The organism is Luteitalea sp. TBR-22 (genome assembly GCF_016865485.1).
Classification (GTDB): Bacteria; Acidobacteriota; Vicinamibacteria; order Vicinamibacterales; family Vicinamibacteraceae; genus Luteitalea.
This window is the reverse complement of record NZ_AP024452.1, coordinates 1,909,645-1,967,315: the sequence shown is the minus strand read 5'-3', so window position 1 is coordinate 1,967,315 and position 57,671 is coordinate 1,909,645. Positions and strand designations below refer to the sequence as shown.

The following is a 57,671-nucleotide window of genomic DNA, read 5'->3' as shown; positions in this document are numbered from 1 at the left end:
CTCATCACCGAACGGACGCTCTCGTTCACGACGTCGGAGGCCACCTGGCTCTCGCTCGACCTCTCGCCCGACGGCAAGACGATCGTCTTCGAGCTGCTCGGCGACCTCTACACGCTGCCGATCACCGGCGGCGAGGCGACGCGCATCACCAGCGGCCAGGCCTACGACATGCAGCCGGCCTTCTCGCCCGACGGCAGCACGCTGGTGTTCATCAGCGACCGCAATGGCTCCGAGAACGTGTGGGTCGCCAACGCCGATGGCACCAAGCCGCGCGCCCTCACGACGACCGAGCGCGAGAACTACATGTCGCCGACCTGGACGCCCGACGGCGAGTACGTGATCGCGGCCAAGGGCTCGCAGCTCTGGCTCTACCACAAAGGTGGCGGCAGCGGCGTGCAGATGACCGGCGCCGGCGCGCGCCCGGCGGCGGCCGCCACGCCAGGCCCGACACCTGGCGGCCCGGCCACGCCGGCCATCCTCGGCCCGGCCTTTGGCAAGGATCCCGACTCGCTGTGGGTGAACGTCCGTGGCACGGTACGCCCGGGGCTGCCGACGCGCCTGATCGACCTCGACGAATCGCGCGCCGACTTCGACCCGCACACGCTCCGCAGCAATCCCCGCGTCGTCGGCCAGTACCAGGTCGCGCAGCTCGATCGGAAGACGGGACGCCTGCTCGTCCGCACGCACGAGCACACCGGCGCCTTCCGCCCGGTACCGAGCCCCGACGGCAAGTGGCTCGTCTACTCGACCCGTCACGATGCGCGCCAGGCGCTCAAGCTGCTCGACCTGGCTACTGGCGAGGACCGCTGGCTGCGGATGGACGTGCAGCGCGACGACAGCCAGGGCGGCGGCGCGCGCGACCGCGACGTCTACCCGAACTCCGCGTTCACGCCGGACTCGTCGGCCCTGATCACCAGCTACGACGGCAAGCTCTGGCGCGTCGCCGTGCCGAGTGGAGAGGCCGTCGAGATTCCCTTCACCGCGAAGGTCGACCAGCGCATGGGTCCGCTCGTCACCTTCGACTACAAGATCGACGATGAGAAGCTGCGCGTGTCGCAGATCCGCGGCGCGCGTCCGTCGCCCGACGGCACCCGCGTCGTCTTCACGGCGCTCGACCGCCTGTGGATCGCCGACCTGCCGCAGGGCCGCGGCACGACGAAGGAGAAGCCGGCCGACGCGGACAAGAAACCCGACGCCGAGGCTGGCACCGCGACCGGCGCCACGCCCCCCGGCCCGCCGGCGTCTGCCACGCCCGCGGCAGGAACGCCCGCTGCCACAGCGGCGGGGGGCGGCACGTCCACGGCGGTCGCGCAGGTTGCCGCCACACCACCCGCCGCACCGGTGGCCGAGGTACCCCCGGCCCCGATCCCGACGATTCGCAACGCGCGCCGCCTGACCGACGGCACCGACGTCGAGCACGGGCCCGTGTGGTCGCCCGACGGGCAGTTCATCGCGTACGTCACGTGGAACGACGAGGAAGGCGGCCACATCCGCCGCGTCCGCGCCGACGGCAGCGGACAGCCCGAACGGCTCACGTCGGCAACCGCGTTCTACGACCGCATCGCGTACTCGAAGGACGGCTTGCGGCTCATCGGCGTGCGCGGCTCGAGGATGCACCGCCTGCGCACGCTCGAGGACTTCGGCAACCACAGCGGCGCTGCGGAGCTGGAGTACGTCTGGCTGCCGGCGACGGGTGGCGCCGTCACCCGCATCGCGTGGGCCGGCGGCGGCTCGACGCAGGAAGGTCGCGAGGCGCCGCACGTCGGTCCGGATCCCGACCGCATCTATGTGTGGGCCGGCTCGGAGGGACTGGTGTCGATGCGCTACGACGGCACCGACATCACGACCGTCGTCAAGGTCACCGCGCCCGCGCCACCGCCGCTGCCCGACGCGCCGCCTGGACCGCCGCCGACGCCCGACGAGGTCGTCCTGTCGCCCGACGGCACGCGCGCGCTCGTCCGCGCCAACCGCAACGTCTACATGATCACGGTACCGCCCGTCACCGGGACTGCCCCGACCGTGTCAGCGGCCTCTTCCTCGTCGGTGCCGACCTGGCGCGTGACCAAGGTCGGCGGCGACTTCATCGGCTGGACCGCCGACAGCACGCGCGCGTACTTCTCGATCGGCCGCAGCTTCTTCCTGCACGACATCGCGATGCAGGCCGAGGTCGACCTCGCCAACCGCGTCAAGGCCGAGACCGAGGCCGAGCGGGCCGCCGCCACTGGCACGGCGCCCGCAGCCGCTGCGCCAGCGCCCGGGCCAGCGCCCGCTGCGACGCCCGCGTCCGACAAGGCCGCCGACGCCAAGCCGGCCGCGCCGCCCAAGCCGCCGACAATCGAGTACCAGCCGCATCGCGTCGACGTCGAGCTCATCGTCGACAAGGACAAGCCGAAGGGCGTGATCGCGCTGCGCAACGCACGCCTGATCACGATGAAGGGCGACGAGGTGATCGCGCGTGGCGACATCGTGATCACCGACAACCGGATCACGGCGATCGGCCCGCGCGGCAAGGTCGCAATTCCGGCGGGCGCCGTCGTGCGCGACCTGGCCGGCAAGACGGTCATGCCCGGGCTCGTGGACATCCACGCGCACACGTGGGTGGCGTGGGGCGTGCACCGCAACCAGGTGTCGCAGTTCCTCGCGCAGCTGGCCTTCGGCGTCACCACGCAGCGCGACCCGCAGACCTCGTCGGAGGACGCGCTGACGTACCAGGACCTGATGGACACGGGCCAGCTGATCGGGCCGCGCCTCTACTCGACCGGCCCCGGCATCTTCGCCGCCGACAACATCCGCAGCCTCGAGGACGCGCGCGACGCGCTCCGGCGGTACTCGGATCACTACAACACCAAGACGATCAAGCAGTACCTGGTCGGCGACCGCAAGGTGCGGCAGTGGGTGATCATGGCCGCGAAGGAACTCGGGCTCACGCCGACCACCGAGGGCGGCTCGAACTTCACGATGAACCTGACGCTCATGCAGGACGGCTACTCCGGCCTCGAGCACTCGCTGCCCATCAGCCCGTTCTTCACCGACGTCGTCAAGCTCGGCGCCGGCAGCGGCATCACGTACACGCCGACGCTGATCGTGAGCTATGGCGGCCCGATCGGCCGTCAGCACTACCTGACCAACGGGACGACGCTGGATGCAGACCCGAGGCTGCGTCGCTTCACGCCGCACGAGGAACTCGACAGCTGGCGCAACACCGACTGGCACCGCGAGGACCAGTACGTGTTCCCGCTGCATGCCAGGCAGCTCGCGAAGTGGACCGAGGGTGGCGGCAAGGTCGGCCTCGGCTCGCACGGCGAGGTGCAGGGCATGGGCGTGCACTGGGAGTTGTGGATGATGGCCTCGGGCGGCATGACGCCGCACCGCGTGCTGCGCGCCGCGACCATCGACAGCGCCAGCGCGATCGGCTTCGGCAAGGAACTCGGCTCCCTCGAGGTCGGCAAGCTCGCCGACCTGCTCGTGCTCGACGCCAACCCGCTCGACGACATCAAGAACACCTTCAAGCTCGCTGAGGTGATGAAGAACGGCCGCCTGTACGACGCGGCGACGCTCGACGAAACGTACCCGCGCAGGAAGGCACTCGGCCCGCAGTGGTGGTGGAAGCTGGAACCGCCTGCCCCGGCGTCCGCGACGGCCTCGGGCCAGGCGTCGGCGCCGGCTGCCGCGAAGACACGGACGGGCGGCAAGTAGCTCGGGGCCCCTCGACATGCGCACGAACGTCCACGTGAGCCGACGGTCCGCCAGAGCCATCGTCGCGATGCTCGCCTGCGTGGTGAGCGGCGCGCTGCTGTCGACGTCACAGGCGATGCACGCACAGGAGCGCGTGCCCGAGTCGATCGTCGAGCGCCTCGTGGCGACGACGTGCGACAAGCGGGTCGTGCTCCTCGGCGAACTCCCCAGCCACGGCGAGGCACACGCCTTCGACGTCAAGGCGCGCCTCGTCGATCGGCTGATCGCGCAGTGCGGCTTCACCGCCGTGCTCTTCGAGGCGCCGATGTACGACTTCGTCGGATTGGCGCGGGCGATCGAGGCGCGTACCGCCACGCCGGAGCAACTCGACGAGGCCATCGGGCGCTTCTGGTGGACGCGCGAGCTGGGGACCTGGCGCCGGTCGCTGTTCGATGCGGCCACGGCCAGGCGCGTGACGCTCGGCGGACTCGACGACCAGGTGAGCATCACGTCCCGCTATGCCCGCGCGACGCTGCCCGGCCTGGTCGCGTCTGCGTCGCCGGAACCGCGCGCCGCGGAGTGTCGCGAGGTCGTCGACAGGCACCTGCGCTGGACGTACGACGCCGCGCACCCCTTCGACGAGGCCGAGAAGCAGCGATTGCAGCAGTGTTCACGCAACGCCGCCGATACGGCCACGAGTCGTGGCGCCTTCGACGCCTCGGACCGCGCGATGCTGGAGAGCTTCGCCCGCTACGCCGCTCGGCAGCGGAGCGACGGGACGACCGGCCGCGACGCGTCGATGTTCCGCGCGCTGGAGTGGCACCTCACGCGCCTCCCCGCCAACAGCCGCGTCGTCGTGTGGACGGCGACCGTGCATGCCGCCAAGCAGCGTGGCACGTGGCCCGAGCCGCCACTCGGCGCGCTGGCGGTCGAGCGCTGGGGCGATCGCGTCGCGGCCATCGGGTTCACCGCCGCGGCTGGCGCCTCGGCGATGGCGGGACGGCCGGCACGCCCGCTTGCCGCGGCGCCGCCGGAGTCGCTCGAAGCGACGGCAACGCGCGACACGCCGTGGGCGCTGCTCGATGCACCCGCCCTGCGTCGCCTCGGGTCGGTGCCCTCACGCCTGCTGGGCGCTGTCGGGTCGGACACCTGGGCGGACTCCTTCGATGCGGTCGTCGTCATCGGCCAGGAAGTCGCGCCGACGTTCGACCCGTGGAAGTGACGTCAGCGCGCGTCCGGACCTGATGCCTGCAGCTGCCCGCCGCGTACGGTGGCGCCGACGACGATTGCGGCCGCGACGAGCACGAGGTTCTTGATGATGTACTGGCCCTCGAGGGTGGGGGCGTAGGGGAAGGCGCGGAACGTCTCGGCCGGAAACAGCAGGAGCGGCGTCAGGGTGCCTGGCATCTGGGCGAACAGGAGCAGCAGCGTCGTCCTGAGGTACCGGCCCGTGAGCAGGCCCAGTCCGATCAGCGACTCCCACGCGGCCAGCACGGGCAGGCTCACGGCTGGCGGAACGACGCCGAACGTCAGGTGCTCGATGGTCCGCGTCGCCAGGTCGGCAGCCGGACTCCAGGTCGGCACGAACTTGATGATGCCGAACCACAGGAACACCACGCCCAGCGCGACTCTGGTCAGGGTGATGCCGTGGCGGGCCATCCAGTGCGTGATGCGGATGTCGATCGGGTCGAGTCGGGCAGGCAGGTTCATCGTGGAAGCCACATGGAGGTGCCGTAAGCGGTCAGCATACCGGCGCCGCCAGCGAGACGGCGTCGGTGCGTGTCAGGTCTCGAGCCTCAGCCGGATGCTCAGGTAGATGGCCAGGACCGTCTGGCCGACCAGGCCGGCGCTCCATGCCAGCGACAACGGCGCCGACTCGAACTGCAGCACCAATGCCGCGAGGAACCACAACGCGATCGGCAGCGATCGCACCAGGCCGCTCTCGATGGCAAACCAGCCGGTCCCGGCCGATGCGAGCACCGGGATCCAGAACGTCAGCATCCAGACGTCGAAGAGCCACGCCATCCCTGCGCTCCTGTCCCCGTGACCACCATAGGGCCGCCGCGGCGCCCAGGACGATGCAGCCTCACGCCGCGTCGCCGCTTGCGCAGATCGTCGAGGGGCAGCCGTTGCGCCGTGTCAGCGAGCGATCGTGCCCGTGAGTTGGCGCTGGTACTCGGCCGCGTCGAAGTGGCCCTCCGACGTCAGAATCAGCCCGCTGGACCCGAAGGTCCACCGCTCGTGGCCGCTCAGGCGCACCGACCTCCCGGTGCCGCCGGGTCCCGTGTTGGTGCCGGTCCAGATCCAGTGGAACACCGTCGTTCCCTCCTCCTCGTGCAGGGACTCCAGGCGAACCGTCATGTCGGGGAACGCCTCCATGTACGCGCGCGCCGTCGCGACGATGGCCGGTCGCCCGACCGACGGCGAGCCGTTCACCACGAGCGAGCCATTCTCCTCGTAGAACGCTCCGAAGGCCACGGGATCCTTCCCGCTCCATGCGGCGGCATAGCGGATGGCAAAGCTGGTGCGATCGCTGTGCGACACGGGCGCCGCCTCGTAGGCGCGCTCGAGTTCAGCCACGTCGAGCTTCGCCATCGTCATCATGGCGGCCATCACGGCCTTGACTTTCGTGGCGTCCCTGTCGCGAATCAGCTCCATGAAGCGCCGGGGCACGATCTGCCAGGAGAGGCCGAACGGGTCCTTGATCCAGCCGCACGCGGTCGGCGTGGCCCCGGCGTTGACGAGCGCGTCCCAGTACCTGTCGACCTCGGCCTGGTCTTCGCAGTCGACAAAGAGCGAGAAGCCTTCGGAGAACGCGAAGTACGGGCCGCCGTTGTAGCCCATGAAAACCTGCCCGCCGACGACGAACTCCGCCGAGGTGACCGGGCCGTCCTCGCCGGTGCGGGCGATGTTCCTGACCTCGGAGTCGGGGAACGTGGCGGTGTAGAACGCGATGGCCGCCTCGAGTTGGTCGTTGAACATCAGGAACGGCGTCACCTTGCTCATCGGAGATTCTCCTCCTACTGCTGCAGTGCCATCGCCCGGCGGATGAACGCCAGCACTTCCGGGAATGCGGCGCGCCCGGGTCCGATCACGTCGAAGTGGTTGCCGTTGGTCACCGGCAGGACCACCACCGTGTCGCCGGCCGCACGGCCGCGCGCCTCATGGCGTCGCGCATCCTCGTGCGTGAGCACCGCAGCCGCGACGAGGTACTGCGGCACGCGAAGCGGGAGCATCTCCTGGGGCGACGCGTCGCGATACCGCGCTGGCTGCTCGGCCGGTGTACCGCCCATGAGCGGCGCGATGACCGGTTTGCCGCAGATGTCGGCGTCGCGGCCGACGAGTCCACCCACGTCCGCGGGGCCGTCGATCGCGACGGCTGCAGCCACCTTGAGTGGGTTCGGGCCGCGAATCGGGCTCTCGGCGGGGAGGACGGCTCGGCCAGCACTCCACAACGCCAGGTGCGCGCCGGCCGAGTGCCCGATCACGGTGACCCGCGCCAGATCGATCGGGTATGTCTCGGCGAGGGTGCGCAGGTAATCGACGCCGGCGCCGACGTCGAGAAAGGTGCCGGGCCATCCGGCGCCGGGGTCACCCACCTGCCGATACTCGATGTTCCAGGTCGCCACGCCGGCGTCAGTGAGCGCCGAGGCCAGCGGCGCCGTGTTCTTCAGCGTGGCGAATCCCACGGTCCAGCAGCCGCCGTGAATGACGACGGCCACCGGGAACGGGCCGGTACCTGACGGCATCCGGAGCTCGCCGAACGCCAGTTCGTGACTGCCATAGCGCGCGATTCGAGTCGGCGCGCTGCTCGGCAACGCATCGACGTCGCGCGGACCGAAGCCCCTTTGCGCACTCACCGTAGTCGCGGCGAGGAGGCACGCGACGACCGCATGGGACCAACAGGGGGTAGCGCGTGGTGTCTGCATCAGCAACTCCTGGCGCCTGACGTTCGCGCCCGCGTGTATCGGCGCAGCATGACCCCATCCATGGCGACCACGATGTCCGGAGTCCGATCGCCGCCCCCCGCAGCAATCACGGCGCCAACCGCCCCCGGAGAGAGGCAGTGTCGGTCGAGCTGCCTGCATCGGCCCGAATCGGCTGCGAACCGGCCGGGGAACCTGCTCCGCTCGTGCGGATCAGCTGGAATGCCACGCATGATGCCACAGGCGCAGGCTGGTCAGCCCGTGACTCCAGGGATGGTGTCCTCCGCGGTCCAATGTGTCGTGGTCAGGCCCCGACAAGGGACTTGGAGAGATAGCGTGCGCCGTGAACGGGGTTCGGACGATACGCGGGTATGTCGCGGAAGCCGAACTGCTCGTAGAGCCGTTGCGCCTCGGTCATCGAGGGCAGGGTGTCGAGGACGACCTCGGTGTAGCCGATGACGACGGCCTGGGAGAGAACGGCCGAAACAAGAGCCCGGCCGACGCCAAGGCCCCGACCAGAGGGACGAACGAAGAGCCGCTTCATCTCTCCCCGCGGCCACCCGGCCTCCTGCAGGGCGACGCAGCCGACGGCCGTACCCGCATGGGTGGCGAGCAGCAGGCGGCCTCTGGGCGGAGCGTAGGCACCCGGAAGGCCGCGGACCTCGGCCTCGAAGCCTTGAAACCGGAGATCGACCCCAAGAAGGGCGTGGTACTCGAGCATGAGCGCTCGAACAGTGGCGATCTCTTCGGAAGTCGAAGCCTGCGAAATGTCGAGCATGGATGTCCGTGTCGCCTTGCCGTTACCGAATCAGCCGAACGGTGTGAGCGATGCGCGGCGCGTTGGCTGTGTACCCGGCGGTCAGGCCGTATGTGGTCCACGCGAGGTGCCTGCTGGCTCTACTTGATGAGCGGCGCCCGCAACAGGATTCAGCGAACATCACTCGAACCGACACCAGCCAGGTACGGAAGAATCTCCCTGGAATAGTACGGCTCCTCCGTGCCCCAGAAGATGTAGTCCAGCCGCAGCCGTGCCGTCGCGAAGGCGTACAGCTCCGCCACTGTCACGCGTTTCCCCGTGGCGGGATTGATCCCCCGAGATTGCCATCCTGCACAGCGACCCCGGCCGGAGTGTGGCGCCCCCGTGCCGCGATGAGCGGGTAGCTATGGTTCTGCTGACCCTTGCGGTACGGAAGCAGATCGGGCCCGCCGACGCCCACCCCGATGCGATCAGCCCAGGCGTAGACTGCTCGGAGATAGCCGCGGTCCGTCCAGGGGAGCCACTCCCCCGGCATGAAGTTGGCATACTGGATCACGCACGAGCGCGGAAACGCACGGCGCGCCCCCGTCATGGTGGCCTTGACGCCTTCGACATAGTTCTCGTAGGTGAATCCCCTGGGATGGAGTTTCCCGCTCTCGCCGAAGCCCACGGACGTCTCGGCGAGGTTCACGCCTTCGATCCGTCCATCGACTTTCGTGCCGAGCACCTCGAGCAGCCTGATGAAGCGCGCGCGCACGGCCGGGTCCCATCGTCGCGCCACCCAGCCGTCGAAGCGGGCCCCGGACTCGTCGTCTCCTTCGTACTCGTACTTGCGCGCGGCACCGCCCCCGAAGGCCGGGTCCGTGCGAAGGTAGTCGGGGACCACTGGCTCCTCGGAGAACAACACGTCCTGCAGTTGCACGAAGAGCCGCTTGCCGCGCGCCTCGAGGAACGCGAGGTCGTCGAGCAACGGTTGGACTTGGTACCGATCCCGCTCGGGCTCGAGTTCACGCCACGTGTACTTGAGCTGGGCTCCGACGATGTGCGGGTGCTCGAGGAAGGCGCGCTCCGAGATTCGCTGCCGCTCGCGTCCGAAGAAGATGAAGTTCCTGGGCGCCGCCGGGCCATCACCACTCTCGGCCTTCATCCCGTCCTCAGGCCACGCGAGCACGCTCACGACTGCCGCCACAAATGCCCTTCGCGAAGGGTCCATCTCGTGCTCCACCCGGCCGCATGGAATGACGCTGGAGGCGTTCCCCGTCAGCTCCAGTTCCAAGCCCACTTCAGCCAATCCCGGGGCGCCGGCGTTGTGCCGCTCTCTCCACATCCTCCGCACGTTGCCACGCCTCAGCCATGCGTTCCAGGTCTCCCAAACGTTTCCACGCCAGGGCCATGTTGCGCAACGCCGTCGCCGTGTCCGGAAAGGCCGGCCCGTTCGCCCGCTCGAAGATGTCGACGGCGCGTTCGAAGCAGCCGACTGCCTCTTCGTACTGCTCACGGGCGATGTGGACGAGCCCGAGGCCGTTCCACGCCACCGCGGCATCGCTCGTCTCGGCCGGTCCTGACTCGAACACCTCGAGGCTGAATCGAAACAGCGGTTCGGCCGCGTCGGCATCCTTGCGCGAAATCAGGATGCGCGCACGACTGTTGATGGCTTGCGCGGTGCGGAGATGTCGCTCGCCAAGCGAGGCCGCGAATCCCGTGGCGGACGCCTCGAAGGCCGCCTCCGCCTGGTCAAGGTGCCCCTGCAGCTCGTGCGCCAGGCCAAGGAGCTGCCACTCCATGGCTACGCGAGCGGGCTCACCGCCTGCGTTCGGGACGTGGCGCTTCAAGGACTCCTCGAGTATCGTCTGCGCGTCCACGACGCGGCCCCCTTGGAGGAGTAGCGTGCCGACAGCCACGGCAGACATCTCGCGGCCGGATCGGCGCTCCTCTCCGGCCGAGGCGAACGTCAGCGTCGGACCCCGCTCCGTCTCGTCGACATCGTCGAACTCGATCGAGGCACGCAGCTTGACGAGCGCCATTCGGACCTGAGACAGCGGATGATCGGGGAACAGTCCATCGACGCGCGGATCATCAGCAAGGGATCGGAGCGTTCGCCCCTCGTAGGCAGGATCGTACGGATCCGAGAACCAGCCGGGAATCGGTGCCCCGTCCCTGGCGCTCCCGGCGGCGAGCATGCTTGAGAGGTCGAGCTCCCCCGATGACACGAGATGGCCCGTGATCACCGCTTCTCGCATGCCGGTCCTGCCCTGCTCGCGGGCACGCACGACGAATCGGCAGTGTCGGTCGCGCAGAGGCACGATGAGGGTGCCTTCGTAGTCGTAGGTGGGCCGGCGCTCGAACTTTTCGATGATCTGGAGCGCCTGACGGCCATCGACCTCCACCACATCGACAGACACGATCCCGCCATCTCGCTGAGCGGCGTTTCGCCGGCACCATTCGCGAAGCGCCGACAGATCTGTCGCGGCCGCCAGGTACGGTGCGGGTTCCGTTTCGATCTCCAGCCGCAGGACGTTGCCGAGTGCGTCGGTCCATTCACGCGCGCCCGTTGCACGGCGGTTCGGCGTCCATCCGCCGGCGTCGAATCGAATGGGCACGCGCGGATCGACGTCGCCGGTGTCCTGACCGAGCAATCGACGCCACCAGGACATGTTCCTCCCTTGCTTCATGCCGCCCTACGGCAAGCCGACGGCTCCATTCGGTGTTCGGCGGCGTTGCGATACACGCTACCGGCGGCCTTCGCTTAGCTCTGGTGTGACGCTCAGCCAGCGTAGATCCCGTAGCCAAGGAGGCCCGCAAGGGCCACGAGGCCGGCGCCAGCCACCTGGAACTCCCAGGACCGTTCCACGGACACCCGCGCCATCATCCTCAACCCCAGTTTCGGTGCGCAGAAGCGAATCAGGCTCTTGACGAGAAGGCCCCAGCCCACCAGCGTCAACACGACGGGTATTCCGGACCATATGTTGTGAAAGGCGATGATAGCGCCTGCAAATGGCAGATTCACGAGCCCGTCCACGAAGACGCCGGCTTCCCCCTTGCCTCGCAAGAGGATGAAGAAGTCCACCCAGGCCCTGGGTTGCACAATGTGCGAGAGACCAATGACCCCGAACAGAATGATGGCAAGGACTTCAATCGATCTCTCCATGCGCGCCTTCCCGTGATTCGCTGAAGCTGTCTTCCCGCACCATCCCCAACATGCGCCAGCGCACCGTCATGCGCTCTTGACAATCGAACGCCTGCGTTCACCAGCGGCCGCGCCCTCACCGAATCGCGGGCGTCCGGTCCAGCGCTTGCTCGGACAGCGATCGGTCCGAGGGCTCGCACCCGGCCCCTTACATCGTCAGAAGGGCCGCCATCAGTTCGATTCCGTCCCAGAGGTTCTGGATCCTCAGGTTCTCATCAGAGCTGTGCTGATTGTTGTCATGATTCCCCATGGGAATCACGATCGTCCGGGTCCCGAGAGGCCGTTCCACCTGCGCGAGCGGAAGGCCCCCGCCCATCGTTGGTAGCTTGACGGCGCGGCCGCGGACGCTTTCGACCGTCCGGATGACTTCCTGGGAGATCGGCAGGTCCATCGGCGTACGCGAGCCGGCGCCGGTTCGAACGACGACCACCTTGGCCACCTTCGGGTGCGCGCGGCGCTCGTCGGCCGTCGGCTCGCGGTCGACGACGAAGAAGCCCTGCGTGCGGATGTGATCGGTGATCTGTTGTCCGGTCTTGCGGCCGTCCATGCCCTTCACCATCCGGATGTCGATGCTCACCGTCGCCGAGGCCGGGATCACGTTCGAGGCCTGCGCGCCGGTGCGCGAGCTGGTCATCCCCCGGATGTTGAGTGACGGGACCGTGATCAGCTCGTTGAGCGTCAGCGGACCGCCGTCGGTTGAACCGAGCCAGAACTGACGCATCAGATCCGTGCCGATCGCCGGTGCCTCGGCGAGCGCCCGCTTCTCCACCGGCCCGAGCGGTTCGACGTCGTCGTAGAAGCCCTCAACGAGGACGCGGCCCTTGTCGTCCTTCATGGACGTCAGCAGCCGCGCGAGCGACATGGCCGGGTTCGGCGCCCAGTTGCCGTAATGGCCGCTGTGCAGCTCGGCACGCGGTCCATAGACGGTGATGTCGACCTGTGTCACGCCACGCGCGCCGAAGATGATCGATTGCTGCCGCGTCTGATAGAGCGGCGCATCGCACATCAGCCAGAGATCTGCCGCAAAGAGGTCCTTGTTGGCTGCCAGCGTTCGTTCGAGGTTCACCGATCCGGCCTCTTCCTCCCCTTCGAACGCAAATTTGATGTTTGCCCTGAACGTCATGCCGGCGGCACGGATGGCGTCGACGGCGGTCATGAGGGCGATGACTGGCGCCTTGTCGTCGGCCGCCCCGCGAGCGTACAGCCGCCACTCGGGGTCGAACGTCGCGCCAACCGGTGGCAGCGGGATCACCTGCCCGCCGTCTTCCGTCGGCTTGTCGCGCAGCGTTGGCACGAACGGCGGTGAGGCCCATTCCTTGGCGTCGAGCGGTTGACCGTCGTAGTGCGCGTAGAACGCGAGTGTTCGAGTGGCGCCCGGCGTGCGAATCTCACCGAACACAATCGGATTGCCCCCGGGGACCGACACCAGTTTCGGCGCCAGCCCCCGTTTCGCCATCATGGCTGCGATGGCCTCCGCGTTACGCTGGATGTCCTCGCGATCGCGCGCGATGTTCGGGATCGACAGAAGGGTGACGAACTCGTCGACGATCGCCCGCTCGTGCTGCTGGCGCCACGAGCGAGCGGCCTGCGCGGCAGGGTTGGCCTGGGCGCCGGCAACCGCGGGCAGGAGACCGATCAGCAAAGCGAGTACGTATCGTTTCATGCGAGTTGTCCCTGAACCGGAGTTCTGTCTGCAGGCGTCATGGGCGCACGATCCATCGCCCATCCTGGATGCGCTCGTGCTTGCCCCATCCCGTCCCAGTCTGTGCCGGGGTCCCCGCCCCATGCCGCCGGCTTCGATGGATCCCGTCCACGTCACATCAGGGTAGAAGCGGCTCAGCGCCTGCTGCTTGCGGGTCCGTGTACTCGGCTCCGCACTCTTCGCAGCGCGTCGGGGCCATCGGAAGCTCCTCGAGAACGCGCGTCGGAATGACGTGCTCCGCTCCAGGCGCGGCGCCTCATCATCACGCCCGGCGCCGTCGGCGGCAAGCGGCGGTCGGACCGCTGTGGGCCTCACTAGGGTGGCCGCATGATCCGTCACAACCGCATGCGCATGAGTAAGCCTGATCCGAACCGGGTTTCCGCGGCCCCAACGAGCTCAAAGCCGCAGCTTCTGTAAAACGCTTCCGCATGCCGATTTCCGACGACGTGAAGTGCCGCCGAGCCGCGGTCCCGCGCCGCCTGAGCGCAATGGAGCAGCAGCGCTTTGCCGTAACCGCGACGCCAGAGACCCGGCTCGACAAAGAGCGCGTCGAGTTCCGAGTCGCCGTCGCTGCGTGACACGAGGGCCGCAAAGCCGACGATGGCGCCCCCGCTTTCGGCAACGAAGACCAGCCCACCGGCGAGTTGATCGGGTGGGATGTGGATCGCATCAGGGTGAGCCAGCAGAGCCTCACGATCCCCGGGATTGTTGAGGGACGCCCGCCACTGCAATGCCTCGAGCGCTTCTCTTTCGGAGACCCGGGCGGATCGGAAGGTAAGGTCGGGGGGCAAAGGCGGTCACGAGTCCCGGACGGTCTTCAGCGCCCGGAGGAACCAGACGCTGGTCACGAGCGCCGGCGCTCCGGTCGGTCCTCGCAGCATAGCGCGAATGGTGAACGACTGGCCGACGGCGTCCACCGACCGGCCTCTGCGGCCCGTGCCAGATGCTGCTCGCGTAAGGCTTGCTCGAACAGCCATCACTCGCTGGCCCTGAAGCCAAGCCGCGCAAACACCCGCGCCTTGAACCGCCCTACCGGGTGGCTGGCCGACGACAGGTAGCCTTCCAACTGCGCCCGCGCCATCTGCACCCGCATCTTTCGCCCGGTCGATGATGGCGCGATTGGCGTTCGGCACGTCCACGCCGCATTCTCGCGTCGTCCTGCGGGGCGGGCTGCGGTGGACGCCACACGTGCTCCGCTTCGGCCGCTGCGCGTCGGGATCACGCCCGGCGCCGTCGGCGGCAAGCGGCGGTCAGGCTGCGGCCCTTCGCCCCAACGCTGTCGGTACAACCAGATCGAACGTGAGCAGTGCGCCAGCGATGACAAGGGCCAGATCGGCTGTCATCCCCAGTGTGAAGGCAGCAGAACTGCCCACTGCAGCCCACAGGATCGGCACGACCGCCACGAAGCGTGGCACCTTGACGGCGGCGACCAAGAAGCCGGCTGTGACGAGTGTGGTGGGGCACGGGACAGCGAAGAGCGGCAGTCGCGGGTAGTCCAGCCCAACGACGAAGCCGATGAATGGATAGAGAAGACCGTAAACGACGAGTGCGGCGCCAACGGTACAGCGCACGCCGGTCGGCACAGTGGCGCGTCCTCTGGCCGCGACTGCCAGCCACACGAACAGAACCGCCTGCAACACGAACAGTGCTGCAAAGATGGTGGCGGCCGGATTGATGCTCCGGAAGAAGAGCCAATGGTACGCGATGCCTGACCATGCCCAATGGACGGCAAGCACGATCAAGAGCACGCGTCGGCTCACCCCGCCACGGAGCCACACCCAGTGCGCGACCGCCGTAGCGACCCAGAGCAGGGCAGCGGCCAGCCACAGCCGCGAGTTGTACGCCCCGAACACGTCGAGAAATGCGTCGCGGGAAAAGGGCAATTGCATCGTTCCTCCTCCCTGAGGGTTTCGCGGCCTGACGTGCTCCGCTTTACCTGCCGAGGCCACCGCCGCAAGTTGTCCCGTAGCGAAGAACTCAAGGACACGCGCGGCGATCAGCCACCACGAGAGAATGAACCATCGAAGCGAGCTGCGAGTTGACCCAGGCCTCGGCTTGGTTCACGCGCCGCTTGGGCAGCCTATCCGCCCGAGGCACGCTCGTCGAGTACGGTGACCTCGTCCTGTCCAAGTCGATGCCGCCGTCTTGGCAAGTAGCCAGCGAAGAACTGTTCAACGGCGGCATCCGTGCGATACCTCCACAAGAAGCGCAACGCAGATGTCAGCTCAGACCGTCCACCCTGCAGATGCGATCTCTTCACAGCGCCTCGCACGGCGTTCTCCGGTGTTCACAGTCTCCCGCGGTGACGTGCGCCAAGCTCTTGGGCTCCCACGGCGGGCGGGGCAGTGCTGCAGCCCCAGCACGCCGCTCGCCGCCGTCGATCCCGCGCCCGTGTCAGATGGAGGTCTCCGTGCGGCATCAGCAGGAGCGGATGTTGGCAGCGCGGCGCCGGCTAACGTGCCCGGATGCCGGGCCCCAGGAACGCGAACGCTGCCGCACCCATAACAGGGATCGCCACGATCGTTAGCGCCCATATGGCCGTCGGGGTATCGTCGAGTGCGCGGCTGCGGAGTGCCAATAGCGCTGGAATTGCGAAAGCGAGGTAGATGACAACCGGAATGCCGTACACGGCAACGAAGACCCCAAACCATGTGGCCATGTGCAAGTGACCTTGATTGAGCGCCGATTGGTGCGCCTAACGTGCTCCGCTTCAGCCGCGGCGCCTCAGGATCCCGCCAGGCGCCGTCGGCTGCAAGCGGCGGTTAGGCAGCTCTCCCAGAGCCCGCAGCACGCGCTACGGTGAAAAGTCGCGATAGGACTCCCATGTCGGGTCTTCGATAGCCATGCACTGGACCTCATGGCTTGATACTCGCTGCTGCACCTCCGCGTGTAGGGCTGCTATATCCAGCCCGCTCGCGACGTAGAAGACGTATTCCTTCATCACCCCGTTGGTGAGGGCGAGCGCGAACACACCCGGGCCAGATCGCAAGACCCGCGCCACGAGGAGGTCTTCGATGGCACCGAGCTGCTCATTCTCGTGAGCATCAGGGAGCCCGCCTTCGCGAGGTTGATTGAGCGGTATCGCGAAGCCCAGCTTGATCGGAAGCCCTGGATGTCCTGCAAGCCGCCGCACGCTCTCGTTGATGCGCACGAGTAGAGGCTGGCCTCCGTCGTTTGCTTGCGCGACCGTCCATTGCTGCGTTTCGATCGGAGGGATCTCCAGCTTCCGGTCGCTTTTTGAAAATGGCCAGCGCATGTGAAATACCTACCCGCCTAACGTGTTCCGCTTCAGCCGCGGCGCCTGATGATCACGCCAGGCGCCGTCGGCTGCAAGCGGCGGTTAGACCGTCCGCGATCCAGCTACCTGCGATGTCGCCAGTGAGACGGATGTTGCCGGCCATGAATCGATAGAACAACGACCGAATCAGCAGCCACGCGGAAGTAGACAGCGTAGGGAAAGCGACGCAGGACGGCTCACTGCGTTGCGCCATGCACCCGAGGAAACGCTGAGGGCATGGCGGCGATCCGCTCCACGAGTGCCTTGAGGGCTCCACCGAACTGGTCGCCCAGACCAGCGCTCCGCGACTCGTACCAGCCCTGAACCTCGACCGCCTCAGCAGCGGCCTGGGGCCGAAACACAATCCGGAGCGACATGCTCAGCCGCGAAGCTTCGAGCGAACCACGGACCACGGCACGCCGCTATCGGGATCGTTCAGGTGTTCCGCCCAACGGCGGTCGAGCTCGGCCTCGTCGGCCTCGCTCAACTCTAGATGCTCGTTCCGTGCCTCGTCGTCGAGGCTTTCCCAGAGGGACATGGCCAAATCAGCCCGGTCCCCGGGTGGGAGCTTCAGGAGTTCGGTCAGCGGATTCGAGGGCATGGGGCGATCCTCCCACGATGGCCATCAGCCTGCAATCGAGCTGCGACGGGACTCCCTCGGTGGGCTGGCCGCTGCTCCCCGACCGGTCTAACGTGCTCCGCTTCAGCCGCGGCGCCTCATGATCACGCCGGGCGCCGTCGGCTGCAAGCGGCGGTTAGGTTGCGTAGCACAAATGTGCTACTCTGCGCCCGTGACCAAAGAGCTGACCTTGCGACAAGCCGGCGGCTCGGTCAGTGCCACCCTGCCCAAGGACATGGCCGACCGGCTCCATCTGGAGGCGGGCGACCGCGTCTTGGCGATCGAGACCGACCGGGGCATTCTGTTGACGCCCTACGACCCCGAAGCCGAGCGAGCCCTGAAGGTGGCGGCAAGAGCGGCCAAAACCTACCGCAACGCCCTGCGGGAACTCGCCAAATAGCCCATGGGGCCGCGCCGCGAGCCGACTTGGCTGTCGCGCCTCGTCGTGGACGCCATTCACGCCGACCAGCTTCGCGAGCACGGCGGCTTGCCGGGCGTGCGGGATGACAACGCGCTGGAATCGGCGCTTGCCCGACCACGACAAGTTTGGCACTACCGCCCGGCGACCGACGTGCCGGCGCTCGCCGCTGCCTATGCGTTCGGGCTCGTGAAGAACCATCCGTATCGCGACGGCAACAAGCGAATCGGATTCCTCACCATGGTCACGTTCCTGGGCGTCAACGGCTGCGCATTCGAAGCCACCGATGAGGACGTGGTCGTGCAGTTTGTTTCGCTCGCGGCGGGCCACGTCTCCGAAGACGCACTCGCAAGTTGGATTCGACAACGCTCGACGACGGCGTCCCGCTAGTCGAGGCAACCTAACGTGCTCCGCTTCAGCCGCGGCGCCTCAGGATCGCGTCGGGCGCCGTCGGCTGCAAGCGGCGGTTAGGCGGTCCGCCAGTAAACGACGATGGCGCCTTCCGCACGCATTCCCACGCCTGCCAGAAAAGGCGACTCTTGAGTACTGGCGGCAGATCGCACGCGAATGCCAACCCCCACGCCCTGTGCTCGCCAGCTTGACCGAACTTCGGCGCGATGACGAGCTCGCCGACCGTCAACGTGACGGACGTGTTGACCATGACGTCGATTAGTGGACATCTTGCGTCACGCGCGCTGTCAAAACCAGAACGCCTGCATCTCGGAGAGCAGCGTCTCGTCCCAGCGAATTGGGGCGGCAGACGGCAACACGCTGTCGATGCCGCAGCGGGGACATAGCGCGGTCACTGGGCTTGATCCGATTCTGTGGACGGGTTAACTACGCCGCCTGAGCGGAGAACCGGCGCTCGAACGCGGCCGGACTGATCCGCCCGATCGTCGAGTGCCGACGTTGCTGGTTGTAGAACACTTCTATGTAGTCGAACAACTCCATCTTGGCCTCACCGAAGCTGTCGAAGCGATCGGCGAGCTCACTCTTCACGGTGGAGAAGAAGCTCTCCGCCACCGCGTTGTCGTAACAGTTACCGCGCCGACTCATGCTGCAGACGAGGCCACGGGCCTCGAGCACCCGCTGGTAGTCGGCGCTGGCGTACGTGCAGCCCTGATCGGAGTGGTGCAAGAGCCCAGGCGCCGGCCCGCGGCGACGCAGCGCCTGATCGAGCGCCTTGATCGTCAGATGCCGGTCATTGACGGCACTGACCGCCCAGCCCACGACGAACCGCGAGTAGAGGTCGAGGATCGCGGCGAGATAGAGCTTGCCGCTGGTCCCGATGGCGAACTCGGTCGTGTCGCCCACCCAGCGCTGATTAGGCGCATGGGCCTCGAACGCTTGCGCGAGGTGATTGGGCGCGATCGGCTGGTCGTGCTCACTCATCGTCGTCGAGCGGTACCGCTTGCGCTGGCGCGCCCGCAGCCCCGCCTGGCGCATCAGGCGCGCCACGCGCTTGCGACTGACCGGCACGCCGGCCTCGCGCAGATCGTCGTGGATGCGCGGGCTCCCGTAGCGCTGGCGCGCTTTGGTGAACAGCGCGCGGATGCGCACGTCGAGCTCGCCGTCCCGCCGCGCGTGGGCCGACAGGGGCCGCCGCTGCCAGGCATAGAAGCCGCTGGGGGTGACGCGCAGCACCCGACAGAGCACCCGCAGCGGGTGCGTGGCCTTCTCCGTGGCGATCCAGGCGAACCTCACGCCTGGTGCTTCGCGAAGAAGGCCGCGGCTTTTTTTAGGATGTCGCGCTCCACCCGCAACTCGCGATTCTCCTTGCGCAGCTTGGCCAGCTCGTCGCGCTCGGCGGTGGTCAGCCCCGTGCGGCCGCCGGTGCGGTCGGCGCGGGCGCGCTCGACCCACTGGCGGAGGGCCGACTCGGTCAGGTCGAGGTCGCGGGCCGCGGCGCCCACGCTCTTGCCCTCGTCGAGCACCAGGCGGACGGCCTGGGCTTTGAAGTCGTCATCGAAGCTGCGCCGGGTCCGGCGCGGCGGGGTCTCGGGGGCCATGCGGGCCATCGTATCCACCTTTGCAAAGGTGCCCACGAGATCGGATCAAGCCCAGGGTGCCTGCCAAGGCCGTGCCCACGACAAACGGCACGTTCCCCAGTCCGACTCCATAGACGCACGCCTCGAAGAGCGATACCTGCCGCCGTTTGAGTAGCCACACGGCCACGGGCAACGCGCCTACCAGGGCGACGATGAGGGCGAGTAGACTCGTCGCCACGGCCACAGACAGAGCCGACTCGACAACGTCTCGCGCCAACCCGCCCGCGAGCGTTCGCCCGCTGCGATCCAACAGCAGCAGCGGAGCGCTGACAAAGGCAAGCACCCCAACGACCAAGGGCTGCATGACGATGCCAAGGAACACCCGCATCTCCTGTGCGCGACTGAGCATGCGTCGTCCCATCATCGGCCGAATCGCTGGCGCCCGGCCCGGCTAACGTGCTCCGCTTCAGCCGCGGCGCCTGATGATCACGCCAGGCGCCGTCGGCTGCAAGCGGCGGTTAGACCGTCTGCGATCCACCTACCTGCGATGTCGCCAGTGAGACGGATGTTGCCGGCCATGAATCGATAGAACAACGACCGAATCAGCAGCCACGCGGAAGTAGACCGCGTAGGGAAAGCGACGCAGGACGGCTCGCTGCGTTGCGCCATGCACCCGAGGAAACGCTGAGGGCATGGCGGCGATCCGCTCCACGAGTGCCTTGAGGGCTCCACCGAACTGGTCGCCCAGACCAGCGCTCCGCGACTCGTACCAGCCCTGAACCTCGACCGCCTCAGCAGCGGCCTGGGGCCGAAACACAATCCGGAGCGACATGCTCAGCCGCGAAGCTTCGAGCGAACCACGGACCACGGCACGCCGCTATCGGGATCGTTCAGGTGTTCCGCCCAACGGCGGTCGAGCTCGGCCTCGTCGGCCTCGCTCAACTCTAGATGCTCGTTCCGTGCCTCGTCGTCGAGGCTTTCCCAGAGGGACATGGCCAAATCAGCCCGGTCCCCGGGTGGGAGCTTCAGGAGTTCGGTCAGCGGATTCGAGGGCATGGGGCGATCCTCCCACGATGGCCATCAGCCTGCAATCGAGCTGCGACGGGACTCCCTCGGTGGGCTGGCCGCTGCTCCCCGACCGGTCTAACGTGCTCCGCTTCAGCCGCGGCGCCTCATGATCGCGACGGGCGCCGTCGGCTGCAAGCGGCGGTTAGGCCGGCCATATCGTTCCGGTTGTTGCGGTCTCACGGCTAATGCGGCAGTGATTGATCGCCGGTTGGCCAGGTCGAGAGAATACGGAACGAAGGCCCTGGCCGACGGAGTGGCTGCACAACCAGTTTCTCAGCACCGGTGAGGCAGGCTTGTCTCATGTTTCCGGGCGCATCGAGTTCCAGTGGGCAGACGACGAAGTCACCATAGATGTAGCTGTGGTCTTCAGACGTCATGTCGAGATACGGCCGGATCTCTGATGGTAGCCAGTCGATTGAATTCGCTACGGCGAACACCCGCCTTGTTCCGATCAGCCAGAGCCTGAGCGGGATGCCATTCTGACTCGATAATCGGCCATGCCGTCTAGCACACGGCTCAACTGGGGGCTTTGAGCACGTCCATGATTGCTGCGCCGTAAGCGATGTGGCCGCAGTCAACAGCACGCAGACGGTCAGCGCGACTCGAATACCCATTGTCCACCGCATCCGAGGGCCTCTCCATATCGCCATTGTCTGCACGGCCTAACGTGCTCCGCTTCAGCCGCGGCGCCTCATGATCGCGCCGGGCGCCGTCGGCTGCAAGCGGCGGTTAGGCAGATGCCCCTGCCCACTACTCTTCATGCGGCAGCGAGAGGCGCCAGATCCGCTTCACTGGCGGGCGCATGTCCCAACTCCGCCAGCACCGCGTTGAGGGTGGACAAGGACAACTGCATCGGAGCCGTGATTTCGATGCCGATGGCCGACCCGTCGCTCGCGTAGTCGATGACCAGCCCCGGCTCCACGCGGCGGGTCCGCACGCTCTTCTCGCCGACCTCGCGAGGAAGGTAGTAGTACGCCGCCAGCGGCCGGCCATGCCGAAACGTGACCTCGAGGTAGGGCTCTCTCATGGCGTGTCTCGCTCCACAGGATACGCCGTAACGACCACCAGCAGTCGCCGTTCGCCGTCCGGCTCGACGATGACCTCCCACGGTCGGCCGGCGTGCCGCACCGCGACCACGAATCGGCCCTCGACGACGTCGGATTCGTGTCCTTGTGCGTACTCGAGCATCCGACGCAGTTCCACCTCGGTGAAGCCGCGATCCACCATCCGCTTCGCAAGGTGCGGACTGAGTTCGAGCTCCCAAGCCCACCACGCTGGCCATTGCTTGGCAGTCACCAGACCTCCGAAGTGCTACCGACTAACGGCACTTGCGTTGGGTTCTGCCTAACGTGTTCCGCTTCAGCCGCGGCGCCTCAGGATCGCGCCGGGCGCCGTCGGCTGCAAGCGGTAGTTAGGCATCAGCGTCTTCGGAACTCGTGACGCCCAGGCCCAAGAGGTACGCCATCAGGAAGCCAAGGCCGGCCGAGCCAAAGAAGCCGGCCACAATCAACGCTGCCTTCGGAATGACGCCGACCTTGTACCAGGCAAATCCAGACAGGCCGAAGGCCACGCCCCATGCTGCGGCTATGAAAATGGAGCTAGCCTGACGCGTGGACGCCGGCGAATGTCCAGCCGGCTTCGTTGCGACTGGCTTGTTGATCGCCGAGCCCAGCGCCCTGTTGAGTACACCGAGGATGCTCGGTGCAACCAGACCGAATATGCAGAGCTGCAGCAGCAGCTTGTCACTGTAGTGCGGCGTAATGGGGTCGATTGCCAGCAGCAGCGGCTGCACGATTCCAGACACCCCACCAAGGGCGATGCTGGTTCGGTGATGACGCGCTAGTGCCATTGCTTTCCTTCAGCTGAATCCGGGCGCACTCGCCGCTCATGCTGAATGTGCACCATGATCCAGCAGCTTCCCTCGATGCCTAACGTGCTCCGCTTCAGCCGCGGCGCCTCAGGATCGCGCCAGGCGCCGTCGGCTGCAAGCGGCGGTTAGGCAGCCCCGCGCCTGCCGTGCAACGCATCGATGACGATGTCGGGATGCTTGGCCGCCACTCGGAGCAGGGCAAGCGCCGGGCCCTCGGGTATGCGCCGCCCCTGCTCCCAGTTCCGGAGCGTGGCGACGCTCACACCGATCATGACCGCGAACTCCGGCTGCGATGTGCCGAGTTTGGCCCGGACCGCCTTGATGTCTGCGGGGCGGAACACCGTCGTCCGGGCAGGCTTCAGCGTGCCTCGCCGAATCCGTCCCGCCTGGCGAACGCTGCCTAGAAGTTCCTGGAATGCCGCCTCTTTCACTTGAACTCCTCTCGAACGAGGGCGGCAAGCGCGCGCACCTGCGCCGGCGTGAGATCGCCCTGCTCGTTCTTCGCGTAGGCGTACAACATGTAGACCACCGATGGGCGGGGCGCCCAGTAGTACAGCACGCGTAGGCTGCCGCGCTTCCCGGCACCGGCTCGACCCCAGCGCACTTTACGCACGCCTCCCGAGCCCCTCACGATCGGCCCTTGGTCGGGCCGCAGCATCAGGGAGGATTGCAACGACCGGTATTCCTCATCGTCGAGCAGTCCGCCGATGACCTTGGTGAAGATCGGCGTCTCGACGAACCGCATGAGATGAGTATACGCCAATGGCGCACGGCCGATGGCCACGCAAGTTCTGCCTGCCTAACGTGTAGTAACCCGCAGGCCAGTCATCACTCACGCAGCCTATTCCGGGCCGACGGCAACCCGCTGAGCGCGACAAGTTGTCCGAACGGAGGGAGTTGGCGGACGACGGCAGCAGCGCGGCGGCGTGAATGGACTGGTCTGTGTATGTGGATATGCTGCACGCCTCAGGGAAGGTCGTCAAGCGGACTCCGCACGCCACGGCCGCCCGCGTTCAATACGTGCGTGTAGATCATCGTCGTGCTGACGTCACGGTGGCCGAGCAGCTCCTGGATCGTCCGGATGTCGTAGCCCGACTGTAGAAGGTGCGTGGCAAACGAGTGCCGGAGCGTGTGGCAACTGGCTGCCTTCGCGAGACCGGCACGCGTCACCGCCTGCTTGACCGCCCGCTGCACCACCGTCTCATGAATATGATGCCGACGACGCTGCCTTGTCGCGACGTCGAGGTACGTCCGCGTCGCCGGAAACACCCACTGCCACCCGAGCTCACGCCCGGCACGCGGATACTTCCGGTCCAACGCATCCGGCAGCGACACCCAACCCGCCCCGGCCCCGAGGTCGCGGCCGTGCAACACGCGACTCTCGTCGAGGCGCGCCGCCAGCGCCGGCACGAGCCGCCCGGGTACCACCGTGACCCGATCCTTGCGGCCCTTCCCATCACGAATCCGCAGCTCGCGACTCGCAAGGTCGACGTCCTTGATCCGGAGCGTGAGGCACTCGAGCAGGCGCAGCCCGCCACCGTAGAGCAACGACGCGATGAGCCACTCGGTGCCCTGCAGTTGCGCCAGCACCTGCCGGACCTCGTCGCGCGTCAGCACGACCGGCATGCGCGCCGGGCGCCTGGCGCGCACCAGTCCCTGCAGCCAGTCGAACTCGAGCCCGAGAACGCCGGTGTAGAGAAAGAGCAGCGCACTGAGCGCCTGGTTCTGCGTCGAGGCCGCCACCCGCCCCTGCACCGCCAGCGACGTCAGGAACATCGTCACCTCGGGCTCCCCCAGCGTCCGCGGGTGCTTCCAGCCATGGAAGCGGACGAAGCGCCGGATCCACCCGACATACGCGTCTTCGGTGCGCGGCGAGTAGTGCCTGGCCCGGAGCGTCGCGCGCACCACCTCCATCAACGTACGCGGTCGCTCCCGGTCCCCACCACTCACGCCCGGCGATGCAGCGAGAGCCGTGCCAGGCTCGACACCCGCGACGGCCACGCGCTCGGTCAACCGCGCGCGTCGGGCTGTGCAGAAATCGCGATGATGGCGCCACCAGCAGGTGGCAGTCCTGACCACGCCGGACGCCGACTGGTCGCCGCGGCGTCCCTTCGCAGAGGCGCAGCGCTATTTGGCCCCGGCCGGTGCCGGCGGCACGGCGCTGTTGTAGACCTCGCGCGAGAATCGCCAGGTTCCGTCGGGCTGTTCCTTCCACACCTGCATGTAGTTGCCGCGGTCGATCACGACGGCGCCTCCGCCGGCCGGCTGCAACGCCCATTCGAACGTCCCCAGCTCCACGGCCCACCCGTTGCCGACCATCACCTCACGATCGGCAAGCGTCAGCGCCGTGGTCTTGTACTGCGCGAGGAAGCCCGTCATCCACGTGCGCACGGCGTCGCGGCCGCGCACGGCAGGCTCCCCTGGCGGCATGAAGACGACGTCCTCGGCCACGTGAGCCATGAACGCCTCGAGGTCGTTGGTGCGGAGTGCCTGGTGAAAGGCGCCGGTCGCCCGCTCGACCACGGCCCGGTCGCCGACCGCCGCAGGTGGACGCGCGGAGTCCGGCGTCGGCCCAGAGCAGCCTCCGATCGCAAGCACGGCCAGCACCACCAACACGAACCGGGGTCTCGTCATCGCAGTGCGTCCTTTCGCAGGCATGTTGGAATCAGCCGGGTGCCCCTCAGGCGCTGGCGACGCGCCGCGCCGTGAACGTCGCACTGCGGTACTCGCCCATGTCGATCGTGCCCGACATGGTGTCGCCCGACAGCTCGCCCGTGAACCGGTAGTTCAGCGCACTCCCGGTCCGCTCGGTGATGCGGCTCGTGAACGTCACCTTCGCCCCGTCCATCGTCCCCGACAGGTCGCGCGTGACGAGATCACCCTGGTGCGATCCCTCGATTGTCGCGCCTCGCTGGCGGAGCTGCAGGATGTGCGTGCTGCGCGAGGCGACGTACACAATCTCGACGCGCCACTGCCCGCTGACCTCGCCCGCCGGCGCCACGGCAGCCGGTGGTGGCACGAGCGTCCGCTTGGCCGAGAGTACGGCCCGCAGTCGCTCGCCGACGATCGTCTCGTCGCCGGGCTGCAGCATCGACGTGGCCAGCGTGAGGCCCGCGTCGCCCGGCTCGCCCTGGCGGGCGCCAGACGCACCGCCCACCGTGATGCGCGGCTCCTCGTTGTAGAGGATGTCCACCGCCTGCTGTCCGGTCAGGCCGATGGTGGCCGCGTCCCACCGCAGCGTCACGCGCGGGCTGCGATTGGACCGGTCTTCCCACGGCTCGCGCGCCACGGTCACCGTCACGCCAGGCACGCGGCCGGCCGCGGCGGCGATGACCTCCGCCTGCCGCACCCACTCGGCCCACTCCGCAGCGCGATCGCCCTTGACCCACCGCTCCACGGCGACGAGCATCGCCACGACCTCCTCGCGGCCCACCTTCATCGCCCGCGCGTAGCCATGGTGCGGCGCGCTGTGCATCCAGGCGGCCTGCACGAGGTCCTTGCGCCCGAGCAGGATCCCCGCCGTCTGCGGCCCGCGGAGGATCTTGCCGCCGCTGTAGCCCACCAGCGTCGCACCCCGCTGCAGGTGGATGTTGGGCACGGTGAGGATCTCGGCCGCCGCATCCACCATGATCGGCACGCCCTGCGGCCTGGCGATGCGCGCGATGTTCTCGAGCGACATCGGTCCCGTTTCGTTGCGCGGCGTCGTGAAGAAGTAGATCATCGCCGTCTTCGGCCCGATCGCCAGCGCGAGTTGCTCCGGCGTGTCGACCTCGACGATGGTGACGCCCACGGCGCGGACGGCGGCGTCGTAGACGTTGCGCGAGTGCGTCGGGATGATGACTTCCGTCTTCGCGAAGCCAGTGAGATCAGGCAGCCGCACGTGCAGGTCGGGATTGCCGCCCGCCACGCATGCGGCCGTCGCGTGCGAGATCGCCGCCGCGCAGCCGGAGCTCACCATGCCCCACTCGGCGCCGGTCAGCTCGGCGAGCCGCTTCCCCGCCGCCTCCATCAACTCCTCGAAGTTGGCGTAGTGCTGGTTTGCCGCCGCCTTCGCAGCGCGCACCTCCGGCAGTTCCACCGAGCCGCCGATGATCGTGAACGTGCCCCGCGCGTTGATGATCGGCCGCACGCCGAGGCTGGCGTACAGCTCCTTCCCTGACGGCCCGGCGGGCACCACGGGCGCAGCCGTGGCACGACGCGCGCCTGCCGCCCCCTGCGATGCCGCGACCGCGGAACCGGGCACGAGCGAACCGAGGCCGAGCGCCTGCGCGGCGCGGAAGATCTGCCGCCGGCTCCAGCCGGCGGGCGAGGTCGAGGGAGGCATGCGTCGGATGGTACCCGACGGGCGCCGCGCGCGGCACGCCCGGCTCGCGCGGCCGGACCTCGGGGATGGCTGCGGCCGCCCCGGCTCTCCTCAGTCGGCGTGGAGCCGGTGCAGGAGCCGATGGACCAGGGGAGTGAAGATCAGCGCTGCGGTGACCAGGAACACCAGGCCGGCGTAGAGGGCGTACAGGCCGGCGAACAGCTTGCCCGCCGGCGTGACCGGCATGTTGACCGGTCCCATGCCGCCGAGCAGCATGGCCGCGTTGAGGAACGCGTCGAGCGGCGTGAGGTGCTCGAACCTCGAGTACCCCACCATGCCGATGAGCAGCGACACCGCGAGGAAGCCGACGGCCATCACGGCGTGCTGTACGAGCCGCCTGACGAACCGGGCGCGCGCGATCACTGGCTGGGACCTGGTCTCGTACATGTCGCACGTCCTGTCGCATGTCGGGCTCGCCGCGCCGAGCGGCCGTCGGCTATTGCGCTCGCGACGCGCCGCGCGGTGAACGTGGCGCTGCGGTCCTCACCCATGTCGATCGTCCCCGACATGGTGTCGCCCGACAACTCGCGAGCGCGCTGATTGCCTATCCCCGGTACCGCACCGCCATCAGGGTCACGTCGTCGCCCTGCGGTTCGGTCCCGGCGAACTCGTTCACCGACGCCAGCACCATCGCGACGAGATCGTCAGGGTCGCCGCCGTGCGCGGAGGCCAGCAGCGCCGACAGTCGGCCGAGGCCATACTCGTCACCAGCCGGATTGCGCGCCTCGGTCACGCCGTCACTGCAGACCAGGACGATGTCCCCCGGCGCGAGGGAGAGACGGGCCCACTGGTACGACGCGGCCGGCAGCAGGCCCAGCACCGGACCTCCCACGTCCAGGGACGTCAGTGTGCCGTCGGCGCGCACGACGATCGGCGGTTCCTGCCCGGCATTGGTGTAGGCGAGTTCACCACTCGGCGACAGGACTCCGTAGAACATCGTCGCGAATCGTGCCTCGACGGCGCGCCGCAACAGCGCTCGATTGAGGCGCGTCATCAGGTCGGCCGGATCGGAGGCAATCGGCGCGTGGGCCGCGAAGTGGCTTTGCACCGTCGCCGCCAGGATCGCTGCCGGCGGCCCCTTGCCCGCCACGTCGCCCAGGGCGAATCCCACGACACCCTCGCCGAGTTCGAGGTAGTCGAACAGGTCGCCACCGACGGTGCGACACGGCGTCGTGCTGGCCGCGAGATCGAGCGTCGCGCCCCGCCAGCGCGGCTCGGGCAGCAGGGCCCGCTGGATCTCGGCGGCCACCTTGAGATCGCGGTCGGTCCTGGCCTTCTCCGCCGACTCGGCATACAACCGTGCGCTCTCGATGGCGAGGGCGGCCTGCGTGGCGAACGCCTCGAGGGACGTCACGGTCGTCGTGGACAGCAGCCGGCCCCGCTCGCGCCCGTCGAGGTACAGCACGCCAATCACCCGGTCAGCCGTCTGCCCCGACGAGGGACCGAACGGCACCACCCGCAGGGGCACGCACAGCACGTGACGGATGCCCGTGGCGATCGTGCGGCCGTGGGCCCCGGCGAGGTCGCCGTCCATCAGGTCCGAAACGATCCGGCTCCGGTTTGTCGCAAAGACCTCGTGCGGGATCTTCTGGCTCGTCGTGAAGGACGGGCCCGACAACTCGGCCCCGCTCTTCGTGCGGCCGGTTCGGAACTCGAGCGCGCCGGCCGGCGTCGCCAGCATGATGAATCCACGTTCGGCTCCGGTCACCTCGAGCGCCGACCCGAGCACCAGCGCCAGCACCTCGTCGAGCACGCGACCCGAGCCGAGCGCCCGCAGGCCGTTGAGGATCGCCGCCATCTGCCGGAGATCGGACATCTCCGCAGGCCCCCCCTCGGTGAGGCCGATCACGGAGCCTTCGTCGGTCAGGAAGGTCACTTCGGCCGCGCCGGTGCGGCCGAAGCGAATGCGGTCGCCATGGACCAGCACGCGCGGCGCGGTCAGGGGCTCGTCGTTGACGAACGTCCCGGAGCGGGAGCCCAGGTCCGACACCACGCACTGGTCACCCGTGCGTTCGATGCGCGCATGTTCGCGCGACACGTCCTCGCGCATCATCTGCAGGTCGGCCGTCGTGCGCCGCCCGACGAGAAAGGTGGCCTTGTCGACGGGAATCAGGCGCATCCCCCCAGGATCGGGAACGCTCAGTCGTGGGGCACTCACGCGGGTTTCGCCCTCAGCACGCCGATCTGCACGAGCAGTCCGGTGAAGTCGTAGATGCGTCGCTCGCGCACGATGAGGTCCCTGTCGAACTCGAGCACGAAGGTCAAGGCGAAGCGGAACGGACGGCCGCTCGGTTCGAGGCCCATGATGCTCCCGACGTGGGTACCGACCGCCTCGGCGACGATCACGGCGCGCGTGCCGTCGATGATCGGGGGCTCTTCGGTCACGACCGCATCGGGAAAGGCCTTGTAGAAGAGGCGGGTGCCCTCCGCGATCGCCTCTCGCCCGGTCACCGCACCGGCGAGCGGGCTCTCGAGACGGGCGTTGGCGTCAAACAGCTCGGCAAACGCCGCCATGTCGCGGTTGGCCAGTGCGTCGCGACGTCGATCGAGCACCACCAGCACCTCATCGCGTGTCATCAGGGCCTCCTCCAGGCGTTCGGTGTCCAGTGGCGGCTCAGGTTATCGCGGAACGCCTGCAGCACGAGGCCGAGGCACCGACTGGAGGCGCGTCGACCTCGTCGTCACGAGCCACTTCACGGTCACGCGGGGCGCGAGCATGGAAGCCGTTGAAGCAGGGGACGACGGCCACGCGTTGGGCGTGTTGCCGGTCCATCAGCTTCGGAGTCCGGATATTGCTGAGTTAAACGGTCCGATTGTACTCCCCCCGGCACGCAATCTGGATCCGTGCGTCGTGGGACCGCCGCGCTGCTACCGTAGGTGAGGATCGGTGAGGGGTGAGGACGGGCGGAACGGCGTCAGGGGACGCGCCGGGCGCGAGTTCGCTCATCTGTATAATCGCGACACCTCTGGCCCTCACGCCCGGCACCCGCCTCGGCCCGTACCAGATCGCCGCCCCGCTTGGCGCCGGCGGAATGGGCGAGGTGTATCGCGCCACCGACACGAACCTGAAGCGGCAGGTCGCGATCAAGGTGCTCCCCGCCTCGGTGGCGGCCGACGCGGATCGCCTCGCGCGGTTCCAGCGGGAGGCTGAAGTCCTCGCCGCGCTCAATCACCCCAACATCGCCGCGATCCACGGCCTGGAGAAGACGTCCGAGTGCACCGCCCTCGTGATGGAACTGGTCGAGGGCGAGGACCTGTCGCAGCGGATCGCCCGCCTTCGCGCCCAGGGCGCTCCGGCGGGGCAGGCCGGAATGCCGCTCGACGAGGCGTTGCCCATCGCCAGGCAGATCGCCGAGGCCCTCGAGGCTGCGCACGAGCAGGGCATCATCCATCGCGATCTGAAGCCGGCCAACATCAAGGTTCGCGACGACGGCACCGTGAAGGTGCTCGATTTCGGCCTCGCCAAAGCGCTCGCGCCCGAAGGAGCGAGCGCGACGGCGGGCATGAGCGCGTCGATGTCGCCGACGATGACGTCGCCCGCGATGACCCAGATGGGGATGATCCTCGGCACGGCCGCCTACATGGCGCCCGAGCAGGCGCGCGGCAAGGCCGTGGATCGGCGCGCCGACATCTGGGCATTCGGCGTCGTGCTCTACGAGATGCTGGCGGGGACACGCGCGTTCGCGGGCGAGGAGATCTCGGACGTGCTCGCCGCGGTACTGCGCCAGGATATCGACTGGAAGGCACTGCCCGCGGCTGCCTCGCCGCGGCTGCGGCGGTTGCTCGAGCGCTGCCTCGACCGCGACGTGAAGACGCGCCTGCGTGACATCGGCGAGGCACGCATCGAGATCAGCCGCATCGAAGCCGGTGCGCCCGACAGCGTCGTCACGGCTGCCACGCCCATGCCGCCCGCACCGGCGCCTGCGTGGCGGCGCGGCCTCCCGTGGGTCGTGGCAGCGACATCGGTCGCCGCCCTCATCACGAGTGTTGTCCTGTGGACGCCCTGGCGCGCGGCACCCGCGCCCACACCGCGCCGCCTGCTCACGAGCATCGGTGTCGACGCGTCGCTCGTGACCGACCGTGGCGCCGGGGCGGTCCTGTCGCCGGACGGGACAACGCTCGCCTTCACCGCGCGACAGGACGGCCAGGCACGCCTGTTCATCCGCAGGCTCGATCAGTTGCAGGCGACGCCGCTCTCCGGGACCGACGGGGCGACCTACCCGTTCTTTTCGCCGAACGGCCAGTGGATCGGGTTCTTCACCAGGGGCCACTTGAAGAAGGTGTCCCTCGCCGGTGGGGCGGCCATCACCCTCTGCGATGCCCCGTCGGGTCGCGGCGGCTCGTGGACCGCCGACGACACGATCGTCTTCGGCCCCTCGGGTGGAGAGAAGGTCCAATTGCTGCGCGTGCCGGCAGCCGGCGGGACGCCGACGGTGTTCGGTACCCTCGGTGAGGGAGCCACGACGCAACGCTGGCCCCAGGTGCTCCCCGGAGGCGCCGCGGTCCTGTACACGGAGCATTCGGCCACGAGCGCCTTCGACGGGGCCAACCTCGTCGTGGCGCCCGTCCCTGCCGACGCGGCGGCGAAGGCGGGCCCTGCGAAGATCGTCGTCCAGCGCGCGTACTACGGGCGCTACGTCCCGAGCGGCCTGGCCGCGCCGACGCGCGGCGAGCGCGCACGTGGGCATCTCCTCTACATTCAGCAGGGAACGCTCTTCGCGGTGCCGTTCGACCCCGTCCGCCTCGAGACGCTGGGGCCGGCCGTGCCGGCGATCACGGGGCTCGAGTCGGCTCCGGTGGCGGGCGGCGCCCAGGTGGACGTGTCGCGGGAGGGCACGGTGGCCTACGTACCAGCCGCGGCGACCACCGCTCCCGCGCCCATCGACTGGGTGACGCGCGACGGCAAGACGGCGACGCTGCGTGCCACAGCATCGGCCTGGGCCAATCCCCGCTTCTCGCCGGACGGCCAGCGGATCGCCATGGACATCTCCGACGGCCAGCAGGCCGACGTCTGGGTGTACGACTGGGCCCGCGACACGCTGACGCAACTGACGTTCGACCCCGGTCAGGACTCCAGCGCGGTCTGGACGCCGGACGGCAGGCGCCTCGTGTTTGCGTCCGACCGGGCCAGGCCCGGCGGCCCCCGCAACCTGTATTGGGTGAACGCCGACGGCACGGGCGAGGTGACTCGCCTGACCGACAGCCCCGAGAGTCAGTTCCCGGCGTCGTGGCATCCGAGCGGAAAGTTCCTCGCGTTCACAGCATCTCGCCGCGGCATGGGGGCGGATCTCCTGCTCCTGCCGATGGAGGACGACGCGGACCGGGGCTGGATTGCCGGCACGCCCACCGTGCTTCTCGGCACGCCGGCCAGTGAGGCCGTGCCGATGTTCTCGCCGGACGGCCGGTTCATCGCCTACTTCTCGGACGAGGCCCGTGCCCTGACCTTTGACGTCTACGTCCGTCCGTTTCCGGGGCCCGGCGGCCCCTGGCGCATCTCGACCGGTGGCGGCACGTCTCCCCGCTGGTCCGCCACGACGCGCGAACTGGTGTGGTTCGAGCAGGGCTACCTCATGGTCACACCGTTCAGCGTCGTCGACGACGCCTTCATCCCGGCCAAGCCGCAGCGCTGGTCGCCAGTGGACCTGCGGTGGAGTGGCAACAACTCCTACTACGACCTCCATCCCGACGGAAAGCGGGTGGCGGCGGCCGCCGCGCGCCAGACCGAGGGGACCGTCCAGGACCACGTCGTGATCGTGTCCCACTTCTTCGACTACCTGCGGACCATCGCGCCGCTGACGCCATGAGCCTCGCGCCCGGCACGCGTCTCGGCTCGTATCAAGTGACCGCCCTCCTCGGCGAAGGTGGCCCCTCCTTCGCTCGCGCGTTGCGCGAGCTTCGGCGAGGTCTCGTCCGCCGTCGCCGCGAAGCGGCTTCGGCGAGACCACGCCATAGCTCCGCTCGAATGGCAGCCGAGCGGAGGCGGGCCGTCGCCCGGAAGAGGCCACGATGATCGGCACGGGCCTTGGCCCATATCAGGTCGTGGCCAAACTGGGCGAAGGCGGAATGGGACAGGTCTATCGGGCGACCGACACCAGGCTGAAGCGACAGGTAGCGATCAAGATCCTGCCAGCAGCAGTCGCCGCGGATCGCGAGCGGCTCGCGCGGTTCCAGCGCGAAGCCGAGGTGCTCGCGTCGCTCAATCACCCCAACATCGCGGCGATCTACGGGCTCGAAGAGAGCGACGGCCTCACCGCCCTCGTGATGGAACTGGTCGAGGGCGAGGACCTCTCGCAGCGCATCACTCGGGGCGCGATTGCTCTCGATGAGGCGTTGCCGATCGCCAGGCAGATCGCCGAGGCGCTCGAAGCCGCGCACGAGCAGGGCATCATCCATCGCGATCTCAAGCCCGCCAACATCAAGGTGCGGCCCGACGGCACGGTGAAGGTGCTCGACTTCGGCCTCGCCAAAGCGCTCGCGACCGAAGGGGCGAGCGCGACGGCGGGCGTCAGCGCGTCGATGTCGCCGACGATGACCTCGCCCGCGATGACGCAGATGGGCATGATTCTCGGCACCGCGGCCTACATGGCGCCCGAGCAGGCGCGCGGCAAGGCCGTCGATCGGCGCGCCGACATCTGGGCATTCGGCGTCGTGCTGTACGAGATGCTGACGGGCCGGCGCGCGTTCGACGGCGAGGACACGACCGAAGTGCTGGGCGCGGTCGTGCGGCTGGAACCGCCGTGGGACGCGCTGCCGCCGACGGTGCCTGCCCGGGTCAGTCAGGCGCTGCGCCTGTGCCTGCGCAAGGACCCGAAGCAACGCGTGGGTGACATCCGCGATGTGCGCCTGGCGCTGGAGGGCGCGTTTGAAACCGCGGCACCAGCAGACGTGGCGCCCCCCCCGGTGGCCGCGCCACGGTCCCTCTTCGCGCGCGCGCTCCCGGCCGTAGCTGCGGTGTTGGTTGTGGCGCTGGGCGCGGCGGTGTGGGCCTTGTGGCGCGCGGAGACGCCGACGAATCGGCCGCTCCTGCGGCTGGATGTCGATCTGGGCGCGGAGGTGGCCTTCCCCAACGGAAGCGGCGGAAGCACTGTCGTCATCTCACCGGATGGCATGCGACTGGTCTACGTCTCCGGCACGCCAAGCCGTCTGTTCACCCGTCGCCTGGATCAATCCGGGGCCACCGAGCTTCCGGGCACGGAGGGCGCCGCGAATCCATTTTTCTCCCCGGATGGGCAGTGGGTCGGCTTCGCCGTTGGCCGCACGGTCAAGAAGATCTCGGTGGACGGCGGCGCCGTCGTCCCGCTGGGAGACGTCAGCGCCATCTTCGCCGGCGGGAGTTGGGCTGAAGATGGCAGCATCTTCGTGGCCGATGCGTCGGGCGAGGGACTGCTGCAGCTTCCCGCCGCTGGGGGGACGCCCAAGGTCGTGGTGGCTCGGGGCGACGTCAACCTCGTTCAACCGCAAGCCCTGCCTGGTGGGAAGGCGCTCCTGTTCTGCGCGGGCAATCCCGGCACCAGCCTGGACGCGTTCACCATCGAGGTCGTGACACTGGCGGATAGCCGCAGAAAGATCCTCGTCCGAGGCGGCACATCCCCCCGCTACCTGCCGTCGTCCACTGGCATCGGTCATCTGCTCTATACCAACAGGGCCACGACGTTCGCGATCCCCTTCGACGTCGCCACGCTGGAGACGCGAGGCACGGCGGTGCCCGTGTTGGACGATGTCGCCTACAACCCTTCGACCGGTGGTGGCCAGCTGGCCGTCTCCCCCTCGGGGACCGTCATCTATCGCCGAGCCACCCGAGGGGCCGCGGTGATGACCACGGTTCAATGGCTCGACGCGGCCGGCAACAAGGAGCCACTGCGGGCCACTCCCGGCGCGTATCAGGACGTGCGACTGTCTCCGGACGGCACGCGCGTCGCGCTTGTCATCAGGGATGGATCCAATCACGACGTCTGGGTGTACGAGGCACGGCGCGATGCGCTGACGCGCTTGACGTTTGGCGGCGCCAATGCTTGGCCGGCGTGGAGCCTGGACGGCCAATACGTCGTATTCCACAAGACCGTTCAAGGCATCTTCCAGGCGCGAGCGGACGGCGGCAGTCCGCCGCACGTGTTGGTGGCAAGCAAGACGGATTTCTATCCGCAGTCCTTGATGCCTGATGGCAAGCGGCTGGCCTACTTCACCGGCCAGGGGATGTATTCCCAGATCTGGACCGTTCCCCTGGACGACCAGGGCGGCCAGTTGAAGGCCGGGACGCCGGAACGGTTCTTCACGAGCACGTTCAGCGACCAACATCCGTCGTTCTCGCCCGACGGCCGCTGGCTGGCGTACAGCTCGGACGAATCGGGACGGAGAGAGGTGTATGTCCGTCCGTTCCCCTCACCTTCGACCGGACAAGGCGGCCCTTCGACTTCGCTCAGGACAGGCAAGTGGCAGATCTCCAATAGTGGCGGCACCTCTCCACAGTGGTCGCGCACCGGACGCGAGTTGGTCTACCAGTCCGGCGACCAGCTGATGACCGTCAGCTACACCGTGAACGGGCCCAGCTTCGTTGCCGACAAACCCCGGGTGTGGATGGCCTCGTTCGGCGGCACGGATTGGGATCTCGCCCCCGACGGCAAGCGCGTCGCGGCGCTGATCCCTGAAGGGCCCGCCCAGCCTCGCCAGGCAGAGCATCTGATCGTCATGCTCCAGAACTTCGCCGACCACTTGCGGCGGCAGGTGCCGCTGACGCCGTGAGTCTCGCGCCCGGCACGCGTCTGGGCTCGTATCAAGTGACCGCCCTGCTTGGCGAAGGCGGCATGGGACAGGTCTATCGGGCGACCGACACCAGATTGAAGCGTCAGGTCGCGATCAAGATCCTGCCGCCAGCGGTCGCTGCGGATCGCGACCGGCTCGCGCGGTTCCAGCGCGAAGCCGAAGTGCTCGCGTCGCTCAATCACCCCAACATCGCGGCGATCTACGGGCTCGAAGAGAGCGACGGCCTCACCGCCCTCGTGATGGAACTGGTCGAGGGCGAGGACCTTTCGCAGCGCATCACTCGGGGCGCGATTGCTCTCGATGAGGCGTTGCCGATCGCCAGGCAGATCGCCGAGGCGCTCGAAGCAGCGCACGAGCAGGGCATCATCCATCGCGATCTGAAGCCGGCCAACATCAAGGTGCGGCCCGACGGCACCGTGAAGGTGCTCGACTTCGGCCTCGCCAAAGCGCTCGCGACCGAAGGGGCGAGCGCGACGGCGGGCGTCAGCGCATCGATGTCGCCGACGATAACCTCGCAGGCGATGACCGCGATGGGCATGATCCTCGGCACCGCTGCGTACATGGCACCGGAGCAGGCGCGCGGCAAGCCGGTGGATCGCCGCGCCGACATCTGGGCATTCGGCGTCGTGCTGTACGAGATGCTGACGGGCCGGCGCGCGTTCGACGGCGAGGACACGACCGAAGTGCTGGGCGCGGTCGTGCGGCTGGAACCGCGGTGGGACGCCGTGCCCGCGACGGTCCCGGCCCGCGTCACGCAGGTCCTTCGCGTGTGCCTGCGCAAGGACCCGAAGCAGCGTGTCGGCGATATGCGGGACGTGCGACTCGCCCTCGAGGGTGCGTTCGAGACCATCGTGTCCGAGGCGACACCCACGTCGATGGCGACACGTGGCCGACGGGGGCTGATGCGGGCGGTCGGTGTGCCGGTGGTGACCGCGATCGTGACGGCGCTCGGAGTGCTGGCGGGAACCGCGCTCCTCAGGACGGACGAGCCCTCCCTGCCCAGGATGCGATTCGAGGTGTCCCAACCGCCGACGGGCGTGGCGCTGCAGTTTGCCGTCTCGCCGGATGGGCGTTACGTGGTGTCGACGGCATCTGGCGATCAGGGCGAAGCGCTGTGGCTGCACGGCTTCGACGGATCCGGCCGCATTCTGCCGGGTACCGCCGGAGGCGGGGACCCGTTCTGGTCGCCCGATAGCCGCCACATCGGCTTCTTCGCGGACAAGACACTCCGGACGATCGACATCACCGGCGGTCCCGCCCGGATAGTCGCGAGCGCCACTGGCGGAGGCGGCGCCTCGTGGAGTGACGAGGGCTACATCGTGTTCGGGTCCTCGGGCAGACCTCTCTACCGGGTTCCGGCGTCCGGGGGCACCCCGATGGCGGTCACGGAACTGGACGCCACTCGGGAGGAAACCGCTCACGTCGGCCCGCGTCTGCTGCCCGGAGGCACGCGATTCATCTACCTGGCCCGTTCGACCCGGCCTGAACACGACGCCATTGTCTATCTCGGTTCGTTGGGCTCGAAGGACCGGACCAGGCTCGTCGACTCGACGGGGTGGCCGGAATTCTCTCCACCCGGATACCTGTTGTTCCAGCGCGGATCGACCCTGATGGCGCAGGCGATGGCACCCGGCTCCTTCGATCTGACTGGAGAGTCCCGCGTCGTGATGGAAGGCCTCGTGCTCGGTAATCCGCAGTGGGCCCGCCCCGCCTTCAAGGCATCGCGCAACGGCGTCCTCGTCACCAGGCTTGGCGACGACAGCAACAGCAGGTCGCAGTTGTGGTCGTTCACCCGCCAGAGCGTCGAGCCGCCCACGAAGCTCTCGACGCAGCGCTACTTTGCCCCCCGGCTGTCTCCTGACGGCCTGCGGGTGTTGGGCACTCAGGTCGATTCGGCGTCGGGCCCCGGTGACCTCTGGTTGTTCGATCTCTCGCGAAACACGCCCACCCGATTCACCCTCAACCAATCGCCCGACTCCAATCCGATCTGGGCGCCGGATGGCAAACGCGTGGCGTTTGCCTCCACCCGCGACCGAGCGCATGGCATCTATGTGATGAGTGCCGGAGGCGCCGGCGAGGAGGAACTGGCGCTGAAGAGTGCGTCCCGGATCGTGCCGACCGATTGGAGTGCCGACGGCCGGTACATCGTGTATTCGAAAGGAAGCGACAATGCCAACTCGGATGTGTGGATCGTGCCGGTATCCGGAGAGCGCCAACCCGTGCCGGTCCTGCAGACACCCTCCTCGGAATCCCAGGCTCGGCTCTCGCCCGACGGTCGCTGGATTGCCTACACCTCGAACGAGTCGGGAGAAGCGCAGGTCTACGTCCAGAGCTTCCCCACGTCGGGCAACAAGTGGCAGGTCTCGAACAAGGGCGGCCATTGGCCGGAGTGGCGGCGCGATGGGAAGGAACTCTTCTACCATTCCCGGGCGGAGAAGGGCATCATGGCCGTCCCGGTCGCGCCCCAGGCGTCACCAGACCGATTCGAAGTGGGACTGCCACAGCGTGTCGTCCCTGCTGTCGTCTTCAGTGGCTTCAGCGTCGCCCCTGATGGCCAGCACTTCATCGTCGACGGCTTCTTGAACGATGAGTCCGCTTCCATCCTGACCGTGGTCGTCAACTGGGCCGCCGCTCTCGGTGTCGGGAAGTAGGCATGGGCACGACCATTGGTCCGTACCAGGTCGTGGCCAAGCTGGGCGAAGGCGGTATGGGCGCCGTCTTCCGCGCGCGCGACACCAAGCTCGATCGCGACGTGGCGACACTTCGCTACGCCGTCGAGTGACGAACACGGCCGGTCGGCGATGGCCCGGCCGGATGAAGTGACGGCCACGCTCCGTGAAGGCCTTGCCCTGGCCCAGCGGAGGCCACGGCCGTGATCGGGAACGCCATTGGTCCGTATCACGTCGTGGCCAAGCTGGGTGACGGCGGGACACGTGTGGGCGCCCGCGAGACCTTGACGAAGGCGCCGTGGTCTCGGCGTTGCCGACAGGCGCGCGCGATCGGATGAGCGGCTGGACCGACAGTCTCACCGGTGATACATTGAGCCATGGTCGAAGTCACCGTCCGGGAATTGCGCAATGACGGCGGGCGCGTGCTCGATCGCGTCGAACGAGGTGAGTCGCTGACGGTGACTCGCGATGGGCACCCGGTCGCCGAACTCAGGCCCCTGGCACGACGTCCGCTTCGCGCTTCTGCGTTGCTGAGCCGGTGGCGGGGGCTGGCCCACGTCGATGCCGCGCGATTGAAGGCCGACATCGACGACACGCTGGATTCGTCGCTGTGACGACGCGAGCACGCGTTCGTCACGAACGTGGCATCCTCGACACCAGCACCGTGATCCTGCTGCCACGCATCGAGGATGAACACGTACTCCCGGTGGAGCCGCTCATCACCACGGTCACCCTCGCCGAGCTCTCCGTCGGTCCTCTCGTGGCGACGACGGACGCGGATCGGGCCGCGCGCCAATCACACGTACAACAGGCCGAATCGGATTTCGATCCGCTTCCGTTCGACGTTCCTGCGGCTCGTGCCTTTGGTCGCGTCGCCCTGGCGCTGCGACAGAGCGGCCGGGCGGTCAAACCGCGCGCGTACGACGCGATGATCGCCGCGACGGCCCTAGCCAACGGCCTGCCTTTGTACACGTGCAATCCGAAGGACTTCACGGGCATCGACGGGCTGACGGTCGTGTCGGTCCCGGTGCCGGGTCTTCCTGCTCCAGACGAACCACCGCCGCGGCGCCAGCGGCGAGCGAAGCGGTAAGGGGGCGGCAAGGCGTCCCGAGCGCGGTGGAGGGACGCGGCGCGATCCCTATTTCACTGGCACGAGCTTCTGCAATTCCTCGAACCAGTTGACGACGTACCGAATGGAGAAGCGGCCCTGTTCAGTCGACGCCGGAGGGATCAACCCGACGAGCCCACCACCTGGCAGCACGTCGAAGGCCCGCCACCTGGCCGACAGGTGGCCAGCCGCCATATCGAACGGGACGAGTTCGGGATCGCCGAACGTGACGCCCGATCCCACCGACACGCGCGTGATCGCGAGGCGCCTGCTGGCGAGGCTGGGCACGTACAGCAACTCCTTGCCGTCCGGCGACCACACTGGCTGGAAGTCGCGCTCCAGCTTGGGGGCCTGGTAGCGCGCTCCCGTCGCTGGAAAGGACTCGACATAGACACCGCTGGCAGCCGTCAACGGCGACTCGCCCCCCGGCAGCGCATGATAGGCGAGCCATCGGCCATCGGGCGAGAAGCCGGACCCGAACGGCTCGGCCGATCGTCTATCGCTGAAGCGTGCCATGGTCCCGTCCGCGAGGGTCAGGATCCAGAGCGAGTGCTCACGGCCAGCGACCACGTCGAACGACAGGTACCTGCCGTCGGGTGACCAGGACTCGGGCACATGACTCTCACCGTCCTTCGGCGTCGTGAGCCGCACGGCCTCGCCCGTGCCATCGGCCTGTTTCACGACGATGCCCGCCCGGCCGTCCCGTTCCGACTGGAACGCGATGCGCCGGTCGTCAGGCGACCAGACGGGGAACCGGTTGCGCCCGTCGAAGGTCAGCCTCCGCATCGCGCTCCTGGCGCCGCGATCGTGGATCCAGATGATCGCCTCCTTCCCATCGTCGGACCCCACCGCGAGACGCCTGCCATCGTGCGACGCGCGCACGCTGTCGTAGGCGCCGACCGGCGAGATCGACTCGACGCGGGTCCCGGCGCGGTCCGACTGCGCGAGCATCCGCGCCACTCCTGACTGCTGGGTGCCTGGCACGTAGACCAGGGTGCCGTTCGACGAGACGTCGAACTCGGCCTGACCGCTCGACGACACCTCGACGCCGTCCACGACCGGCACTGGCCGGCCCGTGAACTGGAGCGTCCTGACGTCGAAGGGCGCGGCATGGACGGTCGCGTTCGTCGTGTAGAGCACGTGCCCCGTCGCCAGGTATCGGGCGCTGGTGCCTCCGGTCCGGATGGTGCGTAGTTCGCCCGACCGCGACGCGGCCGCGATCCTGGTGGCAGCGGTCACGCTTTCGCGGCTCGTACCGCTCTCGGGCTGGAGGGAGAAGAGCACCCAGTCCGTGCCGGGCAGCCGCTGCGGATCGATCGCCACGAACCCGGGGTCGGCCGTCGCCACCCGTTCCGGCTCTCCACCGTTGGCCGACACCTGCAGGATCTCGCTGCCCGCGCTGTACAGGATCGTCCCGTCGTCACTCCAACTCATGCCGAATGGCGTCCTTGCCGTCGTGAGCACCGTCGCCGCGCCGCCGGCAATCGCGATCCGCTTCACCTGCCCACCCGTGGCCGTGTTTCCAGGCTGGAAGTAGGCCAACGACTGCCCGTCCGGTGAAAACACGATGCTGTGGCCGGCGCCCTCGGTACCGGGAATGAGCCTGGCCTCGAGGGCATCCATGTCGCGGACGTACAAACCGCCTGTGGCGTTGTAGACGAACCGACTGCCGTCGGGCGCGATCGCGAGGTAGCGACGACCAGTGCCCCTGAAGGACTGCCCGACCGGCAGCGTGTGGGCGGTCCGGATCACCGGCTGTGGCGAGACCGGCTTGAACTGCCAGGCCCCGACGCCCGACGCGACTGCAGCCAGGAGACCCGCGGCCCACGGTGCTGCGCGGCGCCACAGCGGAGGCGCCGGCCGCGGCGCATTCGTGGCGCCGGTCCGCTCGACCACCACCTCGAACGCGCCATCGAGCGCCAGACGGATGCTCTGCATGTCGCCGAGGCGCTGCCGCGGATCCTTCCGCAGACAGGCCTGCAACACGCGTCGCACCCGAACGGGCACGTCGGGAGGCAGCGCCTCCCACGTCGGATCGTCCTTGATCACGTTGGCGAGCGTGACCGAGATGTCTTCGCCCTCGAACGCGCGCCGTCCGGTGAGCATCTCGTAGAGCACCACACCGAACGCCCAGATGTCGGCACGCCTGTCGACCGCGCGGCCCCGCGCCTGCTCTGGGGCCATGTAGGCGGCGGTGCCAAGAATCATCCCCATTGCGGTCATGGCCGACGTGGTGAGCGTCGGCGACATCGAGGCGCTCACGCCGCCCGCCGTCGCGCTCGGCCCTTCGGGCCCGAGCGCTTTGGCGAGACCGAAGTCGAGCACCTTCACCGTGCCGTCGGCGCGGACCTTGATGTTGGCCGGCTTCAGGTCGCGGTGGATGATGCCCTGCTCGTGGGCGGCCTCGAGGGCCTCGGCGATCTGCCTGGCGATCGGCAGCACTTCGTCGATCGGCATTCCGGCCTGCCCCGCCGAAGCGCCCTGGGCGCGAAGGCGGGCGATGCGCTGCGACAGGTCCTCCCCCTCGACCAGTTCCATCACGAGCGCCGTGCACTCGGGCGTCTTCTCCAGCCCGTAGATGGCCGCGATGTTGGGGTGGTTGAGGACGGCGAGCACCTCGGCTTCGCGCTGGAAGCGAGCGAGGCGATCCGCATCGGCCGCCACGGACGCCGGCAGCACCTTGATCGCGACCTGCCGCTTCAGGTTCGTGTCGGTGGCCCGATACACCTCGCCCATTCCGCCTTCGCCAATCTTGCCGAGGAGTCGATAGGGACCGAGAGTCTCAGGCACCATCATCGACTCCTCGACTGGCTTCGGCGGACCCACCGAAGCTGCGAGCAACGCGAGCGCTCTGCGAAGGAGGGGCCGCCTTCGCCCAGCTTGGAGGTCACCTCATACGGGCTGAGACGCATGCCTGACGAGAGGGCCGTCACTTCACCCGCGCCTTCAGCTCTTCGAACCAGTTGAGCACGATGCGAATCTCCGGACGGGCCGAGGCGTTTGCGTTCAGGGCGTCCGGCGTCAGCAGCCCCAGGAATCGTTGGCCATCGCGCGCCACGTCGAACGTGCGTGCGTTTGTCGGTGCGGCGTTCACGAAGAGCCGCACGACCGGGGGCGCAGGGCCGAAGGCGAATCCCTGCGAGGCCGTCACGGTCACGGCCGTCAACCGATCGCCTCCCCCCGGGGTGTAGTAGAGCTCCTTGCCGTCCGATGACCAGACCTGATGGTGACCGTCCTCGGTGTCGGGCGAGATCTGGACCTTTGCGCCCGTGGCCGGAAACGGCTGCACGAACACGACGTTCGATGTGCGGGCCGTGTCGCGTGTCGAGTACGCCACCCAGCGGTCGTCCGGCGAGAAGATCGCGCCCGTCGGCCGCGTCGAGACCACGCCGCCAAAGGGCGTGGTCGACTTGTCCCCGAGGGACAGGACCATCAGCGACGTCTTCCCGTCCGCGGTCTGGTCCATCAACAACCAGCGGCCGTCGCGCGAGGCCGACTGCGCCTCATGGGCCACGCCCCTGTCGGGTCTCGTCAGCCGCTCGGCCGCACCCGCGCCGTCGGCGCGTTGCCAGAAGAGGCCAAGGTCGCCCTCACGATCCGACTGGAAGATCACGCGCTGGCTGTCGTACGACCACACCGGAAAGCGGTCGCGGCCGCCGAACGTGAGCCGTCTCGCCGAGCGGCCAGCGCCGATGTCGTACACCCAGATGGACGCGTCGCGGGTGTCGTTGACCTCGAACGCCACGCGCCGGCCGTCGGGTGACATGCGGGGAGTTCCAAACGGCCCCGGAGGAATCCCGAGGGCTTCAGCCTTGCCGGCACGATCGATGAGGGCGATCGTGCGCTGCGTCCGTTGGCCAATGGCGCTCACCGGGCCCGTCACGTGGACCAACGAGCCCGTCGCCGACACGTCGTATCGCCCGATGCCCTCGACGAGCGAGACGGCGCCTCCCACCGCGCCTGTGGCCAGGTTGAACGTGCGCCCGAACAGGACGTCGTCGGCCCCGTACACCAGGTGCCCTGTGGGGAGGTACCGTGGAGCGTAGCCGTTGTCCACCAGCGTGGTGCGCGTGGACTCGCCCGGCTTCTGGAGCACGACGCGGGCGGGCCCCGTCATTCCCGCTGGCGTCCGCTCGGCCAACGAGAACAGGACGCGGCCATCGTCCAACAGGCGCGGAGCAGCAGCTACTTCATGCTTTCCGAGGGCGATGAGCTGTTGCGGCTCCCCGCCAGAGGCCGGCACCCGCATGATGCCGCCCTCGTCTCTGGCATACACGAGGCTGTCGCCGCTCCATTCGATGGCATACACATCGGACGGCGTCGTGCAGACCGTGATCGGGGCGCCACCCGTCACTTCGACTCGCTTGATCGCCGAGTCTGTCGGATCGAGGTACGCAATCCAGTCGCCCTGCGGGGAGAACGCGAGTGCCCGTGGGAGAGCGGGGCGCGCCTCGGTGATGGGTCGCGCGGCGAGTGCGCCGATCGCGCGGACGAAGATCTGCCGCCCAGGAAGCGCCGCATACGCGATGCGGGTGCCATCCGGCGAGATCGCGATGGGGGGAGTGGAACTGCCCTGCAGGCCTTGCTCGAAGGGCACCACGAAGCGCGAGACCACGCCGGCCGGCGCCGTCGGCCGGGTCATCCACATGGCGCCGCCCGTGAGGACGGAGGCCCCCAGGGCCGCCGCCGCGATCGGTAACGCTCGCCGCCACCACGGACGCGGTGGCGTCGGGGCAACGACGGGGGCGACGACGGGCGCGGTGTCGAACGCGCCCTCGAGCGCGAGACGCACGCTCTGCATGTCGCCGAGCCGCTGTCGCGGGTCCTTCCGCAGACAGGCGTGCAGCACGCGTCGCACCCGGTCGGGCACGTCGGGCGGCAGCGCCTCCCACCCCGGTTCCAGCTTGACGACGGCCGCGAGCGTGTCGGTGAGGTCGTCGCCGGGGAAAGCGCGCTGTCCGGCCAGCATCTCGAACACCACCGCGCCGAAGGCCCAGATGTCGGCGCGCTTGTCGACCGCCTTACCCCTCGCCTGCTCGGGCGCCATGTAGGCGGCGGTGCCAAGAATCATCCCCATCGCGGTCATCGCCGGCGTCGTGAGCGTCGGCGACATCGAGGCGCTCACGCCCGACGCCGCTGGGCCCACCGGCTCCAGCGCTTTCGCCAACCCGAAGTCGAGCACCTTCACCGTGCCGTCGGCCCGCACCTTGATGTTCGCGGGCTTGAGATCGCGATGGATGATGCCCTGCTCGTGCGCGGCTTCGAGGGCCTCGGCGATCTGCCTGGCGATCGGCAGCACCTCGTCGATCGGCATTCCGGCCTGCCCCGCCGAAGCGCCAGGGGCGCGGAGGCGGGCGATGCGCTGCGACAGGTCCTCGCCCTCGACCAACTCCATCACCAGCGCCGTGCACTCGGGCGTCTTTTCCAGCCCGTAGATGCCGGCGATGTTTGGATGGTTGAGCGCGGCGAGCACTTCCGCTTCGCGCTGGAAGCGGGCAAGGCGCTCGACATCGGCCGCCACCGCGGCCGGCAGCACCTTGAGCGCGACCTGGCGCTTCAGGTTCGTGTCGGTGGCGCGATACACCTCGCCCATTCCGCCCACACCGAGCGGGCCGGTCACCTCGTAGGGGCCGAGACGTGTGCCTACGGAGAGGGCCATCACTTCACCGGCGCCCGCGCCTTCAGCTCTTCGATCCAGTTGAGCGTCACCATCATGGGCGCTGGGGTGGTCTTCTGCACTTCGAGCGGCATCAGGAACCGCTGGCCATCTGGCGCCACCACGAAGCGGCCGTTGTTGATGTTGGCCGGCAGCCGGAACACGGCGCGCGGCGCCGTCGGCTGAGGCACGGAGCCGGGGGTGATGTCCACCGCCATGATGGTGTCATCGGGCGCGCGAAAGAAGAGTTCCCTGCCATCGCCGCGCCAGTAGGCGGAGTCGCCGCCGTTCACCGAGATCTGCATGCGTTCGCCGGTCGACGGAAACGGCTGCAGGTAGATCTCGAAGCGGTTCGACAGGTTCGACTCGTAGGCGATCCACTTGCCGTCGGGCGAGAACCGCCCGCGTCGATCGTTGAACCGGCCTTCGGCGAGGCGCACCGGCGTGCGGTCGCCTGCGAGCGGCAGCGCCCACAGGTCGCCACCCTGGATGAAACTGATGAACCGTCCGTCCGGGGACCAGTCGGTGGTTTCTCCCTCGCCCAGTCGCTCCTCGGCGCCGCTGCCGTTGGCAGATTTCTGATACATCACGTTCGCGCGTGTGAAGGCGACGCGGCTGCCGTCGGGCGAGAACACGGGACGAGTGTCCGCGCCAGGGTCGTCGGTGACACGCGTCGTCGTGCCACGCGCCAGGTCGATCACCCACACGTCGGTGTTCTCCGACACGCGTCCTTCGATGGCCACGCGCCTGCCGTCCCGCGAAAGGCTCGGCGCCTGCAGGGCGCCCGGGAGCGACTCGACGCCAAGCGTCGTGCCTGCTCGATCCAGCCACGTGAGTTGAAACGCGCCGGGCATGCCCTGACCCTGGTAGGCCAGGACGCCGTTTTCCGAGGCCGACGCGGGCCACGGACCGATGTCTGACGAGATCGTCACGGCCTCGCCCACGGTCTCGAGCCGCTCGACGTCGAACGCCTGCGCCATCAGCGAGCCAGCGCGTCCGAAGAGCAGGTACCCCCTGCCACCGTCAGGCGACGCCACGTAGCCAGCCAGCGTATCGGCCGCGTCCACCACGCGCTTCGGTGCGTCGGCGCGATCCAGAGAACCCACGTAGATGCCTCGGTCGTTGCTCCAGTACACGACATGGCGTCCGTCTGGCAGGAACCCGGGCCAGCGCTGCACGAATTCGTTGCGGGGTGCGTCGAGAGGCAGGAGCAAGACCGGGGTTCCCCCCGCCGCCGGCACCTGCATGATGCCTTGACGTGATCCGAAGAGGATGACGTCCGTGCGACTCCACGCGCCGCCGAAGAAGCCGGAGACATCCGCGATCGACTGCGGCTGTCCACCCGATGCCGCCACCTTCTTCAGCTTGCCATCGGCCATGAAGGCGATGAACTGACTGTCCGGAGACCAGATCAAGAAGGCGCCGACCCGCTCCGTGCCGGGCAGGGGCCATGACGAGGACGATTCCAGCGAGTGCATCCAGAGGACCGGGCCGCCGGGACCAGTCTCGACGAAGGCGGCTCGGCGGCCGTCGGGCGACAGCTTGAGAGCCCCGGTCTGATGACCGTTGGGCGCCGGGATCTGGAAGCGCACGACGTCCCGAGCCGGCCGTACTTCGCGGAAGTGGAGGACCGCAACGACGCCGAGCACGCCGGAGGCGACGGCGAAGACGGCCGCCGCGACCTTCCACGCGACGCCGCTTGCCCGACGCGCCGACATGGTCGGCGCGTCGGTCGCGTCACGCGCGGCCCCGCTCTGGAGTTCCTCGATGGCGAACCGCGCTTCACCGATCGCCTGCAGGCGCCGCTTCGGATCCTTCTCGAGGCAGCGCCGCAACAGCCGCCGGAGTGCGGCAGGCACATCCTTCGGCAGCGCGTCCCAGTCGACGTCTTCCTTCAGCACGCTCGCGAGCGTGATCGAGATGTCTTCCCCTTCGAACGCGCGCGCGCCGGTCAGCATCTCGTAGAGCACCACGCCAAACGCCCAGATGTCGGCGCGTTTGTCGACCGCGCGGCCCCGCGCCTGCTCGGGCGCCATGTAGGCCGCCGTACCGAGGATCATCCCCATCGCGGTCATCGCCGGTGAGGTCATCGTCGGCGACATCGACGCGCTGCCGCCCGCCGTCGCGCCGGCGGGCTCCAGCGCCTTGGCGAGACCGAAGTCCAGCACCTTCACCGTGCCGTCGGCGCGCACCTTGATGTTCGCGGGCTTGAGATCGCGATGGATGATGCCCTGCTCGTGCGCGGCTTCGAGGGCCTCGGCGATCTGCCGCGCGATGGGCAACGCTTCGTCCAGCAGCATTCCGGCCTGCCCCGCCGAAGCGCCCTGGGCGCGAAGGCGGGCGATGCGCTGCGACAGGTCCTCGCCCTCGACCAACTCCATCACCAGCGCCGTGCACTCGGGCGCCTTCTCCAGCCCGTAGATCGCCGCGATGTTCGGGTGGTTGAGTGCGGCGAGGACTTCCGCTTCGCGCTGAAAGCGAGCGAGGCGATCGACATCGGCGGCCACCGACGCCGGTAGCACCTTGATCGCGACCTGGCGTTTCAGGTTCGTGTCGGTGGCCCGATACACCTCGCCCATTCCGCCTTCGCCCAGTTTGGCGACGACCTGATACGGGCCAAGGCGCGTGCCGGCAGACAGGGTCATGACTCCGGCACCCCTGTCTGGCCCCCCGGGGCGATCCTTTTCAGATACGCCCCGAAGTTGAAGAAGAACACGACCTTGTCATTGGCGACGCCTTCGCTGTCGTCGGCGACTGCGGCGGCCGCGACCCGCTTGCCGTCAGGATGCAACGCGTACCCGCTGTTCCCGGGAGCCACCGCCTGAATGCTCGTCGGCGTCCAGACCTGCGGCGTGTCGGCGCGGAAGGAGTCGCCCACGACGGCGTACCGTGCGGCCGTGATCGTGCCTTCTCGCGCGACGAACAACAACTCGGGTGCCGTGGCCGACCACCGCGGAAAGCGACCGCCCCCCGTGGAGACGCGCCAGGGGCCGCCGGGGCCGGGGAATGGGCGCACGTAGATATCGCCGACGCCGCCGCGCTCACTCGAGGTGTACGCGATCCAGCGGCCGTCCGGCGAGAACGTCGGTGTCGTTTCGTTGGCCGGCGAGCCCAGGAATACCGTGGGCGTGCCGGGCGTCCACCCGCGCGTGGCGTCCCCCTCCATCGGCAGGATCATCAGGTCGACGCCGTTGCCGGCGCCGCGGGCGGCCTGGAAAGCGAGGAACTTGCCGCTTGGATGCCAGGAGGATCCTTGCGAGTGGGTTTCCGGGCTGTCGGTCAGCCGCGTGACCTCGCCCGTGCCGTCGGCGTTGGCCCAGTACAGATTGAAGGTGCCGGCCTTGGCGCGATCCGACCCAAACACGAGGCGCCGGCCGTCGGGCGTCCAGACCGGAAAGCGATCCTCCCCGGGCTCGAAGGTCAATTGCGTCAGCGTGTCCCGCGCCCAGTCGTACACCCAGATGTCGCGCTGCTGGCCGTCGGAGATGTCGAGCGCCAGCTTCTCGCCATTCGGCGAGAAGCGCGGATTGGACCATTGGGCCTTCGTCGCACGCAGCACCGCCGCCTTGCCGTCGCGCGTCAGCCACTCGATCGGGCGCTCGCCCGACACGGCCGTGCCGGGCACATACACGAGCGTGCCCTCGGACGACACCGCCAGTTTTCCGCCGCCTGGGTTCGGAAATGTGGCGACGCCTTCGAGCGCCGGCATCGCCGGGCCCACCGTTTCGAGGCGAGTGGGATCGAAGGGCACCGCGAAGACCGTGCCCTGGTGCAGGTAGATCAGATGGCCGCCTTCGCGCTCGCCGCGCTTCGGCGAGCCAGGCCCGCTCGGCACGTACCGGCCAAAGTACCCGCCGCGGACCACCACCTTCGGCGCCCCGCCCGACACTGGGGCCACGACGAGGTTGGCCGTGTCCCAGTTGGTCGCGAAGGGCGAGTGCTCGCTGTACAGCACCGCCTGACCGCCCGGCAGCGCCTGGGGCCACCGCTGCCTGCCGGCGCCAGGGCTGAGCACGCCGAAGATCTCCGGTTTGCCCCCGGCCGCCGAGACGCGCATCAGCCTTGCGGTGGGTGCGCCCGACCGGTTGAAGACAATCGTGTCGCTGTCGGTCCACGTGCCGCCGAAGTGCTCCACGGCGTCGCAAATCGTGACCGCGGCGCCCCCGGCCACCGAGATCTTCTTCAGCGCGCCGTCGGCGAAGAACGCCAGCCATTGGCCGTCCGGCGAGAAGAACGGATCCTCGGCGCCTTCGGTGCCGGCGAGCGGGACGGCCTGCAACTGGTCGAGCGTGCGGATGAAGAGCCGCGCCGAGCCTGCCTGTCGCGCGACGAACGCGAGGGTTGTGCCGTCCGGCGACAGAATCGCCGACGCGCCGGGGCTGGTCGGCAGCGACGCGTCCGCGCCGATGCTGGCGAGCACCTTGCGCGGCGTGGGCACGGGTGCCGGCCGCCAGGGCGCCCAGAACATCAGCAGCACGCCCGCGATCAGGACCGCCACGCTGGCGATCGCCCACGGCAGCGCGCGCGCCACCAGGGACCGCTGCGCCAGCGCCGATGGCGCCGACGCGGCGGCCTGGGACACCGTCGTCTCGAACGCGCCGTCGAGCGCGAGGCGCACACTCTGCATGTCGCCGAGCCGCTGCCGCGGGTCCTTCCGCAGGCAGGCGTGCAGCACGCGTCGTACCCGGTCGGGCACGCCTGGCGGCAGGGACTCCCATGCCGGTTCGAGCTTGACGACGGCCGCGAGTGTGTCCGTGAGGTCGTCGCCGGGGAAGGCGCGCTGGCCGGCCAGCATCTCGAACACCACCACGCCGAACGCCCAGATGTCGGCCCGCCTGTCGACCGCGCGGCCCCGCGCCTGCTCCGGCGCCATGTAGGCCGCCGTGCCGAGAATCATGCCCATCGCCGTCATGGCGGGCGAGGTCATCGTCGGCGACATCGACGCGCTCACGCCGCCCGCCGTCGCGCTCGGCCCTTCGGGTCCGAGCGCTTTGGCGAGACCGAAGTCCAGCACCTTCACCGTGCCGTCCTCGCGCACCTTGATGTTGGCGGGCTTCAGGTCGCGATGGACGATCCCCTGCTCGTGCGCGGCTTCGAGGGCTTCGGCGATCTGCCTGGCGATCGGCAATGCCTCGTCGAGCGGCATCGCGGCCTGCCCCGCCGACGCGCCCCGGGCGCGAAGGCGGTCGATGCGCTGCGACAGGTCCTCGCCCTCGACCAGTTCCATCACGAGCGCCGTGCACTCGGGCGTCTTCTCGAGCCCGTAGATCGCCGCGATGTTCGGGTGGTTGAGTGCAGCGAGGACCTCGGCTTCGCGCTGGAAGCGAGCGAGACGATCGCCATCGGCCGCCACCGCAGCCGGCAGCACCTTGATCGCCACCTGCCGCTTCAGGTTCGTGTCGGTGGCGCGATACACCTCACCCATTCCGCCTTCGCCCAGTTTGGCCACGACCTGATAAGGGCCAAGACGCGTGCCGATCATCGTGGCCTCTTCTGGGCGACGGCCCGCCTCCGCTCGGCTGCCATTCGAGCGGAGCTATGGCGTGGTCTCGCCGAAGCCGCTTCGCGGCGACGGCGGACGAGACCTCGCCGAAGCTCGCCCGAATCACGCGCGAGCGCAGGCGGGCCGCCCACGCCGAGCGGGGCGGTGACCTCATACGCACCGAGACGTGTACCGGGAGGCAGGGACAAGCGAAGCTCAAGTATAGCTGCAGCTCCGAGTCTCGCCCGCCCGGGCAGATCATGGCATCGGGGGCCGGACTTTCGTGTAGCGGAACGTCTCCTCGCGCACCGTGCCGTCCCTGGCCTGGATGGCGAGATACACGATCAGCTTGTCGGCGCCGTCGCGGTGCATGGACATGCCCTCGAACTGGACCACCCCGTCACGGAGGGCCACGAGGGGGAAGTCGACGGTCGTCGCCTTCTCCTCCCACCCGGCGAGATTGGCGTGGAAGTGCTTCAGTCGCAGGACGAGGCTGCCGCCTTCCTCGACGAGCGCTTGCATCTCGTAGAAGACGACCTTGCCCTCACGCACCAGGCGATACATCCCCATCATCGCCCCGGCCTTCGGACCGCTCCAGATCTCCTCGGTCTCGCCGCCAAGTGCGGAGCCGGCCCAGCGGCCTTCCAGCCAGGCCACGTCCGAGATCGTGGCCTGCGGCGGCTGCGCTCCCGCCGCCAGCTTCACGGTGCGTTCGGTGACCTTCTCCTGTGCCTGCAGGCCAGCGGCCGAACAAACCAGGGTGAACATCAGTAGCAGGCACGCGTGTCCGGTCGTCATGCCTGCCGCCTCTCTCGTGAAAGCTGCCCATCCAATCGCTCGGAACGAGTCATGGTGTTCCGGGACGTTGGACGGCCCCGCGAGGTTCCCGCTCAGCGACGGCAGACCGACGCCAGGCCCAGCGCGCCCGCGCGCCTGCGACAACCAGGGTGACCAGGGCAGCTGGGACACGCCACATCGGCATGGAACGCCCTCCAACAGTCCGCCGACTCACGATCCCATGCCCGTCAGGACTCGGCTCTGCAACTCGATGATGTTGCCCTCGGGGTCGGTGACGTACACCCAGGTCAGTCGGGCGCCAACGGTAGTGGTCAAGGTGACGACTTCGCCAATCGGCTGCCCTCCTGCGGCGAGCACCGCCTCGCGAGCGGCATTGACGTCGTCCACGACGAAAGCGATGTGACCGAAGCCCGGGCGATTGACCGCCGCGTCTGGCCTGTCGCGCAGGATGGTGTAGTTGAAGATCTCGAGCGTCGGGCCATCGGGGCCGTGCCCCGGCAGTCGCAGGTGCACGCCGCGAAGTGCCGCGCCAGGCACACCTGTTCCGCGCTCGAGATCCGGTCCCCCGTAATCGCGTTCCGGCGGGACCGGTGTGCAGCCGAACAGCTCCTGATAGAACTGCGCCAGCCGACGCCAATCGGTGGCAATCAGGTTGGTGTGGCCATAGCGCGCGCCTGCAATCATGTGCCCGTCCAATCCACCGCCGACTACTTTCCGCCGAGCGACAACGCCACGAGTTCGGCTGGCACACCTCCGCCGCCCACGGGCACGACGATGTACTGTCTCCCGCCGGCGGAAAACGTCATCGGTGAACCGCCGGCGTTGGCGGGCAGGGCGAGCTCGCCCAGGAGTTCTCCGGTGCGCTTGTCGAACGCGCTCAACAGCGGCGTCCGCGTGCGTGCGGTGTACACCCACGCGTTGGTCTCGGCCGAGTAACCACCCCTGATCTCCGGCTCCTGTGCCGCGAAGAGCAGCGTGCGCGTGACGAGCACGAACCCGCGCGCGGGCCAGCCGAGCCGCGGCAACTGCATCGACGCCAGCGCTGGATGGTCGCGCGGTCCCGTGCCGTGCGGCATGACCCACGCGTGCTCGCCGGTGCCGAGATCGATGGCCGTGATGCGGCCGTACGGCGGCTTGGTGAGGGGAAGCCCCTGCGGACCGCCGAGGGGGACTCGGTCGAGGCCGAACGACGCGTAGCGCATGTCCGACCGGGTGGGGTCGAGCGCCCGCGACCGCATGACGTACGGGATGCTGACCGACGGCACGAACAGGCGGCCCGACTCGGGGTCGAGACCCGCGCCTGCCCAGCTCGCGCCGCCGACGGCGCCCGGCATGACCACGGCGCCCCGCTCCGAGATCGGCGTGAAGAGCGGCCCGCTGTCGAAGCGGCTCAGGATGTCGGTGGCCTCGCGCCGCAGGGCGGGCGTGAAGTCGATGAGATCGTCGACGGTGATCCCCTGTCGGTCGAACGGCGCCGGCCGAGTCGGGAACGGCTGGGTGCGCGACAGGACTTCGCCCGGCACCGTCGATGGCGCGACGGGTCGCTCCTCGATGGGCCAGATCGGCACGCCCGTCTCTCGATCGAGGACGTACACGAAGGCCTGCTTGGACACCTGCGCCAGCACCTTGCGTGGTCGACCGCCAATCGTCACATCGGCGAGCACGGGCGCAGCGGGGAGGTCGTAGTCCCAGATGCCGTGGTGCACCGCCTGGAAGTGCCACCGGCGCTTCCCCGTCCTGGCGTCCAGCGCCACGACACTCTCGGCAAACAGGTTGTCGCCGGGCCGATGGCCGCCGTAGTGGTCGTTGGTCGGCGTGCTCGTGGGGAGATAGACGAGGCCGAGCGCCTCGTCGGCGCTCATCACGGTCCACACGTTCGTGCTGCCGCTGTACTTCCACGACTCCTCGAGCCAGGTGTCGGTGCCGAACTCGCCGGCGTCGGGCACCGTGTGGAACGTCCAGAGCAGGCGGCCGGTGCGCGCGTCGTAGCCGCGAACGTCGCCCGGGGGACCCTCCTTCTTGAGCCAGCCGTCCTGCACGAACGAGCCGACCACCACGACCTCGCCGACGACGATCGGCGGAGAGTTGACGCCGAACTCGAACCGCGCGACCGGACGGCGAAGCCCGGCGAGCAGATCGACCCGCCCATCGGCGCCGAACCCCGGGACGGGCTTGCCGGTGTCGGCATCGAGCGCGAGTAGGTAGCCCTCGCCGGTGGCATGGAACACGCGGCGACCCGCCGCCCAGAGCGCGACGCCCCGGTGTACCCAGCCCAATCGCTGCGGCGTGCCGCGCCTGTAGAGGCCGGGGTCGTGGACCCAGCGCGTCGCGCCCGTCCGGCCGTCGATGCTCGCGACCTGGTGGAGACCGGTCGCGACGAAGAGATGCCCATCGAGCGCGACGGGCGTGCCCTCGAACAGGTTGAGGTGCAGCCCGGGCTGCGTGGCGACCACTGCGTTGTCTGGCGAGGTCCACCGCCAGGCGACGCGCAGGTCCTTGGCGTTGCCGGCATCGATCTCGTTCAGCGGCGAGTACTTGGTGCCGTGGAGGTCGCCGCCGTAGGCGCGCCACTCGCCCTTCCCAATCCCGGGCGTCTGCTGCGATGCGCCGACGCCGAGGCCGGCGACGAGCAGCGCGAGCAGCACGAACCCGGACGAAGACGACGTGAAGTAGCTCCAGAGGCTCTTTTGCATGATGCCTGCCCCTCAGCGGGCCGGTGCCTGAGGGCGTCGCAGCCCCGGGTCGAGCGCGAGCGCCACGAGTTCCGCCGGCAGGTTCGACCCGCCAACGGCGACGACGATGAATTGACGGCCGCCCACCATGTAGGTCATGGGCGATCCGGTGGCATTGGCCGGCAGGTCGATGCGCGCGACGTCGGCGCCCGTCGCCTTGTCGTAGGCCCGCAGGCTGGCGTCACGCACCGTGTGATCGGCCTCCAGGTGGCCGTCCGCGCTGCGCTCTGGCCCCACAGGTCCTTCCTGCGCTGCGAACAGCAACGTGCGGGTGGCCAGCACGAACGTGCGGAGCGGCCACCCGAGGCGCGGCAGCTTCAGGTCGCGGAGCGCCGGATGGTCACGCGGCCCCTCGCCGCTCGGGATCATCCAGCGGTGGTCGCCCGTTCCCATGTCGATCGCGGTGATGCGCCCGAACGGTGGCTTGAACAGGGGCAGCCCTTCAGGACCGAGCAGGACTTGGCGGTAGCCGTGGTACCGATCGGTGGTGTCGCGGTCGGCAAATCGCGGATCATCCTTCGGGTAGATCGTGACGACGGTGGGGCGCGTGATCGACGGCACGTAGAGCATCTGCGTCTCGGGATCGAAGGCCGCGCCGGCCCAACTGGCGCCGCCCTGCGCGCCCGGCAGCGAGATGGCGCCGCGCATCGAGGGCAGTGTGTAGAGCGGCCCGCTGTCGTACGTGCGGAAGATCTCGAGGGCCTGCGCCCGCAGGGCTGGCGTGAAGTCGATGAGGTCCGCCTCGCTGGCGCCCTGGCGATCGATGGGCAGCGGCCGCGTCGGTACGGGCTGCGCCTTGGCGGGCAACTCGCCATCCACGCCGCCCTGCGGAACAGGGCGATCGACCACCGGCCACACAGGCGCACCCGTGACGCGATCCAGGACGAACACGAAGCCGGTCTTGCCGACCTGCACGAGCGCCTTGACGCGTCGCCCCTGCACTGTGAGGTCGGTCAGGATGGGCGCTGCGGGTGGGTCGTAGTCCCACACGTCGTGGCGCGTCGTCTGGAAATGCCACACGCGCTTGCCCGTGGCCGCCTCGAGGCACACGATGCTGGATCCGAACAGGTTGTCGCCGTGGCGATCGCCGCCGTAGTAGTCGCTCGCCGGCGCGCTGAAGGGCACGTAGACGTAGCCGAGGGCCTCGTCGGCGCTGAAAAGCGTCCACGCGCTGACCCCGCGCGGCGACTGCAGGGATCGCTCCTCCCAGGTGTCACGGCCGACTTCCCCGGCACGCGGCACCGAGTGGAAGGTCCAGAGTCGTCGTCCCGTGCGCACATCGAAACCGCGGACGTCGCCAGGGGGCTGCCCCTTGGTCGGGCTGATCGCATCGGACAGGCCCGAGCCCACCACGGCGACGTTGCCCACCACCATCGGCGGGGACGTGACCGTGTAGAGGCGCCGCTCGACACCTGGCCATTCCTCGAGCAGGTCGACGCGTCCCTCGCGCCCGAAGCCTGCCGACGGCTTGCCGGTGTCCGCGTCGACGGCGAGCAGGTAGCCGTCGACCGTGCCCATGAGGATGCGCGCGCCGACACCAGGTGCGCCGGGCCAGTAGGCCACGCCCCTGTGGGTGAAGCCATACAGCGTGACGCGGTTGCGGTAGGTCTTCGGGTCGTGCGTCCAGATTGTCCGGCCCGTCGCCGCGTCGACGGCGGCCATCTGGCCGAGTCCCGTGCTCAGGTACAAGGTGCGGCCGATCAGCAGCGGCGTCGCTTCGAAGAGCCACGGCCGTACGCCGACCTCCTGCTTCGTGTCCTCGTCGATCGATCGCCAGCGCCACGCGATCGTCAGCGCGCCAGCATTGGTGCGGTCGATCTGGTCGAGCGGCGCGTACTTCAGGCTGGCCGGGCTGCCGCCATACGTCGGCCAGCTCGAGTCCGCGTCCTGGACCGCTGCCACACCGACAAGCGCGCTCACACCGATGGCCATGGCCATCGCGAAGAACCGGACTCTCATGATGCCTCCGCTATCGCTTCTTCCACGTTCGGCATGGCTGTCATGGAACGAGTTTCTGCACGCGCCAGTTGATCGGCTCTGCGGGTGGCAGGTCATCGATCGGCGTACGGCCCGCGGGGGCCTGCGCCTGCGCCACGGCGAGGACTCCACGCGCAAGCATGGCGGCCATCCGTGCGCGGGTCATCGACGTCATGGGTGCCCTGCGCGATAGAGCCAGTAGAGCCCGTTAGGAATCGATGCGAACCGCACCGAGTTGTGGTTCTCGCCCTGATACACCGTGAAGCGATGGGTCAGGTTCGGCAGCCTGGCCTGGTCGAGCCGAGCGGCGAAGGCCGCGACGTTGGCAACGCCCGGCTCCTCGTCGCCAATCGAGATGTCGAGGCGGACAGGGGCGCCGCCCGAGCGCAGGCTCTCGAGCGAGGCGATGACTTCGGCGTTGTCGGGCAGCCACGCCGGACTGGCCGCGACGACCCGCTGGAACAGCGCCGGCCGCTGCCCGACGGCGTACAGCGCAAACAGGCCGCCGAGCGAGTGCCCCAGGATCGCGCGGTCGGTGGGCACGGTCCGGTACGTGCGATCGACCCACGGGATCAGCTCCCGCTCGAGGAACGCGAGGAACGCCGCGCCCCCGCCCGACCCACGCTTGTTGGCCATCGGCTTGGGGGTGAAGTCCCTGTCGCGTAACGCCTTGGCGTCTGTTGGTCCGTGGCTGATGGTCACGCTGATGACCGGCGGCATCCGCTTGGAGACGGCAATGTTGTTCTGGAGGAAGGCCAGAAGCGGAAAATGCCAGCCGTCCAGCACGTAGAGCACCGGATAGGCCCGGCCGGACGTGGCGTAGTCCTCGGGCAGCGACACCAGCAGCTCGTAGCGCTGGCCGATCGCGCTCGAGCTGATCGTCCGGTGCTCGGTGTGCGCGAGCACGACGCCAGGCGCTGCGGGCGTGGCTTGCGCCGACGCCGAGGTCGAGGCGCCCGCCGGAGGCGACTGGGCTGCGGCGAGTCCTGCCGTGCACAGCGCGAGCAGCAGGCCCCACAGCAGCGACGACCCTGGTGACCTGCCCCGGTGCCGCGGCCCCTCGAGTTGCGCGACCTGCAGGGCCTGCCCACGGCTGGTGACGGTGCGCTGCAGGTCGTTGTCGCCGAGGGCGTGGAGGGCGTCGCACAGGACGGCCCACCCGGCCGACCAGTGCGCCTGCACCTCCGCAAGCGCGCTCACACCGATGGCCATGGCCATCGTGAAGAACCGAACTGTCATGACTGCCTCCTGAACAGGAGCGAGCCCACGCGCTGCCGTCGTTATCGCTTCTTCCACAGGCGGATGGTCGCGATCGAGGGCTGTGTGTAACCGGGCGGATCGCTGTTGGCACCCACCGGCGTCCGCCCCTGAACCGTGTTGGTGGTCAACCGGCCATCGACATACTCAGGAGGCAGTCCGGACAGATCGAACTGGCCCGCGTAGAGCGTGAGCCCGGCTTCAGGCACACCCTCCCCGGTCACGCGACACTGCCCGCGCGCCAGCAGCGGCATGCCCCCGACTTCACCCCACGCGTGGAAGTCGCCGACCCTCGCGTCGGCCGTCGTGCCGAGGCACGCCTGCAACGTGCCGACTCGGGCTCCGTTCACGCTCGTCACCCGACCGGTCGCGGCGTCGGTCG

Annotated in this window: 47 protein-coding genes (2 of these 47 only partly in view); 10 read left to right on the top strand and 37 right to left on the bottom strand. The window is 68.6% G+C overall.

Features of this window, described 5'->3' with window-relative positions:
- Both TBR22_RS08020 and TBR22_RS08015 read left to right on the top strand, forming a co-directional pair.
- Window positions 1–3,696: the 3' portion of an amidohydrolase family protein gene (locus TBR22_RS08020; RefSeq protein WP_239492448.1), read on the top strand. It extends 132 nt beyond the left edge of the window; only the last 3,696 of its 3,828 coding nucleotides appear in the window; its start codon lies off the left edge, out of view; it ends in the stop codon at window positions 3,694–3,696.
- A 34-nt stretch (window positions 3,697–3,730) separates the two neighbouring features.
- Window positions 3,731–4,897, top strand: a complete 1,167-nt coding sequence (locus TBR22_RS08015) for an erythromycin esterase family protein (protein ID WP_239492447.1) — start codon at window positions 3,731–3,733, stop codon at window positions 4,895–4,897.
- Between the two features lie 2 nt (window positions 4,898–4,899).
- Here the strand turns inward: TBR22_RS08015 and TBR22_RS08010 are convergent, their stop codons facing one another.
- The 13 genes from TBR22_RS08010 to TBR22_RS07950 form a co-directional block, all read right to left on the bottom strand.
- The gene (locus tag TBR22_RS08010; protein ID WP_239492446.1) at window positions 4,900–5,385 is read right to left on the bottom strand and encodes a DoxX family membrane protein; all 486 of its coding nucleotides are present in this window, start codon (window positions 5,383–5,385) and stop codon (window positions 4,900–4,902) included.
- A gap of 72 nt (window positions 5,386–5,457) precedes the next feature.
- Window positions 5,458–5,700 carry a hypothetical protein gene (locus TBR22_RS08005; protein WP_239492445.1) on the bottom strand — a complete coding sequence of 81 codons (243 nt, stop codon included), beginning with the start codon at window positions 5,698–5,700 and terminating at the stop codon, window positions 5,458–5,460.
- A 114-nt stretch (window positions 5,701–5,814) separates the two neighbouring features.
- A complete protein-coding gene (locus tag TBR22_RS08000; protein WP_239492444.1) occupies window positions 5,815–6,681 on the bottom strand; it encodes a VOC family protein in 867 nt (288 codons plus the stop codon).
- 14 nt (window positions 6,682–6,695) lie between these two features.
- Window positions 6,696–7,535 carry an alpha/beta hydrolase gene (locus TBR22_RS07995; protein WP_239492443.1) on the bottom strand — a complete coding sequence of 280 codons (840 nt, stop codon included), beginning with the start codon at window positions 7,533–7,535 and terminating at the stop codon, window positions 6,696–6,698.
- Between the two features lie 370 nt (window positions 7,536–7,905).
- Entirely contained in the window at window positions 7,906–8,379 is a 474-nt protein-coding gene (locus TBR22_RS07990; RefSeq protein ID WP_239492442.1) for a GNAT family N-acetyltransferase, read from the bottom strand.
- Window positions 8,380–8,662: 283 nt separating this feature from the next.
- Window positions 8,663–9,634 carry a hypothetical protein gene (locus tag TBR22_RS07985; RefSeq protein ID WP_239492441.1) on the bottom strand — a complete coding sequence of 324 codons (972 nt, stop codon included), beginning with the start codon at window positions 9,632–9,634 and terminating at the stop codon, window positions 8,663–8,665.
- A 7-nt stretch (window positions 9,635–9,641) separates the two neighbouring features.
- Complete coding sequence (locus TBR22_RS07980) at window positions 9,642–11,012, bottom strand: tetratricopeptide repeat protein (protein ID WP_239492440.1); 1,371 nt, start codon at window positions 11,010–11,012, stop codon at window positions 9,642–9,644.
- A gap of 110 nt (window positions 11,013–11,122) precedes the next feature.
- Window positions 11,123–11,506 carry a hypothetical protein gene (locus tag TBR22_RS07975; protein WP_239492439.1) on the bottom strand — a complete coding sequence of 128 codons (384 nt, stop codon included), beginning with the start codon at window positions 11,504–11,506 and terminating at the stop codon, window positions 11,123–11,125.
- A 187-nt stretch (window positions 11,507–11,693) separates the two neighbouring features.
- Window positions 11,694–13,208: a M20/M25/M40 family metallo-hydrolase gene (locus TBR22_RS07970; RefSeq protein ID WP_239492438.1), complete on the bottom strand. Its 1,515-nt coding sequence runs from the start codon at window positions 13,206–13,208 to the stop codon at window positions 11,694–11,696.
- A 374-nt stretch (window positions 13,209–13,582) separates the two neighbouring features.
- Window positions 13,583–14,038, bottom strand: a complete 456-nt coding sequence (locus TBR22_RS07965) for a GNAT family N-acetyltransferase (protein ID WP_239492437.1) — start codon at window positions 14,036–14,038, stop codon at window positions 13,583–13,585.
- 459 nt (window positions 14,039–14,497) lie between these two features.
- The gene (locus tag TBR22_RS07960; RefSeq protein ID WP_239492436.1) at window positions 14,498–15,136 is read right to left on the bottom strand and encodes a DUF6064 family protein; all 639 of its coding nucleotides are present in this window, start codon (window positions 15,134–15,136) and stop codon (window positions 14,498–14,500) included.
- 905 nt (window positions 15,137–16,041) lie between these two features.
- On the bottom strand, window positions 16,042–16,503 hold the full coding sequence (locus tag TBR22_RS07955; protein WP_239492435.1) for a DUF695 domain-containing protein: 462 nt from the start codon (window positions 16,501–16,503) through the stop codon (window positions 16,042–16,044).
- 400 nt (window positions 16,504–16,903) lie between these two features.
- On the bottom strand, window positions 16,904–17,125 hold the full coding sequence (locus TBR22_RS07950) for an addiction module protein (RefSeq protein ID WP_239492431.1): 222 nt from the start codon (window positions 17,123–17,125) through the stop codon (window positions 16,904–16,906).
- A 190-nt stretch (window positions 17,126–17,315) separates the two neighbouring features.
- Between TBR22_RS07950 and TBR22_RS07945 the strand changes: the two genes are divergently transcribed.
- Both TBR22_RS07945 and TBR22_RS07940 read left to right on the top strand, forming a co-directional pair.
- On the top strand, window positions 17,316–17,543 hold the full coding sequence (locus TBR22_RS07945) for an AbrB/MazE/SpoVT family DNA-binding domain-containing protein (protein WP_239492434.1): 228 nt from the start codon (window positions 17,316–17,318) through the stop codon (window positions 17,541–17,543).
- A gap of 3 nt (window positions 17,544–17,546) precedes the next feature.
- A complete protein-coding gene (locus TBR22_RS07940; RefSeq protein ID WP_239492433.1) occupies window positions 17,547–17,951 on the top strand; it encodes a type II toxin-antitoxin system death-on-curing family toxin in 405 nt (134 codons plus the stop codon).
- A gap of 447 nt (window positions 17,952–18,398) precedes the next feature.
- Here TBR22_RS07940 and TBR22_RS07935 read toward each other — a convergent pair.
- The 14 genes from TBR22_RS07935 to TBR22_RS07875 all read right to left on the bottom strand — a co-directional run bounded on the left by TBR22_RS07935 (window position 18,399) and on the right by TBR22_RS07875 (window position 29,427).
- A protein-coding gene (locus tag TBR22_RS07935; protein ID WP_239492432.1) for an IS3 family transposase occupies window positions 18,399–19,570 on the bottom strand; the annotation gives its coding sequence in 2 pieces (ribosomal slippage) (window positions 18,399–19,291 and window positions 19,291–19,570; 1,173 coding nt in all).
- A 517-nt stretch (window positions 19,571–20,087) separates the two neighbouring features.
- Window positions 20,088–20,381 (bottom strand): type II toxin-antitoxin system RelE/ParE family toxin, encoded by a 294-nt coding sequence (locus tag TBR22_RS26915; RefSeq protein WP_370651419.1) that lies wholly within the window; start codon window positions 20,379–20,381, stop codon window positions 20,088–20,090.
- Window positions 20,382–20,383: 2 nt separating this feature from the next.
- Window positions 20,384–20,605, bottom strand: coding sequence for an addiction module protein (locus tag TBR22_RS07930; RefSeq protein WP_239492431.1), 222 nt, complete (start codon window positions 20,603–20,605; stop codon window positions 20,384–20,386).
- A gap of 769 nt (window positions 20,606–21,374) precedes the next feature.
- On the bottom strand, window positions 21,375–21,644 hold the full coding sequence (locus TBR22_RS07925) for a DUF2283 domain-containing protein (RefSeq protein WP_239492430.1): 270 nt from the start codon (window positions 21,642–21,644) through the stop codon (window positions 21,375–21,377).
- Window positions 21,641–21,913 (bottom strand): DUF4258 domain-containing protein, encoded by a 273-nt coding sequence (locus tag TBR22_RS07920; RefSeq protein ID WP_239492429.1) that lies wholly within the window; start codon window positions 21,911–21,913, stop codon window positions 21,641–21,643. The genes TBR22_RS07925 and TBR22_RS07920 overlap by 4 nt, the downstream gene beginning before the upstream one ends.
- Window positions 21,914–22,028: 115 nt before the next feature.
- Window positions 22,029–22,409: a hypothetical protein gene (locus tag TBR22_RS07915; protein WP_239492428.1), complete on the bottom strand. Its 381-nt coding sequence runs from the start codon at window positions 22,407–22,409 to the stop codon at window positions 22,029–22,031.
- Window positions 22,410–22,612: 203 nt separating this feature from the next.
- Window positions 22,613–22,918, bottom strand: coding sequence for a NadS family protein (gene nadS, locus TBR22_RS07910; protein WP_239492427.1), 306 nt, complete (start codon window positions 22,916–22,918; stop codon window positions 22,613–22,615).
- Entirely contained in the window at window positions 22,915–23,232 is a 318-nt protein-coding gene (locus TBR22_RS07905) for a type II toxin-antitoxin system RelE/ParE family toxin (protein WP_239492426.1), read from the bottom strand. Before TBR22_RS07905 ends, nadS begins: the two co-directional genes overlap by 4 nt.
- A gap of 221 nt (window positions 23,233–23,453) precedes the next feature.
- On the bottom strand, window positions 23,454–24,401 hold the full coding sequence (locus tag TBR22_RS07900) for an integron integrase (RefSeq protein ID WP_239493481.1): 948 nt from the start codon (window positions 24,399–24,401) through the stop codon (window positions 23,454–23,456).
- A gap of 213 nt (window positions 24,402–24,614) precedes the next feature.
- A complete protein-coding gene (locus TBR22_RS07895; RefSeq protein WP_239492425.1) occupies window positions 24,615–25,121 on the bottom strand; it encodes a nuclear transport factor 2 family protein in 507 nt (168 codons plus the stop codon).
- A 46-nt stretch (window positions 25,122–25,167) separates the two neighbouring features.
- Window positions 25,168–26,811, bottom strand: coding sequence for an aminotransferase class V-fold PLP-dependent enzyme (locus TBR22_RS07890; RefSeq protein ID WP_239492424.1), 1,644 nt, complete (start codon window positions 26,809–26,811; stop codon window positions 25,168–25,170).
- A gap of 90 nt (window positions 26,812–26,901) precedes the next feature.
- Entirely contained in the window at window positions 26,902–27,237 is a 336-nt protein-coding gene (locus TBR22_RS07885; protein WP_239492423.1) for a hypothetical protein, read from the bottom strand.
- Between the two features lie 157 nt (window positions 27,238–27,394).
- Window positions 27,395–28,969: a SpoIIE family protein phosphatase gene (locus TBR22_RS07880; protein ID WP_239492422.1), complete on the bottom strand. Its 1,575-nt coding sequence runs from the start codon at window positions 28,967–28,969 to the stop codon at window positions 27,395–27,397.
- Window positions 28,970–29,004: 35 nt separating this feature from the next.
- Window positions 29,005–29,427 (bottom strand): ester cyclase, encoded by a 423-nt coding sequence (locus TBR22_RS07875; protein ID WP_239492421.1) that lies wholly within the window; start codon window positions 29,425–29,427, stop codon window positions 29,005–29,007.
- 317 nt (window positions 29,428–29,744) lie between these two features.
- Between TBR22_RS07875 and TBR22_RS07870 the strand changes: the two genes are divergently transcribed.
- The 6 genes from TBR22_RS07870 to TBR22_RS07850 all read left to right on the top strand — a co-directional run bounded on the left by TBR22_RS07870 (window position 29,745) and on the right by TBR22_RS07850 (window position 39,369).
- On the top strand, window positions 29,745–32,654 hold the full coding sequence (locus TBR22_RS07870) for a protein kinase (RefSeq protein ID WP_239492420.1): 2,910 nt from the start codon (window positions 29,745–29,747) through the stop codon (window positions 32,652–32,654).
- A 202-nt stretch (window positions 32,655–32,856) separates the two neighbouring features.
- On the top strand, window positions 32,857–35,589 hold the full coding sequence (locus TBR22_RS07865) for a protein kinase (RefSeq protein WP_239492419.1): 2,733 nt from the start codon (window positions 32,857–32,859) through the stop codon (window positions 35,587–35,589).
- Entirely contained in the window at window positions 35,586–38,261 is a 2,676-nt protein-coding gene (locus tag TBR22_RS07860) for a protein kinase (protein ID WP_239492418.1), read from the top strand. The genes TBR22_RS07865 and TBR22_RS07860 overlap by 4 nt, the downstream gene beginning before the upstream one ends.
- Window positions 38,262–38,263: 2 nt before the next feature.
- Window positions 38,264–38,392 (top strand): hypothetical protein, encoded by a 129-nt coding sequence (locus TBR22_RS26705; RefSeq protein WP_255665357.1) that lies wholly within the window; start codon window positions 38,264–38,266, stop codon window positions 38,390–38,392.
- A 264-nt stretch (window positions 38,393–38,656) separates the two neighbouring features.
- Window positions 38,657–38,893, top strand: coding sequence for a type II toxin-antitoxin system Phd/YefM family antitoxin (locus tag TBR22_RS07855; RefSeq protein ID WP_239492417.1), 237 nt, complete (start codon window positions 38,657–38,659; stop codon window positions 38,891–38,893).
- A gap of 50 nt (window positions 38,894–38,943) precedes the next feature.
- Entirely contained in the window at window positions 38,944–39,369 is a 426-nt protein-coding gene (locus TBR22_RS07850) for a type II toxin-antitoxin system VapC family toxin (protein WP_239492416.1), read from the top strand.
- A 48-nt stretch (window positions 39,370–39,417) separates the two neighbouring features.
- Here TBR22_RS07850 and TBR22_RS07845 read toward each other — a convergent pair whose 3' ends face one another.
- The 10 genes from TBR22_RS07845 to TBR22_RS07800 form a co-directional block, all read right to left on the bottom strand.
- Window positions 39,418–42,180 carry a protein kinase gene (locus TBR22_RS07845; protein ID WP_239492415.1) on the bottom strand — a complete coding sequence of 921 codons (2,763 nt, stop codon included), beginning with the start codon at window positions 42,178–42,180 and terminating at the stop codon, window positions 39,418–39,420.
- Window positions 42,181–42,316: 136 nt separating this feature from the next.
- Entirely contained in the window at window positions 42,317–45,046 is a 2,730-nt protein-coding gene (locus tag TBR22_RS07840) for a protein kinase (RefSeq protein ID WP_239492414.1), read from the bottom strand.
- On the bottom strand, window positions 45,046–47,688 hold the full coding sequence (locus TBR22_RS07835) for a protein kinase (protein ID WP_239492413.1): 2,643 nt from the start codon (window positions 47,686–47,688) through the stop codon (window positions 45,046–45,048). Before TBR22_RS07835 ends, TBR22_RS07840 begins: the two co-directional genes overlap by 1 nt.
- On the bottom strand, window positions 47,685–50,525 hold the full coding sequence (locus tag TBR22_RS07830) for a protein kinase (RefSeq protein ID WP_239492412.1): 2,841 nt from the start codon (window positions 50,523–50,525) through the stop codon (window positions 47,685–47,687). Before TBR22_RS07830 ends, TBR22_RS07835 begins: the two co-directional genes overlap by 4 nt.
- Window positions 50,526–50,783: 258 nt before the next feature.
- Complete coding sequence (locus TBR22_RS07825; protein ID WP_239492411.1) at window positions 50,784–51,323, bottom strand: DUF6265 family protein; 540 nt, start codon at window positions 51,321–51,323, stop codon at window positions 50,784–50,786.
- 210 nt (window positions 51,324–51,533) lie between these two features.
- On the bottom strand, window positions 51,534–52,007 hold the full coding sequence (locus TBR22_RS07820) for a VOC family protein (RefSeq protein WP_239492410.1): 474 nt from the start codon (window positions 52,005–52,007) through the stop codon (window positions 51,534–51,536).
- Window positions 52,008–52,030: 23 nt separating this feature from the next.
- The gene (locus TBR22_RS07815) at window positions 52,031–54,016 is read right to left on the bottom strand and encodes a PQQ-binding-like beta-propeller repeat protein (RefSeq protein WP_239492409.1); all 1,986 of its coding nucleotides are present in this window, start codon (window positions 54,014–54,016) and stop codon (window positions 52,031–52,033) included.
- Window positions 54,017–54,028: 12 nt separating this feature from the next.
- Complete coding sequence (locus TBR22_RS07810; protein ID WP_239492408.1) at window positions 54,029–56,014, bottom strand: pyrroloquinoline quinone-dependent dehydrogenase; 1,986 nt, start codon at window positions 56,012–56,014, stop codon at window positions 54,029–54,031.
- A gap of 189 nt (window positions 56,015–56,203) precedes the next feature.
- A complete protein-coding gene (locus TBR22_RS07805) occupies window positions 56,204–57,271 on the bottom strand; it encodes an alpha/beta hydrolase-fold protein (protein ID WP_239492407.1) in 1,068 nt (355 codons plus the stop codon).
- 41 nt (window positions 57,272–57,312) lie between these two features.
- Window positions 57,313–57,671, bottom strand: partial view of a hypothetical protein gene (locus tag TBR22_RS07800; RefSeq protein ID WP_239492406.1) — the 3' portion only. The gene runs 205 nt beyond the window's last position; only the last 359 of its 564 coding nucleotides appear in the window; the start codon falls outside the window, past its right edge — the gene reads right to left on this strand; its stop codon occupies window positions 57,313–57,315.

Excerpts from the sequence above, each read along its gene's own strand:
- TBR22_RS08010 (WP_239492446.1), bottom strand. The coding sequence starts at position 5,385 with ATGAACCTGCCTGCCCGACTCGACCCGATCGACATCCGCATCACGCAC.
- TBR22_RS08005 (WP_239492445.1), bottom strand. The coding sequence starts at position 5,700 with ATGGCGTGGCTCTTCGACGTCTGGATGCTGACGTTCTGGATCCCGGTG.
- TBR22_RS08000 (WP_239492444.1), bottom strand. The coding sequence starts at position 6,681 with ATGAGCAAGGTGACGCCGTTCCTGATGTTCAACGACCAACTCGAGGCG.
- TBR22_RS07990 (WP_239492442.1), bottom strand. The coding sequence starts at position 8,379 with ATGCTCGACATTTCGCAGGCTTCGACTTCCGAAGAGATCGCCACTGTT.
- TBR22_RS07980 (WP_239492440.1), bottom strand. The coding sequence starts at position 11,012 with ATGTCCTGGTGGCGTCGATTGCTCGGTCAGGACACCGGCGACGTCGAT.
- TBR22_RS07975 (WP_239492439.1), bottom strand. The coding sequence starts at position 11,506 with ATGGAGAGATCGATTGAAGTCCTTGCCATCATTCTGTTCGGGGTCATT.
- TBR22_RS07970 (WP_239492438.1), bottom strand. The coding sequence starts at position 13,208 with ATGAAACGATACGTACTCGCTTTGCTGATCGGTCTCCTGCCCGCGGTT.
- TBR22_RS07960 (WP_239492436.1), bottom strand. The coding sequence starts at position 15,136 with ATGCAATTGCCCTTTTCCCGCGACGCATTTCTCGACGTGTTCGGGGCG.
- TBR22_RS07955 (WP_239492435.1), bottom strand. The coding sequence starts at position 16,503 with ATGCGCTGGCCATTTTCAAAAAGCGACCGGAAGCTGGAGATCCCTCCG.
- TBR22_RS07950 (WP_239492431.1), bottom strand. The coding sequence starts at position 17,125 with ATGCCCTCGAATCCGCTGACCGAACTCCTGAAGCTCCCACCCGGGGAC.
- TBR22_RS07940 (WP_239492433.1), top strand. The coding sequence starts at position 17,547 with ATGGGGCCGCGCCGCGAGCCGACTTGGCTGTCGCGCCTCGTCGTGGAC.
- TBR22_RS26915 (WP_370651419.1), bottom strand. The coding sequence starts at position 20,381 with ATGTCGCTCCGGATTGTGTTTCGGCCCCAGGCCGCTGCTGAGGCGGTC.
- TBR22_RS07930 (WP_239492431.1), bottom strand. The coding sequence starts at position 20,605 with ATGCCCTCGAATCCGCTGACCGAACTCCTGAAGCTCCCACCCGGGGAC.
- TBR22_RS07925 (WP_239492430.1), bottom strand. The coding sequence starts at position 21,644 with ATGAGAGAGCCCTACCTCGAGGTCACGTTTCGGCATGGCCGGCCGCTG.
- TBR22_RS07905 (WP_239492426.1), bottom strand. The coding sequence starts at position 23,232 with ATGCGGTTCGTCGAGACGCCGATCTTCACCAAGGTCATCGGCGGACTG.
- TBR22_RS07900 (WP_239493481.1), bottom strand. The coding sequence starts at position 24,401 with ATGGAGGTGGTGCGCGCGACGCTCCGGGCCAGGCACTACTCGCCGCGC.
- TBR22_RS07895 (WP_239492425.1), bottom strand. The coding sequence starts at position 25,121 with ATGACGAGACCCCGGTTCGTGTTGGTGGTGCTGGCCGTGCTTGCGATC.
- TBR22_RS07890 (WP_239492424.1), bottom strand. The coding sequence starts at position 26,811 with ATGCCTCCCTCGACCTCGCCCGCCGGCTGGAGCCGGCGGCAGATCTTC.
- TBR22_RS07885 (WP_239492423.1), bottom strand. The coding sequence starts at position 27,237 with ATGTACGAGACCAGGTCCCAGCCAGTGATCGCGCGCGCCCGGTTCGTC.
- TBR22_RS07880 (WP_239492422.1), bottom strand. The coding sequence starts at position 28,969 with ATGCGCCTGATTCCCGTCGACAAGGCCACCTTTCTCGTCGGGCGGCGC.
- TBR22_RS07875 (WP_239492421.1), bottom strand. The coding sequence starts at position 29,427 with ATGACACGCGATGAGGTGCTGGTGGTGCTCGATCGACGTCGCGACGCA.
- TBR22_RS07865 (WP_239492419.1), top strand. The coding sequence starts at position 32,857 with ATGATCGGCACGGGCCTTGGCCCATATCAGGTCGTGGCCAAACTGGGC.
- TBR22_RS26705 (WP_255665357.1), top strand. The coding sequence starts at position 38,264 with ATGGGCACGACCATTGGTCCGTACCAGGTCGTGGCCAAGCTGGGCGAA.
- TBR22_RS07855 (WP_239492417.1), top strand. The coding sequence starts at position 38,657 with ATGGTCGAAGTCACCGTCCGGGAATTGCGCAATGACGGCGGGCGCGTG.
- TBR22_RS07845 (WP_239492415.1), bottom strand. The coding sequence starts at position 42,180 with ATGGTGCCTGAGACTCTCGGTCCCTATCGACTCCTCGGCAAGATTGGC.
- TBR22_RS07840 (WP_239492414.1), bottom strand. The coding sequence starts at position 45,046 with ATGGCCCTCTCCGTAGGCACACGTCTCGGCCCCTACGAGGTGACCGGC.
- TBR22_RS07835 (WP_239492413.1), bottom strand. The coding sequence starts at position 47,688 with ATGACCCTGTCTGCCGGCACGCGCCTTGGCCCGTATCAGGTCGTCGCC.
- TBR22_RS07830 (WP_239492412.1), bottom strand. The coding sequence starts at position 50,525 with ATGATCGGCACGCGTCTTGGCCCTTATCAGGTCGTGGCCAAACTGGGC.
- TBR22_RS07825 (WP_239492411.1), bottom strand. The coding sequence starts at position 51,323 with ATGACGACCGGACACGCGTGCCTGCTACTGATGTTCACCCTGGTTTGT.
- TBR22_RS07820 (WP_239492410.1), bottom strand. The coding sequence starts at position 52,007 with ATGATTGCAGGCGCGCGCTATGGCCACACCAACCTGATTGCCACCGAT.
- TBR22_RS07815 (WP_239492409.1), bottom strand. The coding sequence starts at position 54,016 with ATGCAAAAGAGCCTCTGGAGCTACTTCACGTCGTCTTCGTCCGGGTTC.
- TBR22_RS07810 (WP_239492408.1), bottom strand. The coding sequence starts at position 56,014 with ATGAGAGTCCGGTTCTTCGCGATGGCCATGGCCATCGGTGTGAGCGCG.
- TBR22_RS07805 (WP_239492407.1), bottom strand. The coding sequence starts at position 57,271 with ATGACAGTTCGGTTCTTCACGATGGCCATGGCCATCGGTGTGAGCGCG.